The 56,972-nt window shown below is 69.4% G+C and carries 43 protein-coding genes; 26 read left to right on the top strand and 17 right to left on the bottom strand.

The genetic code is table 11. The annotated features are described in order from the left end of the window. Positions 1 to 34 precede the first annotated feature (34 nt). Complete coding sequence (locus ACWFRB_RS15260) at positions 35 to 952, bottom strand: Ig-like domain-containing protein (RefSeq protein WP_452641978.1); 918 nt, start codon at positions 950 to 952, stop codon at positions 35 to 37. A 258-nt stretch (positions 953 to 1,210) separates the two neighbouring features. On the opposite strand from ACWFRB_RS15260, the gene ACWFRB_RS15255 reads away from it, so the two are divergent. Continuing rightward, positions 1,211 to 2,041, top strand: a complete 831-nt coding sequence (locus tag ACWFRB_RS15255; protein ID WP_452641977.1) for an HAD family hydrolase — start codon at positions 1,211 to 1,213, stop codon at positions 2,039 to 2,041. Positions 2,042 to 2,107: 66 nt separating this feature from the next. On the opposite strand, the gene ACWFRB_RS15250 is transcribed toward ACWFRB_RS15255, so the two are convergent. After that, the gene (locus ACWFRB_RS15250) at positions 2,108 to 2,503 is read right to left on the bottom strand and encodes a RidA family protein (protein WP_452641984.1); all 396 of its coding nucleotides are present in this window, start codon (positions 2,501 to 2,503) and stop codon (positions 2,108 to 2,110) included. A gap of 134 nt (positions 2,504 to 2,637) precedes the next feature. On the opposite strand from ACWFRB_RS15250, the gene ACWFRB_RS15245 reads away from it, so the two are divergent. Next, a complete protein-coding gene (locus ACWFRB_RS15245; RefSeq protein ID WP_452641976.1) occupies positions 2,638 to 3,612 on the top strand; it encodes a helix-turn-helix transcriptional regulator in 975 nt (324 codons plus the stop codon). A gap of 65 nt (positions 3,613 to 3,677) precedes the next feature. Here the strand turns inward: ACWFRB_RS15245 and ACWFRB_RS15240 are convergent, their stop codons facing one another. The 4 genes from ACWFRB_RS15240 to ACWFRB_RS15225 form a co-directional block, all read right to left on the bottom strand. Beyond that, positions 3,678 to 4,319, bottom strand: a complete 642-nt coding sequence (locus tag ACWFRB_RS15240) for a LuxR C-terminal-related transcriptional regulator (RefSeq protein WP_452641975.1) — start codon at positions 4,317 to 4,319, stop codon at positions 3,678 to 3,680. Further along, the gene (locus ACWFRB_RS15235) at positions 4,319 to 5,623 is read right to left on the bottom strand and encodes a sensor histidine kinase (RefSeq protein WP_452641974.1); all 1,305 of its coding nucleotides are present in this window, start codon (positions 5,621 to 5,623) and stop codon (positions 4,319 to 4,321) included. The genes ACWFRB_RS15240 and ACWFRB_RS15235 overlap by 1 nt, the downstream gene beginning before the upstream one ends. Before the next feature lie 227 nt (positions 5,624 to 5,850). Beyond that, positions 5,851 to 6,384, bottom strand: coding sequence for a hypothetical protein (locus ACWFRB_RS15230; RefSeq protein ID WP_452641973.1), 534 nt, complete (start codon positions 6,382 to 6,384; stop codon positions 5,851 to 5,853). Positions 6,385 to 6,574: 190 nt separating this feature from the next. Then, positions 6,575 to 8,839, bottom strand: a complete 2,265-nt coding sequence (locus ACWFRB_RS15225) for an N-acetylmuramoyl-L-alanine amidase (RefSeq protein WP_452641972.1) — start codon at positions 8,837 to 8,839, stop codon at positions 6,575 to 6,577. A gap of 221 nt (positions 8,840 to 9,060) precedes the next feature. Here ACWFRB_RS15225 and ACWFRB_RS15220 point away from each other — a divergent pair, with 221 nt between their 5' ends. The 5 genes from ACWFRB_RS15220 (at position 9,061) to ACWFRB_RS15200 (ending at position 14,670) form a co-directional block, all read left to right on the top strand. After that, complete coding sequence (locus ACWFRB_RS15220; RefSeq protein ID WP_452641971.1) at positions 9,061 to 10,587, top strand: SpoIID/LytB domain-containing protein; 1,527 nt, start codon at positions 9,061 to 9,063, stop codon at positions 10,585 to 10,587. 157 nt (positions 10,588 to 10,744) lie between these two features. Continuing rightward, positions 10,745 to 11,218: a VOC family protein gene (locus ACWFRB_RS15215; RefSeq protein ID WP_452641983.1), complete on the top strand. Its 474-nt coding sequence runs from the start codon at positions 10,745 to 10,747 to the stop codon at positions 11,216 to 11,218. A 57-nt stretch (positions 11,219 to 11,275) separates the two neighbouring features. Further along, positions 11,276 to 12,505 carry a cytochrome P450 gene (locus tag ACWFRB_RS15210; protein ID WP_452641970.1) on the top strand — a complete coding sequence of 410 codons (1,230 nt, stop codon included), beginning with the start codon at positions 11,276 to 11,278 and terminating at the stop codon, positions 12,503 to 12,505. Further along, on the top strand, positions 12,502 to 13,083 hold the full coding sequence (locus ACWFRB_RS15205) for a TetR/AcrR family transcriptional regulator (RefSeq protein ID WP_452641969.1): 582 nt from the start codon (positions 12,502 to 12,504) through the stop codon (positions 13,081 to 13,083). The genes ACWFRB_RS15210 and ACWFRB_RS15205 overlap by 4 nt, the downstream gene beginning before the upstream one ends. A gap of 159 nt (positions 13,084 to 13,242) precedes the next feature. Beyond that, positions 13,243 to 14,670, top strand: coding sequence for a lipase family protein (locus ACWFRB_RS15200; protein WP_452641968.1), 1,428 nt, complete (start codon positions 13,243 to 13,245; stop codon positions 14,668 to 14,670). Between the two features lie 2 nt (positions 14,671 to 14,672). On the opposite strand, the gene ACWFRB_RS15195 is transcribed toward ACWFRB_RS15200, so the two are convergent. After that, positions 14,673 to 15,317, bottom strand: coding sequence for a TetR/AcrR family transcriptional regulator (locus tag ACWFRB_RS15195; RefSeq protein ID WP_452641967.1), 645 nt, complete (start codon positions 15,315 to 15,317; stop codon positions 14,673 to 14,675). A 42-nt stretch (positions 15,318 to 15,359) separates the two neighbouring features. After that, positions 15,360 to 16,091, bottom strand: a complete 732-nt coding sequence (locus ACWFRB_RS15190) for a VIT1/CCC1 transporter family protein (RefSeq protein ID WP_452641966.1) — start codon at positions 16,089 to 16,091, stop codon at positions 15,360 to 15,362. Between the two features lie 81 nt (positions 16,092 to 16,172). On the opposite strand from ACWFRB_RS15190, the gene ACWFRB_RS15185 reads away from it, so the two are divergent. After that, positions 16,173 to 16,724, top strand: a complete 552-nt coding sequence (locus tag ACWFRB_RS15185; RefSeq protein WP_452641965.1) for a MepB family protein — start codon at positions 16,173 to 16,175, stop codon at positions 16,722 to 16,724. A 21-nt stretch (positions 16,725 to 16,745) separates the two neighbouring features. Here the strand turns inward: ACWFRB_RS15185 and ACWFRB_RS15180 are convergent, their stop codons facing one another. Then, positions 16,746 to 17,306, bottom strand: a complete 561-nt coding sequence (locus ACWFRB_RS15180; RefSeq protein ID WP_452641964.1) for a hypothetical protein — start codon at positions 17,304 to 17,306, stop codon at positions 16,746 to 16,748. A gap of 104 nt (positions 17,307 to 17,410) precedes the next feature. Here ACWFRB_RS15180 and ACWFRB_RS15175 point away from each other — a divergent pair, with 104 nt between their 5' ends. From ACWFRB_RS15175 to ACWFRB_RS15110, 14 genes are all read left to right on the top strand, one after another. Further along, positions 17,411 to 18,172, top strand: a complete 762-nt coding sequence (locus ACWFRB_RS15175; protein WP_452641963.1) for a MerR family transcriptional regulator — start codon at positions 17,411 to 17,413, stop codon at positions 18,170 to 18,172. Positions 18,173 to 18,306: 134 nt separating this feature from the next. After that, complete coding sequence (gene glf, locus ACWFRB_RS15170) at positions 18,307 to 19,542, top strand: UDP-galactopyranose mutase (protein WP_452641962.1); 1,236 nt, start codon at positions 18,307 to 18,309, stop codon at positions 19,540 to 19,542. Continuing rightward, entirely contained in the window at positions 19,539 to 21,461 is a 1,923-nt protein-coding gene (locus tag ACWFRB_RS15165; protein ID WP_452641961.1) for a glycosyltransferase, read from the top strand. The genes glf and ACWFRB_RS15165 overlap by 4 nt, the downstream gene beginning before the upstream one ends. Positions 21,462 to 21,489: 28 nt before the next feature. Next, positions 21,490 to 22,011, top strand: a complete 522-nt coding sequence (locus ACWFRB_RS15160; RefSeq protein WP_452641982.1) for a phosphatase PAP2 family protein — start codon at positions 21,490 to 21,492, stop codon at positions 22,009 to 22,011. Continuing rightward, the gene (locus ACWFRB_RS15155) at positions 22,008 to 22,913 is read left to right on the top strand and encodes a decaprenyl-phosphate phosphoribosyltransferase (protein WP_452641960.1); all 906 of its coding nucleotides are present in this window, start codon (positions 22,008 to 22,010) and stop codon (positions 22,911 to 22,913) included. The genes ACWFRB_RS15160 and ACWFRB_RS15155 overlap by 4 nt, the downstream gene beginning before the upstream one ends. Before the next feature lie 49 nt (positions 22,914 to 22,962). Beyond that, positions 22,963 to 24,837: a flagellar motor control protein ZomB gene (zomB, locus tag ACWFRB_RS15150; RefSeq protein ID WP_452641981.1), complete on the top strand. Its 1,875-nt coding sequence runs from the start codon at positions 22,963 to 22,965 to the stop codon at positions 24,835 to 24,837. 283 nt (positions 24,838 to 25,120) lie between these two features. After that, positions 25,121 to 26,116: an alpha/beta hydrolase gene (locus tag ACWFRB_RS15145; protein ID WP_452641959.1), complete on the top strand. Its 996-nt coding sequence runs from the start codon at positions 25,121 to 25,123 to the stop codon at positions 26,114 to 26,116. Positions 26,117 to 26,432: 316 nt separating this feature from the next. Beyond that, positions 26,433 to 28,577, top strand: a complete 2,145-nt coding sequence (locus ACWFRB_RS15140; protein ID WP_452641958.1) for an alpha/beta hydrolase-fold protein — start codon at positions 26,433 to 26,435, stop codon at positions 28,575 to 28,577. Positions 28,578 to 28,725: 148 nt separating this feature from the next. Then, on the top strand, positions 28,726 to 29,259 hold the full coding sequence (locus tag ACWFRB_RS15135) for a DUF732 domain-containing protein (protein ID WP_452641957.1): 534 nt from the start codon (positions 28,726 to 28,728) through the stop codon (positions 29,257 to 29,259). A gap of 6 nt (positions 29,260 to 29,265) precedes the next feature. After that, complete coding sequence (locus ACWFRB_RS15130; RefSeq protein WP_452641956.1) at positions 29,266 to 30,246, top strand: cutinase family protein; 981 nt, start codon at positions 29,266 to 29,268, stop codon at positions 30,244 to 30,246. Between the two features lie 99 nt (positions 30,247 to 30,345). Beyond that, positions 30,346 to 31,338, top strand: a complete 993-nt coding sequence (locus ACWFRB_RS15125; protein ID WP_077043216.1) for an LLM class F420-dependent oxidoreductase — start codon at positions 30,346 to 30,348, stop codon at positions 31,336 to 31,338. Positions 31,339 to 31,515: 177 nt separating this feature from the next. After that, a complete protein-coding gene (gene fadD32 / locus ACWFRB_RS15120; RefSeq protein ID WP_452641955.1) occupies positions 31,516 to 33,399 on the top strand; it encodes a long-chain-fatty-acid--AMP ligase FadD32 in 1,884 nt (627 codons plus the stop codon). Between the two features lie 51 nt (positions 33,400 to 33,450). After that, on the top strand, positions 33,451 to 38,433 hold the full coding sequence (gene pks13 / locus ACWFRB_RS15115; RefSeq protein WP_452641980.1) for a polyketide synthase Pks13: 4,983 nt from the start codon (positions 33,451 to 33,453) through the stop codon (positions 38,431 to 38,433). Continuing rightward, entirely contained in the window at positions 38,434 to 39,978 is a 1,545-nt protein-coding gene (locus tag ACWFRB_RS15110; protein WP_452641954.1) for an acyl-CoA carboxylase subunit beta, read from the top strand. Positions 39,979 to 40,006: 28 nt separating this feature from the next. Here the strand turns inward: ACWFRB_RS15110 and ACWFRB_RS15105 are convergent, their stop codons facing one another. From ACWFRB_RS15105 to ACWFRB_RS15080, 6 genes are all read right to left on the bottom strand, one after another. Continuing rightward, the gene (locus ACWFRB_RS15105; protein WP_452641953.1) at positions 40,007 to 40,861 is read right to left on the bottom strand and encodes a dienelactone hydrolase family protein; all 855 of its coding nucleotides are present in this window, start codon (positions 40,859 to 40,861) and stop codon (positions 40,007 to 40,009) included. Between the two features lie 85 nt (positions 40,862 to 40,946). Beyond that, positions 40,947 to 44,255, bottom strand: coding sequence for an arabinosyltransferase domain-containing protein (locus tag ACWFRB_RS15100; protein WP_452641952.1), 3,309 nt, complete (start codon positions 44,253 to 44,255; stop codon positions 40,947 to 40,949). A gap of 172 nt (positions 44,256 to 44,427) precedes the next feature. Further along, a complete protein-coding gene (locus tag ACWFRB_RS15095) occupies positions 44,428 to 47,739 on the bottom strand; it encodes an arabinosyltransferase domain-containing protein (protein WP_452641951.1) in 3,312 nt (1,103 codons plus the stop codon). Between the two features lie 30 nt (positions 47,740 to 47,769). Continuing rightward, positions 47,770 to 49,560, bottom strand: coding sequence for a glycosyl transferase (locus ACWFRB_RS15090; protein ID WP_452641950.1), 1,791 nt, complete (start codon positions 49,558 to 49,560; stop codon positions 47,770 to 47,772). Between the two features lie 101 nt (positions 49,561 to 49,661). Next, entirely contained in the window at positions 49,662 to 51,305 is a 1,644-nt protein-coding gene (locus ACWFRB_RS15085) for a GMC oxidoreductase (protein ID WP_452641979.1), read from the bottom strand. A 54-nt stretch (positions 51,306 to 51,359) separates the two neighbouring features. After that, positions 51,360 to 52,100: a TioE family transcriptional regulator gene (locus ACWFRB_RS15080; protein ID WP_452641949.1), complete on the bottom strand. Its 741-nt coding sequence runs from the start codon at positions 52,098 to 52,100 to the stop codon at positions 51,360 to 51,362. A gap of 81 nt (positions 52,101 to 52,181) precedes the next feature. Between ACWFRB_RS15080 and ACWFRB_RS15075 the strand changes: the two genes are divergently transcribed. Further along, positions 52,182 to 53,339: an erythromycin esterase family protein gene (locus ACWFRB_RS15075; protein ID WP_452641948.1), complete on the top strand. Its 1,158-nt coding sequence runs from the start codon at positions 52,182 to 52,184 to the stop codon at positions 53,337 to 53,339. On the opposite strand, the gene ACWFRB_RS15070 is transcribed toward ACWFRB_RS15075, so the two are convergent. Beyond that, the gene (locus tag ACWFRB_RS15070) at positions 53,336 to 53,875 is read right to left on the bottom strand and encodes a VOC family protein (RefSeq protein ID WP_452641947.1); all 540 of its coding nucleotides are present in this window, start codon (positions 53,873 to 53,875) and stop codon (positions 53,336 to 53,338) included. The two genes, ACWFRB_RS15075 and ACWFRB_RS15070, sit on opposite strands and share 4 nt — an antisense overlap. Positions 53,876 to 53,941: 66 nt before the next feature. Next, positions 53,942 to 54,211 (bottom strand): helix-turn-helix domain-containing protein, encoded by a 270-nt coding sequence (locus ACWFRB_RS15065; RefSeq protein ID WP_452641946.1) that lies wholly within the window; start codon positions 54,209 to 54,211, stop codon positions 53,942 to 53,944. A gap of 51 nt (positions 54,212 to 54,262) precedes the next feature. On the opposite strand from ACWFRB_RS15065, the gene map reads away from it, so the two are divergent. From map to ACWFRB_RS15050, 3 genes are all read left to right on the top strand, one after another. Beyond that, a complete protein-coding gene (gene map / locus ACWFRB_RS15060) occupies positions 54,263 to 55,030 on the top strand; it encodes a type I methionyl aminopeptidase (RefSeq protein WP_452641945.1) in 768 nt (255 codons plus the stop codon). Between the two features lie 108 nt (positions 55,031 to 55,138). Next, a complete protein-coding gene (locus tag ACWFRB_RS15055) occupies positions 55,139 to 55,954 on the top strand; it encodes an SDR family NAD(P)-dependent oxidoreductase (RefSeq protein WP_452641944.1) in 816 nt (271 codons plus the stop codon). A gap of 66 nt (positions 55,955 to 56,020) precedes the next feature. Then, positions 56,021 to 56,935: an NAD-dependent epimerase/dehydratase family protein gene (locus tag ACWFRB_RS15050; protein WP_452641943.1), complete on the top strand. Its 915-nt coding sequence runs from the start codon at positions 56,021 to 56,023 to the stop codon at positions 56,933 to 56,935. The last annotated feature ends 37 nt before the right edge of the window (positions 56,936 to 56,972 follow it).

Here is a 56,972-nt window from a genome sequence, read left to right as displayed (position 1 = left end):
GCTCCCCGATGGGGAGCCGGCCTCCGTTGTCAGGTCAGGACCCGAAGATGGATCCGATCGAGCCGAGGTCGACGGAGCCGGCGCCCGGGTCAACCGGGTCCGGGCCGCCCGGGTCGACCGGTCCGCCCGCGCCGACCTGGATGGTCGCGAGGGCCCGGCCGCCCGCGTTCACCGGAACGTCGTTGGCGGGCCGGGTGCCGTCCTTCGGGGTGCAGAAGGTCGGAGCGTTCTGGTTCGAGCCGAGCGCGAACGCCCGCGCCAGGAAGGTGTCGTAGTTCTTCTCGCTGTTGTAGTTCGCGGCGTCGCCCGAGACGCGCACCGTGGGGGTGACCACGCCCTCGGCGACGGCCTTGACGGTGACCTCGACGGCGGGCAGCTGGAACTTGGTGGAACCGTCGGCGGTCGGGTTGCCGTCCATGTCGGTCTTCGTCTTCTCCATCGAAATGCCGCCCGGGGTGTTCAGGCTGGATTTCGGGCCGTTGCCGACGGTCTCGTTGTCGCCGGACAGCCGCAGGATGGTGCCTGCCGCGTCGGGCTCGCCCGCGTCGTTGACGCGGATGACCGAGGGCGCGACGCCGGTCAGGCCCTTGCCGGTGCCCGCAACGACCGACGCGCCGACGAACTCGGTGTTCTCCGGGAGCTCCCAGTCGATCTTGAGTCGTTGGATGTCGGTGGTGGTGGCGATGGACTCCTTGTCCGGCAGGGAGCTCACCGTCGGCTGCAGGCGGTAGGTGAACTGTTCGCCGACCTTCACGGAGCCCGGGGCATCGATCGTCATGCCAAGCGGCTGCGACATGTGCTGGGTGAGGATCGCCCTCGCCTGGCAGGCGCCCTTGAACTCGATCGAGGTGGGCGCGGCGGATGCGGGCGACGCCATCAGCAGGCTGCCAGCGGCCAGCGCCGCGGCTGCGACCACGGGGACCGCGCCCCGGCGAACGTGCGTGAAGGACATGTAGTGCTCCTTATTGGCTTCGGAAACGGTTAGTTTCACAGAAGTAAAGAGTTTCTGTGACCTGGACCATAGAGGAGAACTCGTTCGCATAGGTACGTAATCGTTGAAACCGCGATCGGCCCAGCGTGGCAGGGGATCTGGGCGTCGCGGTTCCGCCTCGGATGGAACGCGTTACACCGGCTCGGCGCCGCCCCGCCGCCGGGGTGGCCGCGGTCTGTGCCGTCGGTGTCCACGGGTGGTTCCGGCATGATGGGTTCGGTGCAGGACAACCGACACACCAAGCCCCTGCTGATCGCCAGCGACGTCGACGGCACCCTGATCGACGACGAGGAAAAGGTCAGCCCCCGGACCAGGGCCGCCGTCCGGGCGGCGGTGGCCGACGGGACGCCGTTCGTGCTGTCCACCGGCCGCCCGCCGCGGTGGATCGCGCCGGTGGTCGATGAGCTGGGGTTCGCGCCGCTGGCCGTCTGCGCGAACGGCGCGGTGGTCTACGACAGCAATGCCGACAGGGTGCTCAGCGCGGTCACGCTGTCCACCGACGAGCTGGGCTGGCTGGCGGATCTGGCGATGAGCGCCCTGCCCGGCTGCGGCCTCGCCGCGGAGCGGGTCGGGGCCAGCGCGCACGACGCGGCCACCCCACAGTTCGTCAGCTCGCCGGGCTACGAGCACGCCTGGCTGAACCCGGACAACACCGAGATGTCAGGCGACGAGGTGCTGGCCCACCCCGCGGTGAAGCTGCTGATCCGGCTGCCCGGCACCAGCAGCGCCGCGATGGCCGCCGCCCTCGCCCCGCTGATCGGCGCCCGTGCGGACCTGACGTATTCGACCGACAAGGGCCTGATCGAGGTCTCCGCCCCCGGGATCACCAAGGCGTCCGGGCTCACGGTGGTCGCCGAGCAGCTCGGCATCCCGGTGTCCGGCATCGTGGCGTTCGGTGACATGCCCAACGACGTGCCCATGCTCACCCTGGCCCGGCACGGGGTCGCCATGGAGAACGCGCACCTCGACGCGATCACGGCGGCCGACGAGGTGACCACGTCGAATTCGGCGGACGGCGTGGCGCGGGTCCTCGAGCGCTGGTGGGGCTAGCTCCACGCACTGACCTTCCTGCTGCCCGCCGCCTCCGGCAGCCCTGCCGGAGGCGGCGAGGTGGCATCACCCGACGGCGGTTCCCTCGAGCTCGACCATCTGGCCGGGGATCGCCAGCCGGGTGACCCCGAGCATCGTGGTGGCCGGTGCCACCCCGGAGGCGCCCAACCTCGCCGCCAGCACGCCGTAGTGCTGGAAGAGCAGATCGACGTCGGTGGTGTAGACGTTGAGCCGCACGAGGTTCGCGAGGGACATGCCTGCCTCTCCGAGCACGGCCTCCATGTTGTCGAGGCTCAGCGCCAACTGCGCCGCCATGTCACCGTCATGCTCGGGCTTGCCGTCGCCGCTCATCGCGGTCTGCCCGGAGCAGTACAGGGTCCGGGTGTGCCCGGACACGAGCTCACCCTGGTTGAATCCCATCTCCACCGACCACGCCACAGGGTTGACTGCCGTTCGTTCCACTGCCACATCAGCTCCATTCGATTCGTTGACATACGTACGTCCGTCGGCCCGGCGGCCGCTGTCTGTGACGCCGTGGTGGCAAGCCTCCCAACGAATCACGACATCCTGTGTCGTGTATTCGGTAGAGTTTTCGCATGCGCGCCGACCGGTTGGTGTCGTTGGTGCTGCTGCTACGCCAGCGCGGTCGGCTGACCGCGGCCGAGCTGTCCGACGAGCTAGAGGTGTCCACCCGCACCGTGTTGCGCGACATCGAGGCGCTGTCCGTGGCAGGCGTCCCGGTCTTCGCCGAACGCGGCAGGCACGGCGGTTTCGCGTTGTTGCCCGGGTTTCGGACGGAGCTCACCGGGCTGAACTATGACGAGGCCCTTGCCTTGCTGGTCGCCGGATCGCGGCGCGGCGCACAGGCATTCGGCCTCGACTCGGCGCTTGCTGCGGCGATGCTCAAAGTGGTCGACGCGCTTCCCGAAAGCTATCGGGACACCGCAGCCGACGTGGCCGAGCGATTGCTCATCGACCCGGAGACCGACCTGCTGTCGCGTCGGCTGGACGCCGAGGAGGTGCCCGGCACCGTATTGGCCGAGATCCGGCGCGCGGTGTTCGCCGGAAACAAGCTGCGCATCCACTATGCGGCGCTCGACCAGACCCCGCAGTGGCGCACGGTGGACCCGATCGGGCTGGTCACCGTACGCGACCGGGGCTACCTGCTGGCCACGAGATCTGGAGAGGACCGCACCTACCGGCTGTCGCGGGTGGTGGCCGCGGAGGAACTCCTCGAACCGGCACAGCGACCGGACCGGGTCGATCTGGACCGTGCCTGGCGGGAACGCAGCACACGGTTTCGGACCAGCGGCGACCAGGTCACCGTGCTCGTACGGGTGAACCCGTCACGACGGGAGGACCTGCTGGCCACCGCGCTGGCCGTCCGCACCGAGGAACCCGACGAACACGGCTGGCTGCAGATGGAGGTGACCTTCCAAGATCCGCGACACGCCGAATGGGCGCTGTGGCAGCTCGCGCTGGACGCAGAAGCCCTTGCCCCGCAGTGGTTGCGCGACTCCCTGCGCAACCGCGCCGCCGCGATCGCCGCCCGTTACGGAGTCCCGTCCTGAGGGTTGCCGCGGTCTGCCCCGCTGGTCCGGCTGATGCGCTGAGAGGGACTGACGGCAGCGCGATCTCACTCGAGGTAGCGAAGCACGGCGAGCACCCGTCGGTGGTGGCCGTCCGACGGCGGCAGGTCCAGCTTGGTGAAGATGTTGCCGATGTGCTTCTCGACGGCTCTCTCGGTCACGTGCAGCGAGGCGGCCAGGGCGGCGTTGGACAGCCCCTGCGCCATCAGCCCGAGTACCTCCCGCTCGCGTGGGGTGAGGGCGTCGAGGGCCTGGGCCTTGCGGCTCGAGCCGATCAACTGGGTCACCACCTCGGGATCGAGGGCGGTCCCGCCTGCCGCCACCCGCTGCAGGGCATCGACGAACTCGCCGACATCCGCGACCCGGTCCTTGAGCAGATAGCCGACACCTGCGGCCTGTCCGGCGAGAAGCTCGGCGGCATAACGTGTCTCAACCCACTGGGAGAACACGAGCACCCCGATGTCGGGGAACCGGCGGCGCAGGGCCACCGCCTCGACCAGGCCCTCGTCGGTGAAGGTGGGTGGCATCCGGATGTCGACGACCGCGACATCAGGCAGGTGCTCGGCGACGGCCGCCCCCAGCGAGGTTGCGTCGCCGACGATGGCCACGACCTCGTGTCCACGTTCGATCAGCAACTGCGCCAGACCATCTCGGAGGATGGCGTTGTCCTCTGCGATCACGACCCGCATCAGTGTGTCCCGTCGACCGGCAACGAAAGGGTCACCACGGTCGGACCCCCGACCGGGCTGTCCACGTGCAGTGATCCGTCCACGGTACCGGCCCTGGCCGCGAGCCCGGCCAGCCCGCTGCCGCCTCCGATGACCGCCCCGCCGATGCCGTTGTCCCGCACCGACACCGACAGTCCATGGTCGTCTGACGTCGCGGACACCCATGCTCGGGTCGCCCCGGAATGCCTGGCGACGTTGGTGAGCAGCTCGGCGACGGAGAAGTAGGCGATCGTCTCGGTGCCGGGAGTCGGCCGCGGATCCACCGACACCGCGAGGTCGACCGGCACGGCGCTGCGGGCGGCCAGCGTCTGCAGCGCGGGGGCAAGGCCGAGGTCGAGGGCGGGCGGATGGATGCCCCGCACCACTTCCCGTAGCTCGGTCAGCGCGTCCTTGGCGGCGGAGTGCGCGCTGTGCACCAGCTCCGAGGGGTCCTCGCCCGCCGCGATCCGGTCCTCGGCGCGGCCCAGGGTCATCGCCATCGCCACCAGTCGGGCCTGGGTTCCGTCGTGCAGGTCGCGCTCGACCCGGCGCAGCCTCGTGGCCGAGTCCTCGACCGCCTCGGTGCGGGTGCGCTCGAGTTCCTCGACGCGAACGTCGCGAGGTGCGGGCCCGAGCAGTGCCCGGATCAGCACCCGGTCCAGCGCGGCGAGCCCGCGGATCGGCCAGGGCGCAAGGAACAGGCCGACGATGCCGGTCGCCGATAGCACCAGCATCTGCGCCCAGGTGTCGAGGTACACGTCACCGAACTGGATGAGGGAGTACCGGGCGACGCCGTTCGAGTCGTAGTTCACGGGATCGATCAGCCACCACAGCAGGGGCGAGACCGCGAAGCCCAACGAGACGACCGCGAAGAGTAGGGCGCCCCACACGGCTGCGATCGCGAGCAGGGTCTTGATCAGCATGAACGCGATCGCGCGCCATCCCGTTCGGTCGATGAGCCCGGACCAGATGAACCCGAGTGCACCGGGCCGAGGGGAGAACGGAGGCGGATCCTGCACCGGCGAGCGGAGCATCGACGCGGAGAGGGCGCGGTAGGCGTGTCCGAACCCCCTGGCCCCCACGATCATCGCCGCCAGCAGGGGGATGCCGATCAGGGTGATCACGAGGACGCCCCCGAACATGGCGCCAAGGAAGAGATAGGTGATGCCTGCGAGCGCCAGCACGGCGGTCGCCGTCAGGTAACCGGTCTCGCGCCAGGTCTGCGCGGCGATCGGGGCGCGGAGGAACTCGAGGAGCGGCGGTGCACGGTGCGCGGTCGTCGTCATGGGAACCATGTTTCCCGATGCCCGACGACCGTTCGAGGGTGTTGCCAGGCGATTCGGGGGTGTGGCCAGCCACACCCCCGGCGCGAGGCGCGGTGCTGTTCGCGCTGCGGAACGATGCTGCCGTTCTCGACGGGTTGTGGGGGCGCTTGGTCCGCCTGACGCGTTGAGACCTGGCCTCGATGACGTGACTGTCGACGGGCAGGCAATTTGCATGTGGTCTCGACGGGTCAGGAATTCCGACCGCGGAATGATGCCTTTCTCGGTCGATATCGCTCGATTGCATCGGGAGCGCCGCGCTCGTGAAGGACCTTCATGAAGTCGGTGAAATCGGACCCGATCCAGTCGGCGGTGACCTTGGTGTATGCATCTCGATACTTGATCTGTTCTGCCGGCGCCAAGTCTTCGAGGATTGGCTTGTCCTGAATCCATTCGCGGCTCCGACTGGAGCACCAGTATGTGAAGGTTTCATCTGTGACGAGGCCCTGCTGCCAGGCATGAAATTGATCAAACTGCAGATTCCAGAAAAGGCAAAAATACGCGAGTTGATTTGCCTTGGCGCCGCTCTTGTGGCGCATCTCCCAAATCTGATTGAAGCGTCTGTTGAACTCACTCAACGAGTCGGAACGCTTGCTCTGTTTGGTCAGATTGAGTGTGTTGACGAGCACTGCAACCGTGGCGGCCCCGACCAGGAAGGTCAGAGCAGCACCGGCGAGCGTGGCTCCGTATGCCCATTGCTGAAGGTCAATCTGAAAGTCAATCATCTTCCTCACCCCAGCTCGCTGGCGAAGAACCGCCACCGATGGTTTCTCGATACTCCTGCGAATGTCTTCCGAGCGCACGAGTAGTCAGCTACCTGAACCTATTTGCCTTCTGCTCGAGGTCGCGAAAGACGGCGGCCCTGCATCGGGATTCCGATGCAGGGCCGCCGCTTTCGTTCGATGTGCCCGAGGCTCAGCCGGCGGGCGCGGGCGCCGGTTCGGCGGCCGCAGGCGGAGCGGGAGGCGCCACAGGAGCGGGTGCCGCCTCGGCGACGGGTGCGGCGGCGGGGGTCGCGGCCGCGCCCTCCTGATAGGCCTTCGCGTAGGCGTCGTTGTAGGTCTTGATGATCGTGGTGACGATGCCGGTGACCTCGTTGAAGATCAACGATCCGCCCTCGAAGTCGGTGCGCTTGCCGTCCGGCACCGTGTACTCATCGCTGGTCGGCAGGCCGAGCGAACCGGAGTCGAGGCCGGCGGTCTGCCAGGTCTCGAAGATCTTGCCGAGCACCGTCCACACCCCGCCGTTCGGGGAGGTGGCGATGGCGCCGTTGGTGAACTTCACGACCTTGTTGCCGCCCTTGACCGGGATCTCGCCGGACAGCGAGTTCCCGAGGCGTCCGGTGTCGCCGCCCTCCGCGATCCACTTCTGTGCGATGGGGGAGGGGTCGGTCAGCCGGAGCAGCTCGCCGACCAGTGCGCCGATGGCGCCCGCCGTCGAGCCGGTGCCTGCCGCGGCAGCGTCAGGGGCGACCCCCGGCGTCGCGTTGTCGGTGGGCGAGTTGTTCGGTGCCGCGGCGAGCACGCCGGACGACGAACTCCCGCCCAGGTTCGCCGCCGCGATGTCGCGGATCTGGCCGAGCTTGGCGTAGCCGGCGTCGCCAGGGCAGCTGGTGTTGCCCACGTCGCGGTGCGCGAAGATGATCGGCAGGTCCACGGCCTCACCCTGGGCGTATGGCGTGAACTCGGTGCCCTCGGAGTACATCGTGGTGCGGCCCTTGGGATCCAGGCCCGCCTTTGCGAGTCGCCAGCCGAGGAACTTGCCGACCGCGTTGACGGTCTCCTGCGGCGGGGTCACCGTGGAGAAGTCGCCCATCATCGCGATGCCCATGGTGTTCTCGTTGAACCCGCCCGCGTGTGCGCCCTGGACGTTGCGGTCCAGACCGCCCGCGCGGCCCTCGAAGATCTGGCCGTACTTGTCGACAAGCACGTTGTAGCCGACATCGCACCAACCGAGCGTGGAGGCGTGGTATGCGTAGATCGCGCGGACGATCTCGACCGACTCCGACTTGGAGTAGTCGTTGCTACCCGCGGTGTGGTGCACCGTCGCGCCGCCGAGGGAGTCGTCGTACACCGGCTCCTGGCAGCGGATGGACTCGTCGGCCCCCCACTGCGCGCGGGTGATCACCTTCGGGCCGGACGAACTGCCGAGGGGAGACGCGATGTCGCCGAGGGTGCTGTCCGATGCCGAGGTGCCCGGCTCGATGAGCACGGCCGTGACCGCCTCGGCGAGCTGCTGCACGGACTTCGCCTGCTGAGCGGTGGCCGGTTGCGGCGCGGGCGCCTGCTGCGGTGCCTCCGGCTGCGGAGCCGGCGCCTGCTGCGGTGCCTCCGGCTGCGGCGCGGGTTCCTGGCCGCGCAGCGGGTTCGACAGCGCGGCGGGCGCGAAGCCCATCGGCAGCTGCGCGGGATCGGCCGGGGCGAGCTGGTTCGGCAGCGCCGGGGCAGGGACGCCGGGCGCCGGAGCGTCGGCGGTGCCCGACGCGGGCAGCGCCGCCGCGGCCTTCTCGACGTTGGTGACCAGCACCTGGACGGCCTTGGTGGCGCCGACGAACACCGGCTCGGTGCCCGTCTTGCCCCCCGTGGTCTTGTCGTCCTTGCGGGAGTCGATCTTCTCGGTGGTGAACCAGGGTCCCCACGAGCCGTCGGCCAGCTGGGCGCGAACCTTGGCGGCGGCGGCGCCGAGCTCCGAGGTCAGCGCGATCATGCTGAACGGGGTGTCGCGGGTGATCTCCTTGACCGCGGTCCCGAACTGCTCCTCGGGGACCGCGGCGGGAGCCGGTGCGGGAGCGGGAGCCGGTGCGCCGCCTGCGATGTCGCCGGGCGCGGTCAGCTGCGGGATCTGGATCGACGGCGGCAGCGAGATCCCGGGGGGCAACGGCAGGTTCTGCGGCAGCGGGATCTCGGTAGGGAGATTGGCCGGGATCGGGATCTTCTTCAGGTCGGAGAGTCTCAGGTCGGGCAGGTCGAGTCCGGTGATGTCCTTGAGCGGGATCACGATGTCGGGAACCTGCGCGAGGACAACCTCGGCGATCTGCGTCGGGACCGCCGACGGCGCGGAGGTGGTGGTGGAACGGACGCCGGTGGCGCTGGTGACGCCCCAGACCGCGAGCGGGCTCGCGATCGCCAAGGCGGCAACCGTGCCGAGAACGATTGACGGCTTTGGTCGGCGGTACGGCAAAAGGGACTCCCTCAGTTGTGGTTCGCGGGTGTCGGTGTCAGCAACTGGTGATGCAGGTGTGACGGTTGTTGCCATCGCTAGTCACTCTTGCCACACTAGTCACAAACTTTCCAACGCTCAACCTTAACTTGAGGCTTTCGAGATCGGCACGTACGCGCCACCGCGCGTCATCCCGTATGTCGCGCGCTGACGATCAACTCCGTCGATGAGGAGATCAGGGTATGGCGAGGACCCGTAGGAAGAAGTTTGTCGTCGGTCGCCCGATGCGGAGCGGCTGGACGCCGTTCGCGATGCGGGCCGCGATCCTGGGGCTGGCGCCCGTGCTCCTGGTCGGCGGCACCGTCGGCGTGGTGGTCGCAACCAGGTCGGCGAGTCCGGATGTCGCCGAGACCGTCGCCGCCGACGCCCCGTACACACTGACCGGCTACGGCCACGGTCACGGCCGGGGGATGGGGCAGTGGGGGGCGTACGGCTACGCCAAGCAGGGCTGGACCGCCGAACGCATTCTCGGCTACTACTACGGCGGAACCACGCTCGAAGCGTTGGGGGACAAGGCGATCGGTGTCCGGCTCATGGGCCTGGACGGCAAGGGGCTCGACGTGTTCTCGGATTCGCCGATGGGCGTTGCGGGCCGGACCGTGGCGCCGGGAGAGGCCGCGCACCTCACCGCGGCGCCCGGCGGCGGCGCGACGGTGGTGGTCACAAGGGGCTGTGACGGCGAGGTGCTGTGGCAGGAGTCCACCGCCCACCCCTGGGTGGACCCCGTCGACCTCGGTCCGGACCGGCCGGCGAACGAACACCTGAAGCTGTGTGGTGGCGGCGCGCCGTTCCGCGGCTCCCTCGGCGTCGCGCTCGAGGGCGACGCGCCCCGGGTCGTCAACCACGTCGGCATGGAGGACTATCTGCTCGGCGTCGTGCCGGCGGAGTCGAGGGCCGAATGGGCGGACACCGGTGGCGCGGAGGCACTGCGCGCGCAGGCCGTCGCGGCCCGGTCCTACGCGGCGGCCGAGAGCCGCTACGCCTACGCGGAGACCTGCGACACGCAGGACTGCCAGGTGTACGGCGGCTCGTCCAAGGAGAACCCGAAGACAACCGAGGCCGTCCGCTCCACCACGGGCAAGGTGCTGATGAAGGAGGGCAAGCCGGTCTCCGCGGAGTTCTCGGCGTCGACCGGCGGGTACAGCGCCGGCGGCGCGTTCGGGGCCGTCGAGGACCTCGGCGACACCGAATCGCCCAACCACAAATGGACGCAGACCCTGACAGCGGGCGAGATCGCCACCGCCTTCGGCGTCGGCGAGCTGCATTCGATCGAGGTCACCTCGCGCAACAACCTCGGGCCCGACGGCGGGCGGGTCACGGGGCTGAGGGTGGCGGGCTCGACCGGCACCAAGGAGGTGACCGGCGACGAGGCGCGCACCAAGCTGGGGCTGAAGTCCGACTGGTTCACCATCACCGAGGGGATCGGGCCCGCCGCGCCGCCGCCTGCCTCCGCTCTCGCTGCGCCGGGCGTCGACAACGCCGACCCGACCGGGGCTGTGGAGCCGACCGACATCGAGCGCAAGTACGCGGAGCTCGGGGGGCATCTGGGCGTACTCGGGGCCCCGGTCGGGCCGGAGCTGGCGATGCCCGACGAGGCGGGGCGGTTCCGGATGTACACGCACGGGGCCATCGTCTGGACCAAGATCACCGGCGCGCAGGTGCTCGATGCCAGCGTCCTGACGGCCAAGCTGCCCGGCCTGGGGAGCTGATCGCCGCTGCGCACGGATCCGGATGAGTACCGCCCGTGAACCGGGCGGAACTCATCCGGATGTCGGTGTCGGTGTCGGTGTCGGTGTCGGCGATGAGTTTCGGTTCCCTCCCGGGTCACAACATGTGAGAGTGAAAACCACGACCCTGGAGGCAACGATGCAGATCAACCCCTCACTCTGGTTCGACGATCAGGCCGAGGAGGCCGCGAACTACTACGTGTCGATCTTCAAGGACTCGAGGATCCTGACGATCGCCCGGTACCCGGCGGGAGCGCCGGGCCCGGAGGGCAGCGTGATGACCGTGGACTTCGAGCTGAACGGTCAGCAGTTCAACGCGATCAACGGCGGACCGCAGTTCACCTTCACCGAGGCGGTCTCCCTGCTCGTCAACTGCGATTCGCAGGAGGAGGTCGACGAGTACTGGGCCAAGCTGACCGCGGATGGCGGGCAGGAGGTGCAGTGCGGCTGGCTCAAGGACAAGTACGGACTGTCCTGGCAGATCGTGCCCCCGGGCTTCGACGAGATGATGGTCACCGGCGATCCCGAGAAGGCGCAGCGTGCCATGCAGGCGATGTTGCAGATGAAGAAGCTCGACGTGAACGAGCTGCGCCGGGCGTACGACGGAGAGTAGGGCCGCCGTCCTCGGCACATGATTGACAAAGTTGCTCATGTGTCTCACTCTCGACACATGACGACGACTATGTCCGGCCAGGCCGCCTACGTTCCGCGTTCGGCAGAGTCCTGGCGCGACCCCTGGGGCATGTACGCGGCGCTGCGCGAGCACGACCCGGTGCATCACGTCGTCCCCGAGCAGTCGCCCGCCGACGACTACTGGGTGCTGACCCGGCACGCCGACGTGTACGCGGCCGCGCGCGACCACGAGACGTTCTCGTCCGCGGACGGCCTGACCACGAGCTACGGCGAGCTCGACAAGATCGGGCTCAGGGACAACCCGCCTCTGGTGATGCTCGATCCGCCGGTGCACACCGACTTCCGTCGCCTCGTCGCCCGCGGGTTCACGCCGCGTCAGGTCGAGGCCGTGGAGCCTGCGGTCCGCGAGTTCGTCGTCGAGCGCATCGAGGGGTTGCGCGCGGCCGGCGGCGGCGACATCGTCACCGAGCTGTTCAAGCCGCTGCCGAGCATGGTGGTGGCGCATTACCTGGGCGTTCCCGAGGAGGACCGCGGGCAGTTCGACGGCTGGACCGAGGCGATCGTCGCCGCCAACGCCAACGGCGACCCGCTCGAGGCGGCGACCGCGGTCGGCGACCTGATGGGCTACTTCGGCGGGCTGATCGAACGGCGCAAGGCCGACGTCGCCGCGGGCAAGGAAGCCGACGACACCATCTCGCACCTCGTCGCCGCCGGCATCGCCGCCGACGGGGACTTCGCGGGCGTGCTGTCCATCCTGGGGTTCGCGTTCACGATGGTCACCGGTGGCAACGACACCACCACCGGCATGCTCGGCGGCTCCTCGGCGCTGCTCACCCAGCACCGCGACCAGCGCGCGCTGCTGCTGGAGGATCCGTCCCGCATCCCCGACGCCGTGGACGAGCTGCTCCGCCTCACCTCTCCGGTCCAGGGGCTGGCCCGCACGACAACCCGCGACGTCACGATCGAGGGCGTCACCATCCCCGCGGGCCGCAAGACGCTGCTGGTCTACGGGTCCGCGAACCGCGATCCGAGGGCGTACGGCGCGAACTCCGAGGAACTCGACGTGCTGCGGGCGCCCCGCCAGATCATGACCTTCAGTCACGGCAGCCACCACTGCCTCGGCGCCGCGGCCGCGCGCATGCAGGCCCGCGTCGCGCTCGAGGAACTGCTGGCCCGCTGCCCCGACTTCGAGGTGGACGTCGACGGCATCGAGTACGCGGCCGGTAACTACGTCCGGCGGCCAACGCACGTACCGTTCCGGCCATGAGTTCGGGAACCTGGCTGCGCGACGAACGCACCGATCTCGCGGCGGAGCGCATCCTCGACGCGGCAGCGGAGCTGTTCGTCGAGCGCGGCGTCGCGACGACCGGCATGGCCGAGGTCGCCAAGGCCGCCGGGTGCTCGCGCGCGACCCTGTACCGCTACTTCGAGAACCGCCGCGCGCTGCACCTGGCGTTCGTGCACCGGGAGGCGCGGCGGCTCGGTGAGCGGGTGACCGGCTTGGTGGCAGGCATCGAGGATCCGCGCGAGCGGATCACCGCGGCCATCCTCGCCTCGGTGCGCGAGGTGCGCGCGACACCGACGCTGGCCGCCTGGTTCGGGCTCGGCGACGCGGGCATCGCCTCCGAGCTGGCCGGGACCTCGCAGGTGATCGAGGTGCTCGGCGCGAGCTTCCTCGGCGACGCGGGGGGCAGCGACGACCGCGAGATCTCCAGGCGGGCACGGTGGTTGGTCCGAGTCATCGTCTCGTTGCTCACCGTCCCCGGCGCCGATGACGCCGACGAGAAAGCGATGATCGAGCAGTTCGTGATCCCGGTGCTGATGGCGCCCGCCCACCGGGTCTGACGACCGCGGCCGGCTGGCCCGGGCGTGGTGACGCCACCGGCCGGCTCGTCGCCGAGAGTCCTGGTCCACACGCGGGGGATTGTGCGACCCGCATCACGTCTGTACCGTCTCGGCACAACATGTGAGACGGACTGGTCTCACTTTGACTCTGGGGGAGCCATGCGCGGTGTAGGACAACGACGGATGCGGCGGGCGGGAGTCCCGGTCGCGGTCCTCGCCCTGGCGGTCGTGATGGGCGCCGGGAGCGTGGCGGCCCAGCCCGCGCACCAGTCGGACGTGGCGGTCGCGCCCGCGCTGCCCTTCCCCGTCCCGCCGAGCCCACCCGAGTTGGACCCCGCGTTCTACGCGCCGCCGCTGTCGGCCTACGAGTCCCTCGCGCCAGGCGAGATCATCGCCGCGCGCACGGTGAACGTCGCCAATCTCAACGCGATTCCGGTGAATGTCGACGCGTGGCAACTGTCGTACCGATCCACCAACACCCGTGACGAGCCCGTCGCGGCCGTGACGACCGTGCTCAAGCCCCGCGGGCCCGCGAAGGACGGCGGCGGCAAGCTCGTGTCCTTCCAGATCGCCGAGGATGCGACAGCCCAGTACTGCGCGCCCTCCTACGCCCTGCAGCTCGCGTCGGTGCCGACCCTCGTCACCGGCTCGCAGATCGTCTCCCTCGAGTTCCTCGAGGTCCAGACCGCGCTCGCCCAGGGCTGGGCGGTCTCGGTACCGGACTATCAGGGCCCGAATTCGGCCTACGCTGTCGGACCGCTCGGCGGGCGCCTCACGCTCGACGGCATCCGTGCCGCCGAGCGGTTCGCGCCGCTGGAGCTGCCCGGTACGCAGACCCGGGTCGGCATGTGGGGGTACTCGGGAGGGGCGATCGCGACGGGTCACGCCGCCGAGATGCAGCCGTCCTATGCGCCCGAGATCGATCTGGTCGGGGCCGCGGAGGGCGGCGTGCCCGCGGACCTGAGCGTGGTGCTGAACAACGCCGACAACGCCGCGCCATCGGGACTCGTTCTCGCGGCCGTTCTGGGTCTCGGACGCGAGTACCCCGAGTTCCAGCAGTTCCTCGACCAGCGGATGAATCCGCTGGGGCGGGCGCTGATGACCGTCAAGAACCCGTTGTGTGTCTCGTACCAGGCCGCGCTCGTTCCGTTCGCAAACAACAAGGGCATGCTCGACGTCCCAGGCGATCCGCTGGACGAGCCCGTGGTCCGGTCGGTGATCGACCGAACCCGGATGGGGAAGTCCGTGCCGGAGGCGCCGCTGTTCATCTACCAGTCCAATCCGGACTGGATCATCCCGGTCGGACAGGTGAACGCTCTGGTCGACTCCTATTGCCAGGACCCCTCGGCGCGGGTGCAGTACACCCGCGACCACTTCAGCGAGCACCTGTCGCTCGGTGCGGCGGGAGCGCCGAGCGCCCTGATGTGGCTGCGTGACCGCATGAACGGGGTGCAGGCCCAACCGGGCTGCCAGGTCAGGGACGTCGGATCGATGACCCTCGACCAGTCGACCTGGCCGACCTTCACCGCAGCGGTGGGCGAGGTGCTCGCCGGTCTGTTCGGCAAGGCGATCGGCGCCGGGCGCTGAGGTCAGCGCCCCGCCGGGCGCTCGCTGACGAGCGCCACCAGGATGGTGCTCAGAACCTCGACGAGATCGGTGACGGGCGGCCGGGGTTCGGTGATGCTCCATTCGTGGACCAGGCCGTTCACGGCACCGATGAACGCGGTCGCGGACATCTCGTAGCCGCCGGGCGGGCGGAGGTCGGGCCCGACGATCGCGCGGAGCAGTGACTCGAACACCCGGGCCCAGTCCCGGCGTTGGGCGAGGCGGTGCCGCTCCACCTGGTCGTTCACGCCGACGATCTCGACGAACGCGATCTTCGCGCGGCGGGTATCGGTCCCGATCGACGTCACGTAGGCGGTCATGACCGTCGAGGCGGCCAGCCACAGATCGGTTGGCGGCACCGATTCGTAGGCGGCGGCGATCGCGGCGCCCGCGTCGCGCTGGATGCCGTCGTACAGCGCCACCAGGATCTCCTCGCGGCCCGCGAACTCCTCGTAGAACTGTCGGCGGGAGAGCCCCGCCTCTGCGCAGATGTCGCTGATCGTGCTGTTGACATAGGACTTGTCGGCGAACACCGTCAGCGCCGCGTCGAGGAACCGCGCACGTCGGTCCGCCCGTCGGTCCGTAACCGACCGGCCGCCATAGCTCCGGCTCGATTCCGGCGTCGTCACGGGCGCGAGCCTACCGCCGCGCGGTGAGAGCGGTGACCGGGCTCAGACCTGCACGGTGTCCACGATCTGCCCGATGCCGTAGGTGACGAGCATCGCGAGCGCGCCGCCCAGCACCACCCGCAGTACGGCCTTCCCGCGTGGGGACCCGCCGAGGCGGGCACTGACACTGCCGGTCAGCGCGAGCGCGACGAGCACCGCGACGAACGTGATCGGCACGCGCGAGGTGGCGGGCGGGACGAGGATCGCGATCAGCGGCAACAGGGCGCCGAGGGTGAAGGAGATGGCCGAGGAGATGGCGGCCTGCCACGGATTGGTCAGCTCGTCGGGGTCGATGCCCAGCTCGGCGTCGGCGTGCGCGACGAACGCGTCGTGCGCCGTCAGTTCCTTCGCCACGGTGCGGGCGGTCGCGGGGGTCAGGCCCTTCGCCTCGTACAGGGATGCGAGCTCGTCGAGTTCGGCGTCGGGCAGCTCGGCGAGTTCCCGGCGTTCCTTGGCCAGCAGCGACCGCTCGGTGTCGCGCTGGGTGCTGACCGAGACGTACTCGCCCAGCGCCATGGACACCGCCCCGGCCGCCAGCCCGGCGATGCCCGCGGTGAGGATCGGGCCGCGGGCGGTGCTCGCGGCGGCGACGCCGACGACCAGACCGGCGGTGGAGACGATGCCGTCGTTGGCGCCGAGTACGCCCGCACGCAGCCAGTTCAGCTTGGCGGAGAGCCCCTGCACGTGCGGCTCCGCCGGATGCGAGGTCGGGAGTTGATCCGGATCGGAACTCATGGGCGGAACGCTATCGGTATCAAGGTGACTCGGCCAGCAATGCAAGGCTCGCCGAAGTCGCGCCGCCGTACCCTCGGGCACGTGAGAATCGAACCCGAACCCTGGTCGGGGGCCCGCGTTGTCCACGTGGACCTGCTGGCCGCGAAGACGTTGGTGTTCGACCCGTGCGGCTTCGCCTGCTCCGCTCCGGTGCCCGAGCCGGAGAGCGCGGCCTACGGGGCGCACGAGTTCACGGTCGACGGCCGGCCGATCCGGTTCCGGGTCGCCAAGACGACACCGAAGAAGATCGGTCAGTTCGTCACCATGTGGAAGCGGTCGGTGCAGGGCCCCATCGCGCCCTTCGACGTCGACGACCCGGTCGATTTGTTCATCGTCAGCGCCCGCGACGGCGAACGCCTCGGTCAGTTCGTCTTCCCGAAAAGGGTGCTCGCCGATCGGGGTGTGCTGTCGCGGGACGGCGCGGGCGGGAAGCGGGCGATCCGCGTGTACCCGCCGTGGGCGGCGCCGACCAGCCGCCAGGCTCGCGGCACCCAGGCGTGGCAGTTGGACCATTTCCTGCCGATCGCGGACGCGGGCACCCTCGACGTCGACCGCGCCCTTGCGCTCTATCGGGCTCAGAGGCCACGCAGGTAGGCGCCTGTATCCAGGGTCGGCTCAGTCGTGGAGAGTGACGTCGGGCAGTGGCCGGCCGGTGGCGTCGAACAACACGGTTCCACAATCGCAGCGCTCGTCGGCCAGGGTCTCGTTCGCAGGCAGTTCCCAGACCAGCATCTGCGAGCAGTCCGGGCAGTTCAGGCTGACCAGGGTCTCCTCGGGTTCCGAGCCCCAGGCCCGCACCGGGAGGCCCTCGTGCATCAGGCCGGTCAGCTCACCCTCGCCGGTCAGTGCCACCAGTACCTCGTAGGTGTCGGTTCCGTTGTCCCACACCGCGAGCGTGCAGCCGAGATCTGCCAGCACACCGGACAGATGATCGAGCTGGCGGACCGGGAAATCACCGCGGCCCAGAGTCGGGTCGGCCTCGGCCGCCCGGTAGACGACGTCGGTGTCGACGTCCGTCGGCTCTGCCCCGAAGGCCCGCACCCGACGGGCCACGAACGCCGCCAGCTGGCCTTGGTGCTCCTCGCCCGTCCAGTCCATCCCGAACATCACACTGTCGACGCGGATCCCCCTTGCCCGCTCGCCGGGGGTCAGGACCAGCTCTTCCAGCTCTGTCACGGCGATCACGCTATCAACTGCCGGGCGCGCCTTGACATTGACGCTGCGTCAACATTCATTCTTGTCTTGTCGGTCCGCACCGACACCGACGAGAGGAACCCTGGATGGCAGGCGAATGGTCGATCCAGGACCTGGCCAAGGCGGCCGGGACCACCAGTCGCACGCTGCGCCACTACGGCGAGCAGGGGCTGCTGGAACCGAGCCGGATCGGCGCCAACGGATACCGGTACTACGACCAGGACGCACTCGTGCGGCTGCAGCGGATCCTGCTGCTGCGCGAACTCGGCCTCGGCCTCCCGGCCATCGCCGAGGTCCTGGGCGGCGAGCGGGACACCGCGGCCGCGCTGCGCACCCACCTCGCCCTGCTCGAGCAGGAGCTCGGCCGGGTGCGACGGCAGATCGAGTCGGTGCGGACGACATTGCGGAAAACGGAAGGAGGTGAACAACTGATGGCAGAGGAAGTTTTCGACGGCTTCGACCACACCCAACACAAGGACGAGGTGGTCGAACGCTGGGGCGAGCAGGCCTACCGGTCCGGCGACCGGTGGTGGCGCGGCCTGACCGGCGATCAGCGTCGGGACTGGCAGGCGGCAGTGGCCCAGCTCAATGCCGACTGGATCGACGCCGCGACCTCGGGCTCGACGCCCGGCGGTGAGCGGGCACAGGACCTGGCCCGTCGCCACGTCGAGTGGCTCGGCGGCATCCCCGGCACACCGGGGTGCGGCGCGGCTCCGGACAAGGAGTACATCCTGGGTCTGGGTGAGATGTACGTCGCGGACGAGCGCTTCGCCGCCAACTACGGCGGCACGCAGGGCGCGGCCTTCGTGCGGGACGCGTTGGCGGCATACGTCGAGCGCAACCTGTAGGTGACGACGGCGTGAACTCCGGCTGCAGACGGAGTTCACCCCGGCGAGGCGCCCACCGGATCGCCTGTGACGTATCACCCGGCAGCCCCGGGTTGCCCGGGACCTCCACGCCAGGTCCGATACCCTGGTTGCCCGTGACCTCTGTAACCCCAGGCCCCGCCACCTCTGGCCAGTACGACCTGATCATCGTCGGTTCGGGTTTCTTCGGACTGACCATCGCCGAGCGCGCGGCGACCGAGCTGGGTAAGCGGGTCCTCGTGCTGGACCGTCGCCACCACCTCGGCGGCAACGCCTACTCGGAGGCCGAGCCGGAGACCGGCATCGAGGTGCACATGTACGGCGCGCACCTGTTCCACACCTCGAACAAGCGGGTCTGGGACTACGTCACCCGGTTCACCGAGTTCACCGGCTATCAGCACCGTGTGTTTGCGATGCACAACGGACAGGCCTACCAGTTCCCGATGGGCCTCGGTCTGGTGTCGCAGTTCTTCGGCCGCTACTTCACCCCGGACGAGGCGCGCGCGCTGATCGCCGAGCAGGCAGCGGAGTTCTACAGCAAGGATGCGAAGAACTTCGAGGAGAAGGCGATCTCCCTGATCGGGCGCCCGCTGTACGAGGCGTTCATGAAGGCTTACACCGCCAAGCAGTGGCAGACGGACCCGAAGAACCTGCCCGCGGGCAACATCACCCGGCTGCCGGTCCGCTACACCTTCGACAACCGCTACTTCAACGACACCTACGAGGGCCTGCCGGTCGACGGTTACACCGCGTGGCTCGAGAACATGGCCAAGGACGAGAAGATCGAGGTCCGGCTGAACACCGACTGGTTCGACGTGCGGGACGAGCTGCGGGCCGCGAGCCCCGACGCCCCCATCGTGTACACCGGCCCGCTGGATCGCTACTTCGACTACTCCGAGGGCGAACTGGGCTGGCGCACTCTCGATTTCGAGACCGAGGTGCTGCCGACCGGTGACTACCAGGGCACCCCGGTGATGAACTACAACGATGCGGACGTGCCGTTCACCCGCATCCACGAGTTCCGGCACTTCCACCCCGAGCGCGAGTACCCGTCGGACAAGACGGTCATCATGCGCGAGTTCTCCCGCTTCGCGGAGAGCGAGGACGAGCCGTACTACCCGATCAACACCCCCGAGGACCGCGAGAAGCTCGAGGCATACCGGACGCGGGCCAAGACCGAGACCGCGCAGAACAAGGTTCTGTTCGGCGGGCGCCTCGGCACCTACCAGTACCTGGACATGCACATGGCGATCGCGAGCGCGCTCAGCATGTTCGACAACACCCTCCGGCCGCACCTCGAGACCGGTGCGCCGCTGGGCAATGGGAACGACGCAAACGGGAGCGGCGCATGAGCCCACGGCATCTGATGGAGCAGGACACGCTCTTCAGCGAGGAGGTCGAACCGCTCGGCAAGGCGTTGCTGCAGCGCGTCATCCTGCCCCGTCCGGGCGAGCCCCTCGATGTCCGCACCCTCTACCTGGAGGAGGCGACCACCAACGCCAGGCGCGCGCACGCGACCTCGCGGACGTCGCTGTCGATCGGCGCCGAGTCCGAGGCCTCGTTCTGCACCTACTTCAACGCCTTCCCGGCCAGCTACTGGCGCCGCTGGTCGATCCTGACCTCCGTCGTACTGCGCCTTGAGCTGTCCGGTCACGGCCGGGTCGACGTGTACCGCTCCAAGGCCGACTCCTCCCGAATCCACGTGGAGGGCAGGGAGTTCCAGGACGGCGACGTCGCGCTGGAGTTCGAGGTGGAGCTGGCTCCGTTCGAGGACGGCGGCTGGATCTGGTTCGACATCACCTCCGACTCCGAGGTGGTGCTCGAGAGCGCAGGCTGGTACGCCCCGATGGAGGCACCCGGCGTGGCCAGCGTCGCGGTCGGCATCCCGACCTTCAACCGTCCGACGGACTGCGTGAAGGCGCTCACCGCCCTCGGCTCCGATCCGCTGGTGATGGACGTGGTCAAGGCCGTCATCATCCCGGACCAGGGCACCCGCAAGGTCCGCGACGAGCCGGGCTTCACCGAGGCCGCCGCAGCGCTCGGCGATCGGCTCGCGATGCACGACCAGGCCAACCTCGGCGGCTCCGGCGGCTACAGCCGGATCATGTACGAGGCGCTCAAGACGACCGACTGCCAGCAGATCCTGTTCATGGACGACGACATCGAGATCGAGCCGGACTCGATCCTGCGCGCGCTGGCGCTGTCCCGGTTCGCCAAGACCCCGACCCTGGTCGGCGGCCAGATGCTGAACCTGCAGGAGCGCAGTCACCTGCACTCGATGGGCGAGGTGGTCAACCGCGGCATCTTCATGTGGTCGGCGGCCCCGAACGTCGAGTACGACCACGACTTCTCGCAGTACCCGCTCAACGACCGGGAGAACTCGAAGCTGCTGCACCGCCGCATCGACGTGGACTTCAACGGCTGGTGGATGTGCATGATCCCGCGCCAGGTCGCGGAGGAGATCGGCCAGCCGCTGCCGCTGTTCATCAAGTGGGACGACGTCGAGTACGGCCTGCGCGCCCGCGAGGCCGGCTACCCGACGGTGACCATGCCCGGCGCGGCCATCTGGCATATGGCCTGGTCCGACAAGGACGACGCCATTGACTGGCAGGCGTACTTCCACCTGCGCAACCGCCTGGTGGTCGCCGCCCTGCACATGCCGGGCAACGGCAGGGGAATGGTCGTCAACACGGTCAAGGCCACCCTCAAGCACCTGCTCTGCCTCGAGTACTCCACCGTCGCGATCCAGAACAAGGCCATCGCCGACTTCCTGCAGGGGCCGGAGCACATCTTCGAGCTGCTGCCCACCGCGCTCGGCGACGTCCGGGCGTTGCGCGAGGACTTCCCGGATGCCGTCGTGCTGCCGTCGTCCACGTCACTGCCGCTGCCCTCGGGGGCCGAGGTCGGTGCGGTCGGTGAGCCGGGTAACCCGCTCGCGAAGCTCGTCCGCCTCGGCAAGGGCCTTGTGCACAACGTCCGGCCCGCGCACGAGCAGCACCACGAGCGCCCGCAGCTCAACGTGCCGACCCTTGACGCGCGCTGGTTCCTGCTCTCCCAGGTGGACGGCGTCACCGTGACCACCGCGGACGGCCGCGGCGTGGTCTACCGCAAGCGGGACCCGCGTCAGGCCTGGGGCCTGCTGAAGGAGGCCATGCGGCTGCGCCGCGAGCTGGCCACCCGGTTCCCCGAGCTCAAGCGCGTCTACGCCGACGCGGTTCCGTCGTTGACCAGCAAGGAGAGGTGGGAGAGTGTCTTTCATTACCCGGCGTAGGCCAGAGGGTGCCCTGCTCGACGGCACCGTGACCACCGAGTCCGCCGCCGAGGTGAAGATCCTGGGCACCATCCAGTCCACCATCGGTGCACAGCCGGGCGTGATCGCCGCGGCCCGCGGCATGTCGCACTTCGGTGAGCACGCGCTCGGTTGGGTCGCGATCGCGGGCGTCGGCGCCGCGCTCGACCGGCCCCGCCGCCGCCAGTGGGCGGGTGTCGCGGTCGGCGCGGTCGGCGCGCACGCCGCCTCCATCGTCATCAAGCGGGTGGTCAGGCGTCCTCGGCCGAACGACCCGAGCGTGGCCGTCAACGTGTCGACGCCGAGCAAGCTCAGCTTCCCGTCGTCGCACGCCACGTCCACCACGGCCGCCGCGGTGCTCCTCGGCCGGCTGACCGGGCTACCCTTGCCCGCGGTGCTGGTGCCCCCGATGCTGCTCTCGCGGCTCGTGCTGGGGGTCCACTACCCGACCGATGTGCTTGCCGGATCCGCCTTGGGCGCAGCCTCGGCCGCAGTGGTGCTGCGTGCCGAACGGAAGTTTGGAGAGAAATGAGCGAGCACCCGACCGAGGTCTCCGGTCCGCCGAAGTCGCTGCCTGCCGGGATCGTCAAGGCACTGCGCCCGCGCCAGTGGGTGAAGAACGTCCTGGTGCTGGCCGCGCCGCTCGCCGCAGGCTCGGTGACCGAGGTGGACGTGCTGCTGCCGGTGGCGCTGGCGTTCGTCGTCTTCTGCATGGCCGCGTCCGGCATCTACCTGGTCAACGACGCGATGGACGTGGAGGCCGACCGGGCGCACCCGACCAAGCGCTTCCGTCCGATCGCCGCAGGCGTGCTGCCGGTCCGCCTCGCCTACGCGATGGCCGTGGTGCTGCTGGCCGGAGCCATCGGCCTGTCGTTCTTCGCGAACTGGCAGCTCGCGGTCGTGATGGCGGTGTACATCGGCATCCAGCTCGCCTACTGCTTCGGCCTCAAGCACCAGGCCGTCCTCGACATCTGCATCGTCTCGTCCGGCTTCCTGCTGCGGGCGATCGCCGGTGGCGTGGCCGCCGAGATCCCGCTGTCGCAGTGGTTCCTGCTGATCATGGCGTTCGGTTCGCTGTTCATGGCGGCGGGCAAGCGCTACGCGGAGTTGCAGCTCGCCGAGCGCACCGGTGCGAAGATCCGTAAGTCGCTCGAGTACTACACCGGCACCTACCTGCGGTTCGTCTGGACGCTCTCGGCGACCGCGGTGGTGATCTGCTACGGACTGTGGGCCTTCGAGCGGGACCAGGTCAACAACACCAACTGGTTCGCGATCTCGATGGTTCCGTTCACGATCGCGATCCTGCGGTACGCGGTCGATGTCGACGGTGGCGAGGCGGGGGAGCCGGAGGAGATCGCGCTCGGCGATCGGGTGCTCCAATTCCTCGCGATTGCTTGGATTGGAGCGGTGGGTGTCGCTGTCTATATCGTCTGACAGGCCCCAAGTGGAGAACGTCGAGGCCACCGAGCAGGCCGGCTCTGCCATGCGGTTTCCCGCATGGCTGCCCCGCTCGGTGTTCCTCGGCGGGATCGCGCTGACCGCCGCCCTCTTCGTCTGGGGTGGCTGGGAGCGCCGCTGGATCGCTGACGACGGGCTCATCGTGCTGCGCACGGTCCGCAACCTGCTCGCAGGAAACGGTCCGGTGTTCAACGCGGGGGAGCGGGTCGAGACCAACACCAGCACCATCTGGACCTACCTGGTGTACGCGTTCAGTTGGCTGACGGAGGCCCGCCTCGAATACGTGGTGCTCGGCATCGCGCTCGTGCTCTCCGGCGGTGCGATCGTGCTGGGCATGCTCGGGACCGGCGCGCTCTGGCGTGGGCTGGGCCGAGGCGCCGGTACTCTGCTGCTGCCCGCGGGCACGCTGGCCTACATCGCGGTGCCGCCCGCCCGCGACTACGCCACCTCCGGGCTGGAGTCCTGCCTGGTCATCTTCTGGATCGCCCTGCTGTGGCTGCTGCTGGTGCGCTGGACTCTGCGCCCGCCGACCACCGCCTCAGTGCTGATCCTCGCCTTCGTCGCCGGACTCGGACCGCTGGTCCGGCCCGAGATGGTCATCCTCGCCGGCCTCGCCCTGCTGATGATCTTCCTGGCGCCGGGCACCTGGAAACTGCGCGCGTCGATCGTCGCGGTCGCGGGTGTGGTCCCGGTCGGTTACCAGATCTGGCGGATGGGCTACTACGGGCTGCCCTATCCCAACACGGCGGTCGCCAAGGACGCCGGCGGCGCCAAGTGGGGTCAGGGCTTCACCTATCTGTGGAACCTGGTGGGGCCGTACTGGCTGTGGCTGCCGCTGCTCGTACTGGTCGTCGCGGTCCTGGTGACCCGGCCCTGGTCCGGCGCGCGCGCCGCGGCCGACACCGCGGGTGGATCCGCCGCCGTGAACACGGGCGGCACCGCCGCCGCGCGGTGGCAGTCGCGGCTGCGCACCCCCGGCGCAGTGGTCGCGGTCATCCTGGTCACCGGGCTGTTGCTGATGATCTACTCGCTGCGGGTCGGTGGCGACTTCATGCACGGCCGTGTGCTGCTGCCCGTGCTGTTCTGCTTCATGCTCCCCATCGCCGTGCTGCCGGTCCGTATCCCGGCCCGCGAGGAGTGGGGCAAGACCCGGTCCACCGCGCTGTTCGCGGTCGGTGCCGGAGCCTGGCTGATCACCGTGATCTGGGCGATCTCGGTGTCGAATTCGTCGGGCATGCCGAACGGCACCGTGGTCGGCAAGTCCGGGATCGTCGACGAGCGGAACTTCTACGCCCTCAACACCGGTCACGCGCACCCGATCCGCGCCGAGGACTACCTGGACTACCCGCGCATGCGCGCGATGGTCGAGGCGATCGCCAACACCCCTGACGGTGGCCTGCTGCTGCCCGCCGCGGCCTTCACCTACTGGGACGTGGTGCCGCCGCCGGAGCCGATCCCCGAGGGTGGCGCCGGGCACACGGTCTACTTCCTCAATCTCGGTATGACGAGCATGAACGTCGGCCTCGACGTGAAGGTGATCGACCAGATGGGCCTTGCCTATCCGTTGGCCGCGCACACCGAGCGGCTCGACGACGGCCGGATCGGTCACGACAAGGCCCTCTACCCGGACTGGGTGGTGGCCGACACCGGCATGGTCGATATTCACCCCTGGCTGCCCTGGTACATGGACGAGGACTGGGTGGCCGACGCCAAGGTCGCGCTCACCTGCCCCGAGACCCAGGAGGTGCTGGACTCGAGCCGGGGCGAGCTCACCCGTCCGCTTTTCATCCGCAATATCAAGCGCGCCTTCGAGTACGCCAAGTACCGTTTCGACCGGGTTCCGGCGTACGAGCTCCAGCGGTGCAACCTGGTGCCGCCTCCGCCGGTGGAACCCAGGTGAGCGGGCGTCGAGCAGGCCTTGCTTCCTTGGTCGTGCGAACTTGTCTCATTCGTGTAACGATGGCCCGTAACGGGCCGATATAGATGTCGTGTGTGCCTCGGGGAACACAAGCCGAGGCACCGTTTGTCAGTGCTCGCTGTGTGACATACGCTCCACCGAGCGCAGTGTGATCTTGATCAGTTCCACTGTCGCTGCCACATGTGTGGGGGCGACAGAGCATGGCTTCCGCCGGATCGTCGGGCCGCTTCGGCGGGCACCGCAGAGAAGAAAGAGAGCAGTATTCATGCGTATTGGCAGACCGAGGTTTTCTGAGCGCCTCAAGCAGCGCGCCCTCGGCCTCACAGCAGCCGCGCTCGTCCTGCCGATGGCTGCAGGTATTGCCGGCACCGCCGTCGCAGGCGCCGCCCCCGTCGCGCACCGCGCGCCTGCGGGAGGATTCGAAGAGGTCTTCGTGCCCTCGGCGATGGGCCCCATCAAGGTTCAGATCCAGTGGGCGGCCCGTGGTGGCAACGCCGCCCTGTACCTGCTCGACGGGTTGCGTGCGCGCAACGACCGCAACGCATGGTCCTTCGAGACGAATGCGCTCGACCAGTTCCGCAACGACAACGTCACCCTGGTGATGCCTGTCGGTGGTGAGTCCAGCTTCTACACCGACTGGATGTCGCCCTCGAACTTCAACGGGCAGAAGGGCACCTACAAGTGGGAGACCTTCCTCACTCAGGACCTGCCGGACTACCTGGAGACCCGTGGCGTCTCGCGTAGCAACAACGGCGTGCTCGGCCTGTCGATGGGTGGTTCGGCCGCACTGACCCTGGCCGCACACCACCGCGACCAGTTCAAGTTCGCCGGCTCGCTGTCGGGCTACCTGAACATCTCCGCGCCGGGCATGCGTGAGGCGATCCGCGTCGCGATGCTCGATGCCGGCCGCTACAACGTGGACGCCATGTGGGGCCCGCCGTGGAACAAGCAGTGGCTGCGCAACGACCCGTTCGTGTTCGCCCCGCAGCTCAAGGGCCTGTCGATGTACGTCTCGGCGGCCAGTGGCCTGCCCGGTGCGCATGACAACCCGCGCGCGCCGATCGACTACTTCAACACCTCGAATGCGATGGCGCTCGAGGCTCTCTCCCTCGCCAACACCCGCGCGTTCCAGGTCCGCCTCGGCACGCTCGGTATCCCGGCCACCTACAGCTTCCCGGCCAGGGGCACCCACGCGTGGAAGTACTGGCAGGACGAGCTCTGGAATGCGCGGCCGCAGATCCTGTCCGCGCTCAACGCCTGATCGACCGGCTTTCAGGTCGCGGCGTAAACGATGATGCCGCCCCTCGTGCCGATTCAGGCAACGTGGGGCGGCATCGCCATTTTCCGGTCCGGACCAGCACCGCGACCGGGGGGTCCTTACCCCGCAGAAGTAACAATTGCACCACCCGTCACAGCGCGTCACCCCCTGGCGCAGGTTCACTGCGTGTAAAAAGAGCACGAGTGTCGGTGTCGTTCGCACGACATCACTTGGGCCGGGGGGGAACGGTCGAGGTCCGGATATTCCGGACCGAGGTCACAGCACTGGGGCCAAACAGCAGAAGGAGTGTCACGGTCAGATGCGAACAGCACTGAGGAATCCGGGAACGCGTCCCGGGGGGAAGGCGTCCGCACCGGGCGCGCGCGGCAGGGTCTTGCGACTGCTCGCGGCCGCACTCGTGCTGCCGACCGCGGCCGGCCTGACCACCGCGACCGCGACCGCATTCGCGGCGCCTGAGGCCTCCGAGACCACGACCACGACCACGACGACCACCACGACGACGACGGCGCCGAAGGCGACCACGACGGCGAAGGTGCCTGCGGCCGAGACCCTCGAGCCGGTAGCCAGCACCACCGAGGCAGTCGCCACCACCACCGCGGCTCCCGCGCGGACCACGGTGGAGCAGACCACGACGGTCGCGCCGACCACCACGCCCGAGGCCGCGCCCGCCGCTGCCCCCCGGGCGCCGCAGGCCGCGCCGTCCGTCGCCCGCGCCGCTGCGCCGGTGCTGTCGCTCCCCGGCGTCTCCAAGGTCGAGTGGATCACCGATCGACGCGTGGCCCTGTGGGTGGACTCCGCCGCGATGGGCGCCCCGTTCCAGGTGCAGGTCCTGCTCGCCAGGGATTGGAACTCGCGGCCCGACGCATCGTTCCCCGCGCTGTACATGGTCGACGGTTTGCGCGCGCGCGACGACGAGAGCGGCTGGACGATCGAGACCGACGCCGCGAACTTCTACGCTGACAAGAACGTCAACGTGATCCTCCCGGTCGGCGGCGAGTCGAGCTTCTACGCCGACTGGCTCGAGCCGGACAACGGCAAGTTCTACAAGCTGGAGACCTTCCTGACGAAGGAACTCCCGCCGGTCCTCGAGGCCGGGCTGCGGACCACCACCACGCGCGGCATCATCGGCCTGTCGATGGGCGGCACCTCGGCGATGTTCCTCACCGAGCGCAACCCCGGCTTCTTCAAGTTCGCCGGGTCGTTCTCCGGCTACCTGAGCACCACCTCGCTCGGCATGCCGCAGGCGCTGCAGTACGCGATGACCGACGCGGGCGGCTACAACGTCTCGAAGATGTGGGGCCCGCCCGGCAGCCCGGCATGGGCGGCGCACGACCCGTACACCAACGCCGAGAAGCTCAGGGGCGTCAGCCTGTACGTTTCCAGCGGCAGCGGCATGACCGGTCCCTACGACCAGCCGTCCGGGATCCCCGGCGTCTCCACCAACTATGCGGGCATGGGTCTCGAGATCCTGTCCCGGCTCAGCTCGCAGAGCTTTGCCACCAAGCTGAACAAGCTCGGCATCCCCGCCCAGATCAACTACCGCCCGTCCGGCACGCACTCCTGGCCGTACTGGCAGTTCGAGATGCACCAGGCCTGGCCGCAGGTGGCCAATGCCCTCGGTGTCGACGCGAGCGCCCCGAACTGTGGCACCAGCGGCGCCATCGGCGATGTCGCGAACGCGAACGGTTGGCTCAGCGGTTGCGTCACCGGCGAGTACGACGTCGCGGGCGGCAAGGCGCAGGACTTCCGCAACGGCCGGATCTTCTGGTCGGGCGGTACCGGCGCGCACGTGCTGACCGGCATGATCGGCGGCTCGTACCAGGCCAACGGCGGTCCCGCGGGGCCGCTCGGACTGCCCACCACGGACGAGAACGGCACCCCGGACGGTCGTGGACGCTTCAACCACTTCCAGCACGGCTCCATCTACTGGACCCCGCAGACCGGCGCGCACGCGGTCCGCGGCGCGATCCGGGACGAGTGGTCACGTCAGGGCTGGGAGCGTGGACCGCTGGGCTACCCGATCCTCGACGAGGTGAAGGCACCGGGCAAGGATGGCGCGATCCAGGGCTTCGAGATCGGTGCGATGTATCACAGCCCGCCGAACGGGACCCACGCCGTTCAGGGCCTGATCATGAAGAAGTACGGCGAACTGGGCTGGGAGGGCGGCTGGCTCGGCTTCCCGAGGACCAGCGAGGTCCCGGTCAAGGACCTCGGCCGCTTCAACGAGTTCGAGAACGGCAACATCTACTGGAGTCCCCTGAGCGGGGCCTGGTCGGTGCGCAACGGCCCGATCTTCGACGCGTGGAAGAGCCAGAACTACGAGAACGGCAGGCTGGGCTTCCCGGTTGGTGACCAGCGCGACATCGCGGGTGGGATCCAGCAGGACTTCCAGGGCGGAAACATCACGGTCCGCAACGGCAAAGCAGAGATCCACAACCGTTAGCCCCCTTCGCGAACGGGCCGGTGGCCGGGTGAACCCGGCGACCGGCCCGTTCGCGTCGGTAGCCTGTTCATCGACACCCGCGTGGCCGTTGGCACCTCGTCCCCGGGTGGGTCGCACCCACAGATCACGAATCCGAGGACTGAACACCATGCTTGTTTCCACTCGTAACTCCCTGGCCCGGGCGCTCACGGTCGGCGCGCTCGCGGTAGTCACCGGCGGGCTCCTCGCCGGGTGTGGCAGCGACGACTCGACGGCCAGCAGCACGCCCACCCTGACCACCCATTCCAAGTCCGCGCCCGCACCCGAGACCTCGATCGAGGTGCCCCCGTTCACCACCCCGGCCGTCGCCGCGACCGCGCCCCCGGAAACGCCCCAGGCGGTCCCGAGCGGGTTCCCCGGCCCCACGGAGGCCCCCGCGCTCGACGATCGTGGAAAGGCCTACCTGGACGCCCTGAAGAAGGGCGGCATCGCCGTCGCCGACAACGGCGACATCGCCATCGTGACCGCGAACTACATCTGTGGCGCCAAGGTCAGCGGTGCGAACAGCGAGGAGGTCACCGCCTACGTCACCGGCATGGCGGGTGCGGAGGCCAGCATCACCGGTGCCACGATGACCCCGGAGCAGGCCGCCGCGGCCGCCCAGGTGTACATCGACGCCGCCAATACCCACTACTGCAAGTAGCCGCGGATGAATGCTGCCGGTCGCAAGGGCCGCAAGTCGGGGCGCGGTGCGCTGCGCCTGCTCATCGTGCTCATCGTGGTGCTGCTCCTCGCGCTCGTCGCGCTGGTGGCCTGGTACCTGCTGGCCGGGCGGGTGCCCGCGCCGCCACCGGGCCCCGGCCCTGAGCCGGAGCGGCCAAGCGCACAGCCGGCGAGCTGCCCGGACGTCCAGGTGGTTGCCATCCCGGGCACCTGGGAATCGAGCGCGATCGACGATCCCTTCAACCCGGGCGCGAACCCGGCGTCGTTGATGCTCAACATCACCAGGCCGCTGCAGGCGCAGTTCGAGGGCCAGCGCGCGGAGGTGTACACCGTCCCGTACGTGGCGCAGTTCTCGAACCCGGTGGCGCTGCCGCCGGACGGTCAGACGTCGTACAACAAGAGTCGCGGCGAGGGCACCGCCAGGGCCAGCGAGGCCATGTCGGCCATGCACGCGAACTGCCCGCTCACCAACTTCGTGCTGATGGGCTTCTCGCAGGGCGCGGTCATCGCCGGCGACCTCGCGTCATCGATAGGCGAGGGCACCGGGCCGGTGCCCGCGGACCTGGTGCTCGGTGTCGGGTTGATCGCGGACGGCAGGCGTGAGCCAGGCACGGCCCAGATCATCGGCGTGCCCGTGGCCGGTGTGGGCGCCGAGCTGTCGCTCGGCGGCCTGAAAGTGCCGGGAATGACGATGACCGGGCCCCGGCCGGGTGGCTTCGGGTCGCTCGGCGATCGGGTGGTCGACATCTGCGCGCCGTCGGACGGCATCTGCGACGCGCCACCGAACGCCTTCAAGCCGGTGAATTTCCTCGCGAGCCTCGCCCGGATCGGCGAGTACATCAACAACCCGGTGCATGCCATGTACAACTCGTTCGTGGTGGACCAAAAAGGCAGCACGGCCACGCAGTGGATGGCAAACTGGGCGGCCGACAAGGTGAGGTCCGCGCCGACCCCCGCTCACGAATAGTGGGAACGGTGCGATGCCGATAGAGTGTCCCACCGGCCACGTTGCCGTACCGCGCCGTCCAGATCCCCCGTTCTGCCCAGGTTTCAGGAGAAGTGATCGATGAGTTCCGCCGACGCACCCGCGCCGCGTAAGTTCCGGTTTGCCGCCGGCGGAGAGGGAAACGCCGAAGAGGGCGGTGCCCGCCGGTTCATCAAGTTGGCCCAGAAGGCCGAGGAGCTCGGCTACGACAGCTTCATGATTCCCGACCACCTCGGTAACCAGGTCGGCCCGATCGCCGCGCTTGGTGCCCTCGCGGTGGCGACGGACAAGATCCGGATCGGGACCGCGGTGCTGGCCAACGGGTTCCGACACCCGGCTGTGCTGGCCAAGGATGCGGCGACGATCGACGTGCTCTCCGGCGGACGGCTCGAGCTCGGTATCGGTGCGGGCTGGATGAAGGAAGAGTTCGACAAGGGCGGCATCACGTACGACAGCCCGGGCGTGCGCATCGCCAAGCTCGCGGAGTCCCTCGAGATCCTCGACACGCTGCTGCGCGGCCAGGAGTGCAACTTCCAGGGCGAGTACTACCAGATCAACGGGCTCAAGGGCAGCCCGCGGCCCCGGCAGGGCCCACGCCCGCCCATCGTGGTCGGCGGCGGAGGCCCGAAGATGCTGGCGCTGGCCGCCAAGTACGCGGACATCATCTCGCTCGCCCCGCCCAGCAACAAGGACGGCAAGATGCTGCTGTCCGGCATCACGATGGAGGCGACCGCCGCGCGGGTCGAGCGCATTCGCGAGGCAGCGGGCGACCGGTTCGACGACATCGAACTGAACTGGACCATCACCACGATCATGCCGACCGATGATCGGGAGGCGATGGCCGAGATGGCGCTGGCGGCCCTGGACAACGGGTACCCGCCGAACATCGAGGTGGACGTCAAACTCACGGTGGAGCAGATCCTGAACTCCCCGTATCTCGCATTCGGCTCCTACGAGGAGATCGCGGACCAGATCCGCAGCGTGCGGGCGCAGACCTCCATGTCCTACGTGGGGATCTTCCCCACGCAGATGGAGGCATTCGCTCCGGTGATACCCCTGCTCAAGGGTGAATGAGAACGGCACTGTCTGTAACATGCTGTTGGTTTGGGATGGGGCGCGCGTCGTTACCGATCTGAGATCTGCACGCATTGCCACCACTAGTCACTATTTGCACGTTCCCACGCGGCTGCAGGGGATGAAGCTCACCGGTGTTCGTCACGATCACTGGGAGCTTGCCTTGGAGGAGAAGGTATGAAGAACTTCGATGACTACGTCGACGAAGCCGGCAACATCAGGCTGATGCCCGGCAGCACCCTCGTCGATCACGTCGAACAGCACACCCGCGAGAACGCGGACGAGCTGGCATACCGCTATATCGACTACTCGCGCGAGCGGGACGGTGAGGTGCTCGAGCTCACCTGGACCCAGTTCGGCAACCGGCTGCGCGCCGTCGCCGCCCGCCTGCAGCAGGTGACCGAGCCCGGTCAGCGTGTCGCGATCCTTGCCCCCCAGGGCCTGGACTACGTCATCTCCTTCTTCGCGGCGATGCACGCGGGCACCATCGCGGTTCCGCTGTTCGATCCGGACGAGCCCGGCCACGGCGACCGCCTGCACGCGGTCCTCGGCGACTGCAAGCCGTCGGCGATCCTCACCGCATCCACCTCGGCCGCGGGCGTCCGCCAGCTCTTCCGTTCGCTGCCCGCGGCTGAGCGCCCCCGCATCATCGCGGTGGACGCGATCCCCGACACCGTCGGCGAGACCTGGGTGTACCCCGAGATCGGGCTCGACGACATCGCGTACCTGCAGTACACCTCCGGTTCGACCCGGGTGCCCGCCGGCGTGGAGATCACCCACCGGGCGGTCGGCACCAATGCGCTGCAGATGGTCGACGCGATCGAGCTGACCACCGATTCCCGCGGCGTCACCTGGCTGCCGCTGTTCCACGACATGGGCCTGCTCACGGTGATCCTGCCCGCGCTGGGCGGCAAGTACATCACCATCATGTCGCCGCGCGCGTTCGTGCAGCGCCCGTACCGCTGGATCAAGGAGCTGGCCGCGATCACCGACGGCGCAGGCACCTTCGCCGCGGCACCGAACTTCGCCTTCGAGCACGCCGCCGCCCGCGGACTGCCGAAGGACGGCGAGACCCTCGACCTGAGCAATGTCATCGGCCTGATCAACGGCAGCGAGCCGGTCACGACCTCGTCGATGCGCAAGTTCAACGACGCGTTCGGGCCGTACGGGCTGCCGAAGACCGCGATCAAGCCGTCCTACGGCATGGCCGAGGCGACGCTGTTCGTCTCGTCGACCAAGCACAGCGACGAGGCCAGGGTCATCTACGTGGACCGCGCCAAGCTCAACGAGGGCCGCATGGTCAAGGTCGACAAGGACGCCGAGGGCGCCATCCCGCAGGTCTCCTGCGGCTACGTCTCGCGCAGCCAGTGGGCAGCGATCGTGGACGCCGACACCGGCGCCGAGCTCGAGGACGAGAACGTCGGTGAGATCTGGCTGCACGGCAACAACATGGGCCAGGGCTACTGGGGTCGTCCCGAGGAGACCGAGCAGACCTTCCACAACCGGTTGTCCTCCACGATCGCCTCGGGTAGCCACGCTGACGGCGCGCCCGAGGACTCGAACTGGATGCGCACCGGTGACTACGGCGTCTACGTCGACGGCGAGCTGTACATCACCGGCCGCGTCAAGGACCTGGTGATCGTCGACGGCCGCAACCACTACCCGCAGGACCTCGAGGCCACCGCGCAGGAGGCGAGCGCCGCGCTGCGTCCGGGCTTCGTCGCGGCGTTCGCGGTGCCCGCGAACCAGCTGCCGAAGGAGGTGTTCGAGGCAGGCACCGGGCTGACCTTCGACGCCGACGACGCCTCCGAGCAGCTCGTTCTGGTCGGCGAGCGGGCGCCGGGCGCGGGCAAGGCCGATCCGGCACCGATCGCCGACGCGGTGCGCGCGGCGATCTCCACCCGGCACGGTGTGACCGCCCGGGACGTGCTGCTGGTGCCCGCCGGATCCATCCCGCGTACCTCCAGCGGCAAGATCGCACGGCGTGCCTGCAAGGCCGCATACATCGAGGGGACGCTCCGTGGTGGTTACACGCAGACCGCGTTCCCCGATAGCGTGTAAAACAACCTTCTTCTTGACGGGTAGCGTGGTGTGTTGATGGCTGAGACAGAGATGACGGTCGCGCAGCTGCGCGAATGGCTGCGCAACTGGGTTGCCGAGGCGACCGGGCAACCGGTCGATCAGATCTCGGATGACCGTCCGATGGAGGAATTCGGGCTCTCGTCCCGGGACGCCGTCGCTCTGAGCGGGGAGATCGAGGAACTCGTCGGCATCACGCTGAACGCCACGGTCGTCTATCAGCACCCCACGATCGCCGCGCTGGCGACCCTGATCATCGAGGGTGAGCCCGAGGTCCCGGACGAGCCCGAGGATGCGGCGTTCTACGCGATCAAGAACACGTCGCAGTCGCACGACATCGCGATCGTCGGCCTGGCGAGCCGGTTCCCAGGAACCGGTCACACCCCCGACGAGATGTGGCGACTGCTCATCGAGGGCCGCGACGCCGTCACGGACCTGCCGGAGGGGCGCTGGGCGGAGTTCGCCGCCGACCCGACAGTGGCCGCGGCCATCGAGAAGGCCAACACCAAGGGTGGCTACCTCGACGACGTCAAGGGCTTCGACGCGGAGTTCTTCGCGATGTCGCCGCTCGAGGTCCGCAACGTCGACCCGCAGCAGCGGTTGGCGATGGAGCTCACCTGGGAGGCGCTCGAGCACGCCCGCATCCCGGCCAGCGAGCTCAAGGGCGAGCAGGTCGGTGTGTTCATCGGCAGCTCCGCCAACGACTACCAGCTGCTCGCGGTCAGCGACCCGGTGCACGCGCACCCCTACGCCCTGACCGGCACCTCGACCGCCATCGTCGCGAACCGGGTGTCCTACTACTTCGACTTCCGCGGCCCCTCCGTCGCGATGGACACCGCGTGCTCGTCCTCGCTGGTGGCCGTGCACCAGGCGGTGCGCTCGCTGCGCACCGGTGAGTCGGACCTCGCGCTCGCGGGCGGCGTCAACATGCTCGTCGCGCCGCCTGCCACGCTCGGCTTCGACGAGACCGGCATCCTCACCGAAGACGGCAAGATCAAGGCCTTCTCCTCCGACGCGAGCGGCATCGTCCGCGCCGAGGGCGGCGGCCTGGTCGTGCTCAAGCGTCTCGAGGACGCCGAGCGCGACGGTGACGAGATCCTCGCGGTGATCGCGGGCTCGGCCGTCAACCAGGACGGCCGCTCCAACGGCATGCTCGCCCCGAACCCCGATGCGCAGGCCGCCGTGCTGCGCAGCGCCTACCGCGACGCGGGCATCGCCCCGTCCGGCGTCGACTACATCGAGGCGCACGGCACCGGCACCATCCTCGGCGACCCGATCGAGGCGGACGCCCTCGGCCGCGTCGTCGGCCGCGGCCGTTCGGCCGACCGGCCCGCCCTGCTCGGCTCGGCGAAGACCAACTTCGGTCACCTCGAGGCCGCCGCCGGCGCCGCGGGCCTGATCAAGGTGGTGCTCGCGATGCGGGAGGACAAGCTCCCCCCGTCGCTGAACTACGCGGGCCCGAACCCGTACATCGACTTCGACAAGGCGCACCTGCAGGTGATCCCCGAGGCCACCGACTGGCCGCGGTACACCGGCCGCGCCGTCGCGGGCGTCTCCGGCTTCGGCTTCGGCGGCACCAACGCGCACGTCGTGGTCCGCGAGTACGAGGCGCCTGCGGCGCCCGTGAGCGCTTCTGGCCCGGACGGGGACCAGAAGGACTCACAGGCAGCGGAGCTGCTCGATGTCGAGGTGGAGGCAGCGGGCGTGCTCGCCGACGCCGCCGAGTCGATGGGCGTCGAGCCGGTCGCGGACGCGGAGCCGGCCGAGGCCGACGCGGAGCCGACGCCGGTGCTGCTCGCGGTGTCCGCCTCGATGCCCTCGCGCCGCCGCCGCGCCGCCGCCGACCTGGCCGACTGGCTGGAGACCGAGGCAGGCAGCACGACCCCGCTCGAGGACGTCGGCCGCACGCTGGCCCGCCGTAACCACGGCCGGTCCCGCGCGGTGGTGCTCGCACGCACCCGAGCCGAGGCCATCACCGGCCTGCGCGCGGTCGCCGCGGGCAAGCCCGGCCAGGGTGTGCTGTCCGCGGACGCGCCCGCCTCCAACGGGCCGATCTGGGTGTTCTCGGGCTTCGGCTCGCAGCACCGCAAGATGGCCAAGCAGCTCTACCTGAACAACGCCGTGTTCCGGAAGACGGTCGACGAGGTCGACGAGCTGATCGAGTACGAGGCCGGCTACAAGATGGCCGAGAAGTTCCTCGACGACTCGGTGGACTACGACGTCGAGACCGCGCAGGTCGGCATCTTCACCATCCAGATCGGCCTGGCCGCGGTGCTCCGCCACCACGGCGCCGACCTGGAGGCCGCGGTCGGCCACTCGATGGGCGAGGCGGCCGCCGCGTACGTCACCGGCGGGCTCTCGCTCGAGGACGCGGTCCGGGTCATCACCGCCCGCTCCCGGCTGATGGGCGAGGCCGAGTCGACGCTGTCCGGCGACGACATCCGGTTGATGGCGCTCGTGGAGTACAGCGCCGCCGAGATCGAGGCCGTGCTCGGCGACTTCCCGCACCTCGAGGTCTGCGTGTACGCCGCGCCGACCCATACCGTCATCGGTGGCCCGCAGCCCGAGGTGGAGGCCATCGTGGCCCGCGCCGAGGCCGAGGAGAAGCTCGGCCGGATCCTGCAGACCAAGGGCGCCAGCCACACCTCGCAGGTCGACCCGATCCTGGGCGAGCTCGCCGCGGAGCTGGCCGGCATCGAGCCGCACAAGCTGAAGGCCGGGCTGTACTCCTCGGTCGACAAGGAGACCTTCTACCGCGCCGGGCACGACCCGATCCACCCGGTCGAGTACTGGACCAAGGGCCTGCGGCACAGCGTGTACTTCACCAACGCGGTCCGCCTCGCCGTCGACGCCGGGCACACCACGTTCGTCGAGCTGGCCCCGAACCCGGCGACGCTGATGTCGGTCGCGGCCACCGCATTCGACGCGGGACTGCACGACGCGCAGCTGATCCCGACCCTCAAGCGCAAGGAGGACGAGGAGCTGGGCGTGCTCACTGCCCTCGCCCAGCTCTACGCCCACGGCCACCCGGTGAACCTGCCGTCGCTGTTCTCCGACGGCGGCTACGCGGACCTGCCGCGGACCGCGTTCCTCCGCAAGGAGCACTGGCTCGACATCCGCATCTCCTCGGGCGGCAACGCCCGGGTGCCCGGTGCGCACGTCTCGCTGCCCGACGGCAGGCACGTGTGGGAGGTCGAGGCCGCCGCGGTTTCCGACCTGAACGCGCTGGCGACCGAGGCCGCCGCGCAGGTGCTCTCGGACGTGGTGCTGACCGCGGCCGTCACGCACGGCGAGGTCCCGGCCGCTGGCACGCTGACCACCACGCTGAACCCGCACCCGGGCGGTGCGTCGCTGCAGGTGCACGCCAAGATCTCGGACGGCTTCGCGCTGCTGCTCGACGCGGTGGTCACCGCGGGCGAACCGCTGCCCGAGCTCGTCGTCGCCGCGCCTGCGCCCCGCTCCAGCTCCCCGATGGAGGAGCTGCCCGAGGTGGTCGAGTCCTTCGGTGACCGTTGGGACCCGAGCAGCTCGCAGTCGATGGAGGAGCGGCTGGCGCTGATCGTCGCCGAGTCCATGGGCTACGCGCCCGAGGACCTGCCCGCCGAGATCCCGCTGATCGAGCTGGGACTGGACTCGCTGATGGCGGTGCGGATCAAGAACCGCGTCGAGTACGAGTTCGACATCCCGCAGCTGCAGCTGCAGGCGGTCCGCGACGCGAGCCTGCGCGAGGTGGAGAAGTACCTGCGCTACGCGATCGACAACCGTGAAGAGGTCGCGGCGCTCGCCGAGCAGCAGCGCGTCGAGAAGGAGACCGCTGGGACCGAGGAGGCTTCCGCCGCACTCGATTCCGCCCTCTCCGACGAGACCACCAGCCCTGTCGCAGAGGCCGAGGAGATTCTCGCCGCGGCCGAGCAGGAGTCATCCGACGGGGAGATCAACGTCCCGCCGCGCGACGCCGCCGAGCGCCTCACGTTTGCGACGTGGGCCGTGGTGACCGGAAAGTCCGCGAAGGGCATCTTCAACATCCTTCCCGTTCTCGACGACGACACCGTCGAGAAGTTGGCCGCTCGCCTGACCGAGCGCGCCGGTGGCGAGGTGAGCTTCGACGACGTCCTCGACTGCGAGACCGTCGAGCAGCTCGCCGAGAAGGTGCGCCCGCACCTCGAGGACGCAGGCAAGATCGAGGGCCTGGTGCGTGCACTGCGCGCCCGGCCCGAAGGTTCGTCCGCCGTACCGGTTTTCGTGTTCCACCCGGCCGGCGGCTCGACCGTCGCGTACGAGCCGCTGCTCAAGCGGCTTCCCGCGGGCACGCCGATGTACGGGTTCGAGCGCACCGAGGGCCCGATCGAGGTGCGCGCCCGCGAATACCTGCCGCTGATCAAGGAGATCCAGGGCGACGGGCCGTACGTGCTGTACGGCTGGTCGCTCGGTGGTGTCCTCTCCTACGCGGTGGCCAAGCTGCTGCGCGAGGAGGGCAAGGACGTCCGTGTCGTCGGCCTCATCGACACGGTGATGGCGGGCGAAGAGGTCGAGGAGACGCCCGAGGAGATCAAGAAGCGGTGGCAGCGGTACGCCGCTTTCGCGAAGAAGACCTACAACATCGATGCGCCGCTGCCGTACGACAAGCTCGCCGCCGCCGAGTCCGACGACGATCAGATCCAGATCCTGATGGACATGCTCAAGATGAGCGGCGCGAAGATCCCCGGCGGCATCATCGAGCACCAGCGCACCTCCTGGCTGGACAACCGGGCACTGCAGACCGCGAACCCGGACAAGTACGACGGCGACGTCGTCCTCTACATGGCGGACAAGTATCACGACGACGCGATCGCGCTCGAACCGTCGTTCGGGACACGCGCGCCCGACGGCGGCTGGGGGAAGGTCGCCTCGAACCTGGAGATCGTCTACGTCGGTGGCGATCACATCCAGATCGTGGACGAGCCGTACATTGCCAAGGTGGGGGCGGACCTGACCAAGAAGCTGGCCGACATCGAGGCCGAGAAGCGGAGCAACTGAGTGAGCACCACCACGGCTGAGAAGCTGGCGGACCTGCGCGAAAAGCTCGAGCTGTCGAAGGCCCCGGGTAACCCGAAGGCCATCGCGAGGCGCGCGGAGAAGGGACTCCCGACCCCGCGCGAGCGCATCGACATGCTGCTCGATCCGGGCAGCTTCGTCGAGGTCGGCCAGCTCGCCCGGATGGCGGGCGATCCGACCAACCCGTACGGCGACGGGGTCGTCACCGGGCACGGCACGGTCGAGGGCCGGCCGGTCGCGGTGTTCTCGCACGACCAGACCGTCTTCGGTGGCGCGGCGGGCGAGATCTTCGGCCGGAAGGTCGCTGCCATCATGGATTTCGCCATCAAGATCGGGTGCCCCGTCGTCGGCATCAACGAGTCCGCGGGCGCCCGCATCCAGGACGCCGTGTCCTCGCTCGCGTGGTACGCCGAGATGGGCAGGCGGCAGGAGCCGCTGTCCGGCCGGTGCCCGCAGATCTCGATCATCCTCGGCAAGTGCGCCGGCGGAGCCGTCTATGCGCCGATCAACACCGACGTCGTGATCGCGACCGAAGAGTCGTACATGTTCGTCACGGGTCCGGACGTCATCAAGTCCGTCACCGGCGAGGACGTCAGCCTCGACGAGTTGGGCGGCGCCCGGAACCAGGCCAAGTACGGCAACGTGCACCACGTCGCGGCGGACGAGAAGGCCGCGTTCGAGTGGACGCGGGAGTACCTGAGCTACATGCCGTCCAGCTGCACGGAGCAGCCCCCGATCGTCAACCCCGGTCTCGAGCCGGAGATCACCGAGGACGACCTCTCGCTCGACACGTTCATGCCGGACGCCGACAACGCCGGTTACGACATGCACGACGTGCTGCTCAAGATCTTCGACGACGGGAACTTCCTCGAGGTCCGAGGTCAGGCCGCATCCAACCTCATCACCGGTTTCGCGCGGGTGGACGGCCGCCCGGTGGGCGTCGTCGCGAACCAACCCCTGCACCTCTCGGGTGCGCTGGATGCTGACGCCTCGGACAAGGGCGCTCACTTCGTGCGCATCTGCGACGCGTACAACATCCCGCTGGTGTTCGTCGTGGACACCCCCGGCTTCCTGGTCGGGGTGGAGCAGGAGAAGGTGGGCGTCATCAAGCGCGGCGGCCGGTTCCTGTTCGGGTACGTCGAGGCAACGGTTCCGAAGGTCACCGTCGTGGTGCGCAAGGCGTACGGCGGCGCCTACGCGGTGATGGGTTCCAAGCAGCTCGGCGCCGACGTCAACCTGGCCTGGCCGACCGGCCGGATCGCCGTCATGGGGGCGGAGGGCGCCGTCAACATCATCGGTCGCCGGCAGCTCGAGGCGGCAGGCGACAACGCCCCCGCGGTGCGCCGCCAGCTCATCAACTTCTATAACGAGCATGTCGCGACCCCGTACATCGCGGCGGAGCGTGGCTACATCGATGCGGTGATCGAGCCGTCGACCACCCGCCTCGAGATCCGCAAGGCGCTGAACCTGCTGCGCGACAAGGAGCTCCCCAAGAACCCGCGCAAGCATTCGCTGATCCCGTTCTGACGCAGGGCGATCGCGTCGCCCGCCGGGCTCACGCCGGATCGACCGGTCCGGTGCCGGGGTCCGCGGTCGGCGTCAGCAACCGCGTCCGCATCAGGTCGAGGACCTGGTCGAGCGCGGCACGGGTGGGCTGACCGGGCTCGTCGATGAGGTGCTCGGTCAGCACCGAGTGCGGGGGCAGTAGGCCGTCCGGGTTCGCGGCGCCGCCGTCGATCTCGACGGCGACGAAGGCGTCGCCGAGCTGTTCGCGGAGGAAGTCGAAGCGCTCGGCCGGTGCGAGACGGTCGGAGTCGAAGCGCAGTCCCAGGACGGTCAGCCCTTTCGCACAGCGCTGCTTCACCCTGGCCAGGTCGCAGGGCGAGATGTCGATGGTCCGCCGTCGTCGCGCGGAGACGCCGAGGGGCAGCGAGGGCTGCGACAGGACGGGCGCGACCAGGACGTCGTCCACGGCCATCGCGAGCGCGTAGCCGCCGGTGAAGCACATGCCGACCGCGCCGACGCCCGGTCCGCCGCACCGATCGTGCTCGTGGGCCGCCAGCGCCCGCAACCACGTGACCACCGGCGAGCTGCGCCCGGTCGCCAGCATCGTGAACTCGCGGCTGACACAGACGGGGACCATCGTGGTGACCGCGTTGACGGCCGTCGCGACCATTCCGTGGGTGCCCGGATCCGGGTCCCGGCCGGGGTCGCCGAACAGGTGCGGAAGCACTGCCGTGCACCCGATCTCGGCGACGCGGCGGGCGAACTCGAGCACCTTCGGGGTGATGCCGGGGATCTCCGCCATGATGATCACCGCCGGGCCGGTGCCGCGGCGGTAGATCGCGCGCGTCGTGCCGTCGTGGGTGAAGCGTGCGGCCTCGAAATCGCTCAGGTCGTCGTCCGGCATGTACCGAGTATGCGGCCGCCGACCCCCCGATGCGACGAAGACCGGCTCCCCGTGTGGCGAGCCGGTCTTCGTCGTGCGGGCGCGACTACTTCTCGTACACGCGCATCATGCCTGGGCTCCAGAAGCCGGAGCGTCGCACCTCGCCGGTGTCGACGACGGCGGCCTCAGCCTGGGGGAAGTACGGCGTGTACCGCTCCAACGCGCCCCAGTCGCGGCCCCAGTCGTGGGCCAGGTAGGTCGGCACCGTGGACGCCTCCGCGAGCATCTCGGTCCAGCCGAGCGGTCCGCCGTTCTCGTGGGACTGCCAGGTGTCGGTGGAGCTGACCGCGAGCGGCCGGTCGGGGAGGATGCGGAATCCGGGGACCTCGGCAACGCCGTACTTGTGGTCGAACGGGCGCTGGCAGGGGAACTGCAGGCCGACCGCCCAGTCGAGCAGCACCGGCTGGGTGGTGCCGATGTAGTCGTTGAGCGACTGCAGCTGCGGCACCCGCGGCGGGGTGAACGCGAGCCACTGATCGCCGGTCAGGTTCGGGTCGTTCGCGACGATCCGGACCACGTCGGTGCCCGCGGGCAGCTCGTCGATCGGGATCCGCAGGTTCCGCCACGACGGCGCAGGGCCGATGTCCTTGGGCAGGTAGGTGCCAAGCGCGGTGATCGTGCCGTCGGCCTCGCGGTGCCCGGACTCGAGCAGCAGCGACTGACCGTAGGTGACCTCGCCGTCCTTGCTCTCCGACCAGATGCGGCCTGCCGCGGAGATCACGACCAGCGGCGACTGCTCGCTGCGCGCGGGCAGCCCGTACCAGCTGGAGGTGAGGCTGGCAGGCTCCTGGACCCCGGTCTGGTAGCTGCCGAGGATCGGCGTGGTCGCGGGGTTCAGCCCGTACGGCAGCTTGACGTTGCTGCCGTTGACGCCGACCGCCCCGGTGCCGCCCTCGGTGCCGGCGTTGGAGCCGGTGGCGAAGTTGGCGCCCACCGACTGGCCGTCGGTGTTCGACTGGCCTGGCTTGACCTCGGTGTAGTCCGCGGACAGGTCGGTGGGCACGCCGTTCGGGCTGAACCCGGTCGGCTTGCTGCCCCCGAGCGGGTCGTTCGGGTTCGCGGGCGGGTCGGCCGGGTCGAAGACCGGCTGCAGCCGGCCCGCATTCGGGTCCGCCTCGGTCAGCACGGCGTCGGCCAGGCCGCACGGCGATCCGGTCACGGCGTCGATGTTGGAGCGGGCCAGCGAGTACGCCGGGTACTGGGAGACCGCGCCCTTGGCCAGCGAGAGCACCTCGAACAGCACCATCAGCGCGGCCACCACGGTCAGCGGCACGGCCGCGAACTTCTTGATGCGCCTGCCCTTCTCGCTGGACGCCTTCACCTCGGTGCCGATGAAGTCCTCACGGAAGTACTGCCAGGCGACGACCAGCACGGCGACGACGAACAGTGCGAGCAGTGCCGAGTTGAGCTGCCTGCCGCCGAGCGAGACGGTCTTGTCGAACCACGGGATGCCGTAGCTGGAGACGTACCACCAGCCGTTGATGCCGGAGAAGGAGAACGCGAGCACCAGGAGCAGTCCCGCCGCGAACATGGTGCGGTTGCGGCGCGAGCGCAGCGCGGAGGCGGAGACCGCCACCGCGGTGAGCGCGGCAAGCGAACCGGCGATGCCCGCATACGCACCGAAGTGGTGGGTCCACTTGGTGGGGTTGAACATCATGAAGAAGATGGTTCCGAACACCACGCCGAGCAGGCGCCACGAAGGGCCGACGGCCGCACCGGGGATCTTCTTGCGGCGCAACAGCACGAACAGGGTGGTGAACAGGCAGAGGATCATCACCAGGAACGCGAACCGCCGGGCCACGGAACCGTCGACCGTCTGCACGAACAGGTAGTAGTACCGGAGGAACTCCTCGTACCAGTTCATGTTCGGCCCGATCAGGCTGCGCACCCTGGTGGCCTCGCGGACGCCCGCGAAGGTCTGGTCGGCGAACACCACGACGAGCACCACGGTGCCCGCCGCCGTCAGCGGCGCGATCAGCGGCCAGGCGCCGACCTCGCGGTGCCTGCGGACCAGGATCCGGACCATCGGCCGGGCGCCTGCCAGCAGGGCCGCCACACACATCAGGCCGGTCGGGGCGGCGCCGAGCGAGAACGCGGCGATCACGATAGCGACCGCGGCGGGCAGCAGCCTGCCGGTGGCGATGGCGCGCTCCACCGAGCACCAGGTCAGCAGCGCGCCGAGGGCCACGATCGGCTCCGGGCGCAGGCCGTTGTTGTAGGCCATCCAGAACGCGAGGAACACCAGCCCGCCGGTCCACACCGCGGCCGAGCTGTGCCGGACCGCGCGACCGAGGCGGGGGATCACCTCGCGGCTGATGACCAGCCAGCAGAGGATGCCTGCGAGCAGTGCGGGCAGGCGCATCCACGGGCTTGCCGTGGAGATCTTAGCCATCGCGGCCAGCACCTCGTAGTACCAGCCGAACGGGGCCTCGGGGACGCCGAACCAGCGGAAGTAGTTGGCCATGTAGCCGGCGTGCTCCGACACCCGGGCCATCGTCAGCAGGTAACCGTCGTCCGCGGTGTTCGCGCCGATGAAGTGCCAGACCAGGAGGACGCCGACGACCGCGCCGTCGACCGGCTTGAACCGCCACCAGTGCGACGGGAAGAAGCGCCGGTGGCCGCGGCCGTCGGTGCCGTCGAGTCGGGCCAGCGCGACCAGCGAGGAGATGGTCAGTAGGACCGCGAGCACCATCGCCGCGCTCTTGATCAGCGTCGGCGAGGAGGTGAACCGGGAATCGATGTTCGCCGTCAACGAGAGTCCGGCGGGCGCGGGGCCGTCCAGGCTGGTGAAGACTCCCACCACCTGCGGCCGCAGGTCTCCGGTCAGGGTTCCGGTGACCGGGTTGCCGCCGATGGACAGCCCCTCGAACGTGGCGGTGGTGCTGTTGATGTCGGAGCTGAAGGTGATGGCCGTGCAGCCACCGGCCTCGACCCGGGCCCGCGGGGCGGACGCGACGACCACGTTGCGGACGAGCACGTCAACGGTCTCGGCGGTGACCCGCATGAACATCGCGTTGAGCGGGGCCTCCGTGCCCTGCGGCGGGGCGGTGGCCAGCAGCAGGCCGCCCTCCGCGGGCAGCTCGCGGACCAGCGCGCACGGCACCGTCGCCTGCAGGTCGATCGGCACCTGGGCCATCAGCGGCGCGTCGACGCTCGCGGTGACCCCGGCCTGCGGCCAGTTCAGGGTGGACGTCGTCTGGGTGACCGGCAGGAACGGGGTCGCCAACGCGAACAGCGCACCGAGCAGACCGGTGACGACCGCGATCAGCCGCGCGGTGCGGTACTTCGCTCTGAAGTCGACCGGTGGCGGCGGTACGGAAATGGCTGGTTCAGTGGCTGTCACGACGTCGGGCACGGTTCACGATGGTAGGCGAGGGTCGGTCGGCGTTCACATCGCTACGGAGAATCTCCCCAATCGGTGATCCACGCCCCCGTGGCTCGGCTCTCCGCCCCAGCTCAGCGGCCTGGTCGGTCGCCGCGGCGGAGGGGATCGGCTGCGATCGCGGGGTTCGCGATCGCAGCCGCCGTCACCGTGCCGGGATCGGCCCCGGGTCCCACAGCCCGGACCGGGTCACGGTCGCGGTGTCCACCCGGGCGGGCACCGCGGATTCGTCGAGCGGCGTGAACCGCTCCAGCGAGCCCCAGTCGCGGTCCCAGTCGCGGTCGAGGTAGCTGGGCATCGTCTCCGCGCTGAGCAACAGGTCGGTCCAGCCGAGCGGTCCGCCGCCGAGGCTGTCCTGCCAGCCGTTGGTGGAGTCGGCGCCGACCCGGTCCGGCAGGATCCGGTACTCGGGCGCCTCGGCGACCCCGTACTCGTGGTCGAACGGCCGCTGGCAGGGGAAGGACAGGCCGACGGACCAGTCCAGCAGCACCGGTGCGCTCGAACCGACCACCTCGTTCAGCGTCCGCAGCTGCGGTACCCGGGGCGGCGTGACGGCCAGCCACTGCCGCTGGGAGAGGTCGTGGTCGTTCGCGACCAGCCGCACGGCGGTGGCATCGGCCGGGATGTCGGCCATCGGGACCCGGAGGTTCCGCCACGACGGCGACGGGCCGATGTCGATGGGCAGCAGGCTGCCGCGTGCCTCGATCGTGCCGTCGGCAGCGGGGGCGCCGTACTCGACGACCAGGTCCTGGCCGTAGGTGACGACGCCGTCGGCGTCGACGGACCGGATCCGGCCCGCGGCGGTGACCACCAGGATCGGCGCCGCATCGCTTCGCTGAGCCGATGTACCGGCAGAGCCGGTATCCGGCAGCCTGTACCACCCGGAGGTGAGCTTCGCGGTGGACTGCTCGCCGGTCTGGTAGCTGCCGAGGACCGGGGTGCGCGCCGGGTCTAGCCCGAACGGCAGGGCAACGGAGCTGCCGTTGATGCCCGTGTTGCCGGTGCCGCCGCCGGTGCCGGACGCGGTGCCGGAGGTGGTCGTGGTGGCGTCGCTGTCGATGGTGTTCGCGCCGCCCGCGGCCTTGTTCTCCTCGTCGGCGGTCAGGTCGACGGGCACCCCGTTGGGGGTGAAGCCGGCATCCGCCTCCGCCCCGAGCGCGTTGTCCGAGGGGCTGACCGGGGTGAGCGTTCCTGCGTTCGCGTCGGACTCGACGAGCACGTCGTCGGCCAGCGCGCAGGTGTCGCCCGCGAGCGCCTCGACGTTCGAGCGGGCCACCGAGTACGCCGGATACTGCGCGACCGCGGCCTTGGCCAGGGACAGCACCTCGAAGAGCACCACGAACGCGGCCGCGAGCGTGAGCGGGGAACCGAGCAGCGCCCGCAGCCCGCGCGGCGGGGCCGCCTGCTCCTCCGGCCGGTACGGGGCCCGCAGGTGCTGCCAGCCCGCCAGCAGCAGCGCAAGCACGGCCAGGCCGAGCAACGCGGTGGAGAAGGCGTTGCCTGCGATGGACGGCGGCTTGTCCCACCACGGCACGCCGTAGCTGGAGACGTACCACCAGCCGTTCGAGCCGGTGAACGCAAGCGCGAGCAGGAACAGCACGCCCGACGCGAACAGCGTGCGGTTGCGGCGCGAGCGAAGCGTGGCCGCGGCGACCGCGACGGCGGTCAGCGCGGCGATGGAGGCGGCCAGGCCCGCGTACACGCCGAAGTGGTGGGTCCACTTGGTGGGGGTGAACATCATCAGCACCAGCGAGCCGAACACGATCCCGAGGATGCGCCGCGACGGACCGGCGGCTGCGCCAGGGATCTTGCCTCCCCTGCGCAGCATGATCATCGCGCAGACGACCAGGCAGAGGATCATCGTGAACACGCCGAACCGCCGGGCCAGCGACCCGTCGGGGGAGACGTTCATCAGCGCGTCGTAGCGGTGGTATTCGTCGAACCACTTCACGTTGGGGCCGACCAGGGTGCGGACCCGGGTCGCCTCGAGCACGGTCGCGAGGGTCTGGTCGGCGAAGACCACGGCCAGCACCAGGGTGCCTGCCGCGGCGACCGGCGCGAGCAACGGCAGCCACCCCACCTGGCGGGCCCTGGTGACCAGGATCGCCGTGATCGGCCGGGCGCCGACGATCAGCGCGGCGACGGCGATCACGCCGGTCGGACCGGCCGCAAGCGAGAACGCCGCGATGAGCACGCCGACGGCGGCGGGCAGCAGCCTGCCGGTGGCGATGGCGCGTTCGATCGAGCACCAGGTCAGCAGCGCGCCGAGGGCGATGATCGGCTCGGGCCGCAGGCCGTTGTTGTAGGGCAGCCAGAACGCGAGGAAGACCAGTCCGGCGGTCCAGATCGCGATCCGGTTGTGGCGCACCGCGTTACCGAGGCGGGGGATCACCTCGCGGCTGATCACCATCCAGCAGAGGATGCCTGCGAGCAGTGCGGGCAGGCGCATCCACGGGCTGGCCGTGGAGATCTTGGCCATCGCGGCCAGCACCTCGTAGTACCAGCCGAACGGGGCCTCGGGGACGCCGAACCAGCGGAAGTAGTTGGCCATGTAGCCGGCCTGTTCCGACGCCCGGGCCATGTTGAGCAGGTAACCGTCGTCGGAGGTGTTCGCGCCGATGAAGTGCCACAGCGCGAGGACGCCGACCACAAGGCCGTCGACGCCGGTGAAACGCAACCAGTGCCTGGGCAGGAAGCGGCGTGCGGCGCGGCCGTCGGTGCTGTCGAGGCGATGCAGCGCGATAAGTGCGATCAGCGTGGCCAGCGTCCCGACGATGATCGCGAGCAGCTTGAACAGCGTGGGGCTGGAGGAGAACCGCGAATCGATGTCCGCGCGGACCTCGAGGCCTGCGGGGGCGGCGCCCTGGAGGTCGCTGAAGATGCCGACCATCTGCGGGCGCAGGTCGCCTGCGACGTCGACGCTCAGCGGCTCGCCCGCGTCGCCGAGCGGGCCGCTCGAATTGTCACTGCTCAGCCCGGCGAAGGTGGCGGTGGTGTGCGTGGCGTCCGAGAACACGGTGATCGCCGAGCACTTCGCCGCGACGTCGGCCAGCGGTGCCGAGAGCAGCACGCTGTTGCGCAGGATCACCTGCACCTCGCGGCCGGTCTCGCTCGCGGGATCGCCCGCGACCTTGACGGTGAGGCCGTCGAGCTCGGCCTCCGCCGCCTGCTTCGGGGCGGTGGAGAGCAGTACCTGCCCGTCGGGCGGTAGCTGCGTCACCACCGCGCAGGGAATGTGCGCGCTGAGGCTGAGCGGTTCGTAGCTGACCAGCGGTGCGGACACGCTGGTCAGGGCGCCGTTCTGCGGCCAGGACACGCTGGCGGTGGTCTGCTTGACCGGCAGCAGCGGGGTGAGGACGGCCAGCAGCAGCCCGGCCAGACCCGCGACAACCGCGATCAGGCGGGCGGTGCGCAGGGAGGTGCGGTCGGCTGGCGTGGATTCAGGCGCGTCGGACACAAGGTCCGATCGTATGGGACGGCGCCCGGCTCAGTGCCCCGCGGCGACCAGGCCGCGCACATCCCACACCCAGACGTCGTCGGCGGCATGACCGCTGTCGCGGAGCAGCTCGCTGACCGTCTCGCGGAGCACCTGATGGTTTCGGCCCGGCGGGAGCACGAGCGCGTCGGCCCGCCAGAACCTCAGGTCCGCGACCGCCTGCGCGCGCACTTCGTCGGTGATCGCCGGCGCCGTGCCGGTCTTGGCCACCTCGGCCAGCAACAGCGCCGTCGGCCGATCGTCCGGGCCGTACTTGGCCTTCTTGGCGGCGCCCGCCGGTCCGACGAAGTAGCCGCCCGCGAGCGGGAAGCCGAAATCAGCCTGGGTCTGCCAGGACAGCGCGCGCGCATCCTCGGGGCGGGGCAGAGGGACCGTCACGATGGAGCCGTCGTCGACGTATCCGCGCCAGGTCCCGTCGGCGAAGAACTCGGGAGCGGGCTTGCGGTCGACCGCGGGCAGCGGCATCGGTGTCAGCGGCAGCAGCGCGAGCACCAGACAGATGCACCAGGGCACCAGCGTCACCCGCTCGCGGACGGCACGGTCCGTCGCCATCGCCAGCAGCAGCGCGATCGCGGGGACCGCGCCCATCGCGAACCTGGTCTCGAGCACCGATTCGAGCAGCGGGACGTGCTCGAACCACGCCCACGGCAGGGTGATCCCGGTCCGGTTCCGCCCGATGGTCAGCTCGGACCCGAGCGAGAGCACGCCCATCGCGAGCGTCGTCACCGTTGCCGCCCGGGCGAGCGGTGACCGCCACAACCAGGCCGACGCCGCGGCGACGAGAGCCAGCAGGGGCCAGCCGAAGTAGGCGTTCTCCTCGGTGGCGCCGATCGAGACGTCCTGCCCGGGGTTGGTGCGCCCGCCGAGCGACTGCGCCGGGAACTGCAGCAGCGCCTTGAGATCGTTGCCCATCGCCCCGTGATCGATGACCCTGTAGCTCTGCGGCCCGAAGAACTGCCACCACAACGGGATCGCGGTGATCGCCAGCGCGATCACCGCTGCCAGCAGCAGCGGTCGCCACGCGGCCCGCACCGCGGCGCGGGTGAGCCGCGGCCGAAAGGCGAAGTACGCCGCCGTGAACACGGCGAAGGACATGGCACAGATGAGCAGCGGTTCCTCGCCGAGCAGGATCTGCGCCGCGACCAACAGGCCGAGCGCGACAGCGGCCTTGGTGCCCGCGCCGTGGCTGAGCCGGATCACGCAGCCGAGGATCAGCGGCAGCAGCGCCAGCGCCACGAAGTTCGGGTGACCGTTGGCGTGCGAGATCATCCCGGGGGCGAAACCGCAGAACAGCCCGCCGACGGCCGCCGCGGCCCGCGACCGCACCGCGAACCGGGACAGCAGCCAGTACCAGGCGAAGGCGGTCCCGGCCAGCCCCGCGGTCAGCACCAGCGTCCAGGTGGCGGTCGGGCCGAACAGCAGCGTGACCGGCGCGAGCGGGATGCTGACGCCGAACATGGCCGTGTTGGCCATCAGGTTCACACCGTCGGGATAGTTCTGCAGGAGCGTGCCGAGAGGGTTTTCCAGCCGGGTCACCGAGTGCGCCGCGACCGCGAAGAACCACTCCCACATCCGCTGGTCCTGGCCGCTGCCGAGCAGGTAGCCGACGGTGGGGGAGCGCCACTGGCGACCGAGCACCACCATCGCGAGCGCGGTGAACCCGAGCGCGGCGGCCACGTCCGGCCCGGCCAGGTGTCCCCGCAGGCGACCGACGACGGCGCGCGCGGACCTCGGTGCGGTCGAGGTCCTCGCGGGGTCCGCCAGCATGGGTGCCTGGGGCATTGCACGTTCCTGTCCGTCGGCGGGCCGACGGATTGCCGAGCCCCTTGGCCCCGGCCACCGTACTCACCGGCCCTGTGAGGTTCCTGTCGGCGGTCGGCCGCTCAGGACCGTGCGGCCACGAAGCGGTCCATGCAGCGCTCCGCCACCGCGGTGATCGTCAGCGCCGGATTGACCATCGCGGAGGATCCCGGCAGCAGCGCGCCGTCGACGACGAACAGGTTGGCGTAGCCGTCGACCTGCCCCTCGTGGCTGCACGCCCGGCCCATCACCATGCCGCCGAGTCCGTGCCACGTGCACCCGGAGCCGAAGTCGCTGAGCCGGGTGTAGATCGGGATCCCGGTGGCGGGTGAACCGAACCGGGTCTCGGTCCGCTCGTGGAATCGGCCGGCGAAGTTCCGGCCGCGCGCATCCACGTTGCTGTTCGACTCGCCGAACGGGTAGTTCAGTTCCGCCCGCCCGGTCGCCGGGTTGTAGTCGATCGAGCCGCGTTCGTCCGAGATGACCTGGATCAGGTTCGCCATGTTCGAGCCGCCCGCGAGGTCGGGGAACGGTGACGCCTCCCATGAGATCGAGATCGGGCCGTCCGGATTGTCGTCGTCGTACATCACCGCGACGCCGGGGCCGCCCTGCTTTGCCCCGCAGTCCCGGCGCAGCAGCCCCCGGGCGATGAGGAAGTCGCCGTTGTTTCCGTATCCCTTGCCGACGTGGTCGTTCAGCCGGGTCAGCGTGCCCTTCGCCTTGGCGGTCGCGAGCAGCGCAGAGGTGTAATACGAGCCGGCGGCCATGAACACGTAGTCGGCCACGAGCGTCTTGTGTTCCCGCACCGCGCCGGACTCGTCGATCCGCTTGACCACGACCTCGAACCGGTCCTGCCCGGAGATCTCCCGGATCTCGATGACCTCGTGCAGCGGGAGGATCGTCACGTTCCCGGTGGCCTCGGCCGCAGGCAGGTAGTTGTGGTCGACGCTGTTCTTGGCGCCGGAGTTGCTGCCGTACGGGCCCTCGCCGATCGAGTACGACGCGGGCGTGCGGCCGGCGAGTTCCTCGCGGACGACGTCCCAGTCGACGCAGAAGTCGTGCAGGACGGGTTCTCCGCCGAAATCCTCGATGTAGTCCAACCAGGCGCGCGCACCCCGGTAAGCGGGGTTCGCGAGGAGGTCCGCCGGGAGGGGCGAGGTGCCCAGCATCTTCTTGGCGCGCGGGTAGTACGTCCGGTCGAGTTCGTCGTAGTCGATCTGGGCGGGGAAGACCGTGGCGAAATCCTTGCGCCGGGGCTGCGGCGTGAACGCGCCGAACGCGAGCGAGCCGCCGCCGACCCCGACGCCGTAGATGGCGTCGATGCCGTTGCCGTACACCCGGTCGATGAGGCCCGGGTACCGGGCGATGGACTGCAGCCGGGTCAGCTGGTTGATCGGCGGGTGGTCCGCGAACCAGGCGGATCGGCCGTCGGGTTCGTTGATCGTGCAGAAGGTGGTGCCGTCCGGGTTCACCGGCCAGCGCCTGCCGCGCTCGAGAACCGTGGTTCGGACGCCGGCCTGGCCGAGCCTCAGCGCCGCGACCGCGCCACCGAAGCCGCTGCCGACCACCACGGCTGTCTTGCCGGTCAACGCCGACGGGGAGGCGCCCGCACGCGCGGCGGAGATGGGCCCGAGGGCCGCACCCGCGGCCAGCGCGCCGACACCAAGGGCGGCGCCGCGCAGGACGGACCGGCGGTTCGGGTGGGGTTGCGGCGCTTGCTCGACGATGGTCACGTCGGCAACCTACGCGGCCGTTGCCCAAACGAACAGTTAAACGATAAATCAGTCGGCGTGGCGGATAGACGTCGTGTCGCGGTCGAGCACACCCGCGTAGTGGCCGAGCCGGCCGGAAGCCTGGAGCATGGCGAGACCCTGTGCGGTGAGTCGTCGTTGCCAGTCATCCAGCGCCGCGGCCAATGCATCTGTGCCGCCTGCTTTTCCGATCTGTTGGATCACGGTGGCGATGTGGTCGAGCGGATAGCTCCCGCGCCGGAGGAGGTGGGCGAGCTCGGCGTCGCGGACGTCGCTCGCGCGGTAGCGGCGGTATCGGGTGGCCGGATCGCGGGCTGGGTCGAGGATGCCTGCGTCTTCCCAATTGCGCAGCGTCGCGGGGGTGACGCGGAGGTGCCGCGCGAGTTCACCGATGGTCCAGGTTTCGGAATCGTCCAATATGTCTGTGGTGGTGTCGGATTCGGTCGTCAGGTGATGTGCCGCTTTCCTGACGGCATCGAGGGTGTCCCGATCGCGGAGCGACTGGCCGTGGGCACGGTCGATGATCGCCAGGAGGTTCTCGAGGTCCCCCTCGTGGAGTGCGTTCATGATCTGGCTGCCTGCCGCGTACCCGTACGCCGGGATGAGCGAGAGGTAGGCGCGCAGTGCCGCCGCATGCACCTCGCTGTAGACCCGGTAGCCGCTGGGCGTGCGCTCGGCGGGCGGGATGAAGCCGTCCCGCTCGTAGTTGCGGACCGCCTGGGTCGAGATGCCGTGCTCGCGGGCGAGGTCGGATGGTCGCAGGGTTCTCACTGGTTTGAGACTCTACCGCCCATCAGGCCGGTCAATGCTCGAGAAGTCTCAACCGACCTTTCAACGATACGATTGAGACACATGAGCCAGGACATTCGAGACCTCGTACCCGCATCATGCGACATCCTCGCGCTCGGTGAGCCGACGCATCTGGAACCCGCCTTTGCGCGGGTCCGCAACGTATTGTTCGCGCAACTGGTCGACCACGGCTTCCGGTCGATCGCCCTGGAAACCGATCGCGTGGCCGCGCTGACCGTGAACTCCTTCGTGCGGGAGGGAGCCGGAAGCCTCGATCTGGCGATGAGCGAAGGCTTCTCCCACGGCTTCGGGGACCTGGACGCCAATCGGCAACTGGTTGCCTGGATGCGTGAGTACAACGAGAACCTGTCGCCGGCAGAACAATTGAGCTTTCACGGGTTTGACGCTCCGCTGGAGACCACCAGCGCACCCAGCCCGCGAACGCATCTCGAATACGCCCGCGACTACCTGGGGCTCGACCTCGACATCGCGAGTCTCTGCGGCGAGGACGACCGCTGGAGTCGCACGGAGGCGGTGATGGACTCGGCCGCGTCGATCGGCGCCACGGCCGAGGCAGACCGGCTGCGTTCGGTTGCGGACGACCTGCTCACCACGCTCTACGCGCGGGCCCCGGAGATGATCGCGACGACCTCACACGCCGAATGGCGCAGGGCCAAGACGTATCTCACCGCCGGTCTCGGCCTGCTCCGTTATCACCGCCAGGCGGCGCAGCGCATCGACGAGAGCGCGCGGGTGTCGCTCCTGCTGGGTACCCGGGATGCGCTCATGGCCCGGAATCTCCTCGACATCCGAAGCGACGAGGCGGAGCGGGGGGCGACAATGGCCTTCGCACACAACCGTCACCTGCAGGAGAACCCGAGCACCATGCGCATGGCGGACATGGACCTCGAGTGGTCCAGCGTCGGCGCCATCGTGGGGTCGCTGGTGGGCGAGAAGTACGCCTTCGTCGCGGGCAGCCTCGGCCGCAGCGACGCGATCGGGCTCGGCGAACCCGAGCCGGACACGTACGAGGGCGTCCTCCAGACACGGGTCGCCACCTGGGGTCTGACGTCCGCCACCGCGGTCGCCGCCGCTCGCCCCCGCACCGACACCACGCCCGCGCAGGGCTATTTCCCCCTCGACCAGACGGCCCTCGACACGGTCGGCACCATCCTGCACATCAGTTCCGGCGCAACGGCGCTCGCGCCCGCTGTCGGCTAGGCCTCGCCGGAGGTCGTGGGCGGCGAGAGGGTGCGCATCGCCTCGCAGATCGTTGCGTGGATCGCCGATTCCTCGGCGACGGCGTCGGGTTCCCAGGTCGGCTCGGGCGCGCCCTCGATAGCCGGGCCGAACAGCCACCACACGTTGTGCCATGGGTCGACGAACCGGGCGAGGGAGCTGCCCCCGTAGAACGGCGTGGTCGACGTGATCACCTGGGCGCCCCTCGCGCCGGCGCGCCGCAGGACCTCGTCGCAGTCGGTGACATTCACCTGGAGCAGGGCCGGGGTGAACGCCCAGTCCGGCTTGGAGTCGACGACCATCAGGCAGGAGTCCCCGATCCGGACCTCCGCGTGGATCAGCAACCCGTCGGTGTCCTCGGTGTGCGCTTCCTCGGTTTCGTGCCCGTCGAGCACCTCAGCGAGGAAACGGATGAACGCCCGCGCGCCTCCACGGCCTTTCACTGCCGCGAAGGCGTTCAGGCTGCCGTAGCCGTTGAACAGGTCGGAATTGGGTCGGATCAGCTCTCTCGTGGTCATGCCCGCGAGGCTTTCATCGAATCCGGTCAGATTCTGTCCGCATTCACGGCGACGTGTGCGCGGTGGCTACGAGGCGGCCTCGCGTCGCGGGGGCGGATCGGCCAGCGCCTCGGCGACCAGGTCCAGCGACAGTCCGAGGACCTGGGCGAGGGCGGCGACGGTGAAGAACGCGGGCGTCGCGATGCGGCCGGTCTCGATCTTGCGCAGCGTCTCCACGGAGATGCCCGCGTCCAGCGCGACCTCGACCATGCTGGCATCGCCGCGGGCTCCGCGCAGCAGCTCGCCGAGCCGCCTGCCCCGTTCGAGTTCCTCCGCCGTCAGCGGCACGCGCACCATGGCCCCTATAGTAATACCGGTATAGTTATTGGCAACACGGGAGAGGTGGGCATGGTCGAGATCAAGACAGACGTAGAGGTGCGCTCGATGCGGGCGGCCGGACGGGTGGTGGCGCAGGCCCTCGCGGCGGCGCGGGAGACGGCAGCGGTCGGGGTGAGCCTGCGTGAGTTGGACGCGGCCGCGGCGGCGGTGATCCGGGAGGCGGGCGCGACCCCGGCCTTCCTCGACTACCACCCCGCCTGGGCGCCGTCGCCGTTCCCCGGCGTGGTGTGCGCCAGCGTCAACGACGCGATCGTGCACGGAATCCCGACCGACTACCGGCTGGCCGACGGCGACCTGGTCAGTCTGGACTGCGGAGCGTTTCTCGACGGGTGGTGCGGCGACTCGGCGATCAGTTTCGTCGTCGGCACGGCCGACCCCGCGGACCTGAGCCTGATCGCGGACACCGAGGCGGCGCTCGCGCGGGGCATCGAGGCGGCGCGGGTCGGGAACCGGATCGGTGACATCGCCGACGCCATCGGGGCCTTCGCCAGGAGCAGGGGACGCGGTGTGCTCGCCGATCACGGCGGCCACGGCATCGGTCGCGCCATGCACGAGGACCCCGACGTACCCAACGAGGGACGGCCCGGCCGGGGGATGAAGCTGCGCGCAGGCCTGGTGCTCGCGCTCGAGCCGATGCTCATCGGCGGCGGCACCGACGACTACCGGCACGACCAGGACGGCTGGACGCTGCGCACCCTCGACGGCACCCGCGCGGCGCACAGCGAACACAGCATCGCCATCACCGCGGACGGGCCACTGATCCTCACCGCGGTCTGAGCGCGCAGAACCGACCACCCGGGGGCATCCGCGGGCACGAACCGATGCAGTTCTCACTCATCGGGATTTTTTCCGGTTATGGGGTACCGCGCGGTGTGAGATGAGTCCATGTCACACCGAGCGGCCTATCTCCCAGGTGCATTGCTGGCCGGAAAGCGGGCCGTCGTCACCGGCGGCGCCGCCGGTATCGGCGCCGCGATCGCGCGCAGCTTCGCCGCCCACGGCGCGCACGTCCTCGTCGCCGACGTCGACCCGGTCTCGGAGCTCGACTTCGACCGCGCCGCAGGCGGTCTCATCGACGCGATCGAAACCGATGTCCGTGGGCCGCGCGTCCATCCCGCGCTCCTCGAACACCGCCCCGACGTCCTGGTCAACAACGTCGGGCATTTCCTTCGCGCGTCGCAGCCCTTCGTCGTGGACGATCCCGACCAGTGGGTCGAACTGCACGAGGCGAACCTCGGCCACGTGTTGCGACTGACGCATGCGCTGCTTCCTGCAATGACCGAACGCGGCGGCGGATCGATCGTCAACCTCACCACGGTCGAGGCGCACCGAGCCATCCCCGGCCACACCGTCTATTCCGCTTACAAGGCCGCGCTGATGCAGTTCACCCGCTCGCTCGCCGCCGAGGTCGGGCCACATGGCATCCGCGTCAATGCGATCGCCCCGGATCTCATCGAAACGGTCCAGGTTCCCTACGCCGAACTCGTACCCGCCGAGGAACTTCCGCTGTGGCCCGCCTGGTCACCGCTTGGCGGACCGGGTCAGCCCGAGGACGTGGCAGGTGCCGCCCTGTTCCTCGCCTCCGATCTCGCCCGTTACGTCACCGGCGGCACCGTCCACGTCGACGGCGGCACTCACAGCTCCGGCGGCTGGGTGCCTCGCGCGACCGGTGGCTGGACCAACCGCCCGCGCAATCCCTGATGGTCCGCTGGACTCCCCAAATGCCGGACCGCCTTCCCTCGGTTCATATTCGAAAGGTTCACTGCTGTGAAGATCCTCGTAGTCGGAGGCACCGGAATGATCGGTGCCCATGCCGCCCTCCACTTGCGTGACCAGGGCAACGACGTCACGCTCGCGGCCCGGGGTGCGATTCCGGATGAATCGCCGGTTGCCGGCTTCCCCGTACTGATCGGCGACTACACCGTTCCGTCCTTCACCACCGAGCAATTGGCCGGGTTCGACGGAATCGTGTTCGCCGCCGGTCAGGACGTGCGGCACAAGGACCCCGACATCGACGATGCGCCGTTCTGGGAGAAGACTCAGAGCGTTGGCGTCCCACGATTCGCTGCGCTCGCCAAGCAGGCAGGCGTCCCGCGCTTCGTCCAGGTCGGGAGCTACTACCACCAGCTTCGCCCGGATCTGGCCGAGGACAACCCCTATATCGCCGCCCGGCGGGCAGCCGACGAGGGTGCCCGCGCCCTCGCCGACGAGACGTTCAACATCTGCACGCTGAACCCCCCGTCGATCATCGGCGCCGTCCCCGGTGCGTCCGCCGGTCGCTACCGCCGGATGATCTCGTGGGCGTCAGGAGACGAGCCCGATGTTCCCGACTTCGCTCCCGCGGGCGGCACGAACTACATGTCTGCCAGTTCGTTGACGGAGGCGATCTGGGGTGCCCTGCAGAATGCGGAGCCGGGTGCCGCGTATCTCATCGGCGACCAGAACCTCTCGTACCGTGAGTTCTTCCAGATTCTCGTCGATGCGGCCGGTGGAAATCGGGTCGTGGACGAGCGCGACGAGGAGCACCCGCTGCTACCGGACGCGTTCATCGTCCAGGGTCGCGGCAACAGGTTGTCCTATGAGCCGACGCCTGCGGACGTGTCCAGGCTCGGTTACACCCGCAACGACTGCGCGCGTGCGGCCGAACAACTGGTCCGGGTGGTGCGAGCCGCATCTCGTTAGCCACTCGAATGCATCCGGCCCCCGGCCTGGCGAACTC

This window comes from Rhodococcus sp. NPDC055112, from assembly GCF_053607505.1.
Note: the sequence above shows the minus strand (reverse complement) of the source record. Positions and strands in the feature narration are given on the sequence as shown.

Coding starts and splice junctions, on each gene's coding strand:
- ACWFRB_RS15075 (WP_452641948.1), top strand. CDS start 52,182: ATGAGCCAGGACATTCGAGACCTCGTACCCGCATCATGCGACATCCTC.
- ACWFRB_RS15065 (WP_452641946.1), bottom strand. CDS start 54,211: ATGGTGCGCGTGCCGCTGACGGCGGAGGAACTCGAACGGGGCAGGCGG.
- ACWFRB_RS15055 (WP_452641944.1), top strand. CDS start 55,139: ATGTCACACCGAGCGGCCTATCTCCCAGGTGCATTGCTGGCCGGAAAG.
- ACWFRB_RS15210 (WP_452641970.1), top strand. CDS start 11,276: ATGACGACGACTATGTCCGGCCAGGCCGCCTACGTTCCGCGTTCGGCA.
- ACWFRB_RS15105 (WP_452641953.1), bottom strand. CDS start 40,861: ATGCCGGACGACGACCTGAGCGATTTCGAGGCCGCACGCTTCACCCAC.
- ACWFRB_RS15125 (WP_077043216.1), top strand. CDS start 30,346: ATGAGTTCCGCCGACGCACCCGCGCCGCGTAAGTTCCGGTTTGCCGCC.
- ACWFRB_RS15220 (WP_452641971.1), top strand. CDS start 9,061: ATGGCGAGGACCCGTAGGAAGAAGTTTGTCGTCGGTCGCCCGATGCGG.
- ACWFRB_RS15205 (WP_452641969.1), top strand. CDS start 12,502: ATGAGTTCGGGAACCTGGCTGCGCGACGAACGCACCGATCTCGCGGCG.
- ACWFRB_RS15230 (WP_452641973.1), bottom strand. CDS start 6,384: ATGATTGACTTTCAGATTGACCTTCAGCAATGGGCATACGGAGCCACG.
- ACWFRB_RS15140 (WP_452641958.1), top strand. CDS start 26,433: ATGCGAACAGCACTGAGGAATCCGGGAACGCGTCCCGGGGGGAAGGCG.
- ACWFRB_RS15190 (WP_452641966.1), bottom strand. CDS start 16,091: ATGAGTTCCGATCCGGATCAACTCCCGACCTCGCATCCGGCGGAGCCG.
- ACWFRB_RS15130 (WP_452641956.1), top strand. CDS start 29,266: ATGAATGCTGCCGGTCGCAAGGGCCGCAAGTCGGGGCGCGGTGCGCTG.
- ACWFRB_RS15070 (WP_452641947.1), bottom strand. CDS start 53,875: ATGACCACGAGAGAGCTGATCCGACCCAATTCCGACCTGTTCAACGGC.
- ACWFRB_RS15175 (WP_452641963.1), top strand. CDS start 17,411: ATGGCAGGCGAATGGTCGATCCAGGACCTGGCCAAGGCGGCCGGGACC.
- pks13 (WP_452641980.1), top strand. CDS start 33,451: ATGACGGTCGCGCAGCTGCGCGAATGGCTGCGCAACTGGGTTGCCGAG.
- ACWFRB_RS15245 (WP_452641976.1), top strand. CDS start 2,638: ATGCGCGCCGACCGGTTGGTGTCGTTGGTGCTGCTGCTACGCCAGCGC.
- ACWFRB_RS15235 (WP_452641974.1), bottom strand. CDS start 5,623: ATGACGACGACCGCGCACCGTGCACCGCCGCTCCTCGAGTTCCTCCGC.
- ACWFRB_RS15155 (WP_452641960.1), top strand. CDS start 22,008: ATGAGCGAGCACCCGACCGAGGTCTCCGGTCCGCCGAAGTCGCTGCCT.
- map (WP_452641945.1), top strand. CDS start 54,263: ATGGTCGAGATCAAGACAGACGTAGAGGTGCGCTCGATGCGGGCGGCC.
- zomB (WP_452641981.1), top strand. CDS start 22,963: ATGCGGTTTCCCGCATGGCTGCCCCGCTCGGTGTTCCTCGGCGGGATC.
- ACWFRB_RS15240 (WP_452641975.1), bottom strand. CDS start 4,319: ATGCGGGTCGTGATCGCAGAGGACAACGCCATCCTCCGAGATGGTCTG.
- ACWFRB_RS15145 (WP_452641959.1), top strand. CDS start 25,121: ATGCGTATTGGCAGACCGAGGTTTTCTGAGCGCCTCAAGCAGCGCGCC.
- ACWFRB_RS15090 (WP_452641950.1), bottom strand. CDS start 49,560: ATGCCCCAGGCACCCATGCTGGCGGACCCCGCGAGGACCTCGACCGCA.
- ACWFRB_RS15135 (WP_452641957.1), top strand. CDS start 28,726: ATGCTTGTTTCCACTCGTAACTCCCTGGCCCGGGCGCTCACGGTCGGC.
- fadD32 (WP_452641955.1), top strand. CDS start 31,516: ATGAAGAACTTCGATGACTACGTCGACGAAGCCGGCAACATCAGGCTG.
- ACWFRB_RS15200 (WP_452641968.1), top strand. CDS start 13,243: ATGCGCGGTGTAGGACAACGACGGATGCGGCGGGCGGGAGTCCCGGTC.
- ACWFRB_RS15165 (WP_452641961.1), top strand. CDS start 19,539: ATGAGCCCACGGCATCTGATGGAGCAGGACACGCTCTTCAGCGAGGAG.
- ACWFRB_RS15260 (WP_452641978.1), bottom strand. CDS start 952: ATGTCCTTCACGCACGTTCGCCGGGGCGCGGTCCCCGTGGTCGCAGCC.
- ACWFRB_RS15215 (WP_452641983.1), top strand. CDS start 10,745: ATGCAGATCAACCCCTCACTCTGGTTCGACGATCAGGCCGAGGAGGCC.